Annotated in this window: 52 protein-coding genes, 2 pseudogenes and 1 riboswitch (2 of these 55 cut by a window edge); of the genes and pseudogenes, 35 read left to right on the top strand and 19 right to left on the bottom strand. The window is 70.8% G+C overall.

Annotated features, from left to right (window positions below; translation table 11 throughout):
- Together ddaH and rocD are read left to right on the top strand one after the other, a co-directional pair.
- A protein-coding gene (ddaH, locus tag OG194_RS40575) for a dimethylargininase (RefSeq protein WP_327405705.1) crosses the window boundary here: on the top strand, positions 1-766 show its 3' portion. 47 nt of this gene lie to the left of the window's left edge; only the last 766 of its 813 coding nucleotides appear in the window; its start codon lies beyond the left edge, outside the window; its stop codon occupies positions 764-766.
- Positions 763-1,989 (top strand): ornithine--oxo-acid transaminase, encoded by a 1,227-nt coding sequence (gene rocD / locus OG194_RS40570; RefSeq protein WP_327405704.1) that lies wholly within the window; start codon positions 763-765, stop codon positions 1,987-1,989. The genes ddaH and rocD overlap by 4 nt, the downstream gene beginning before the upstream one ends.
- Before the next feature lie 489 nt (positions 1,990-2,478).
- On the opposite strand, the gene OG194_RS40565 is transcribed toward rocD, so the two are convergent.
- Entirely contained in the window at positions 2,479-2,706 is a 228-nt protein-coding gene (locus tag OG194_RS40565; protein ID WP_327405703.1) for a hypothetical protein, read from the bottom strand.
- A 788-nt stretch (positions 2,707-3,494) separates the two neighbouring features.
- Here OG194_RS40565 and OG194_RS40560 point away from each other — a divergent pair.
- From OG194_RS40560 to OG194_RS40545, 4 genes are all read left to right on the top strand, one after another.
- On the top strand, positions 3,495-4,784 hold the full coding sequence (locus tag OG194_RS40560; protein WP_327405702.1) for an EfeM/EfeO family lipoprotein: 1,290 nt from the start codon (positions 3,495-3,497) through the stop codon (positions 4,782-4,784).
- Positions 4,781-6,001 carry an iron uptake transporter deferrochelatase/peroxidase subunit gene (gene efeB / locus OG194_RS40555; RefSeq protein ID WP_327405701.1) on the top strand — a complete coding sequence of 407 codons (1,221 nt, stop codon included), beginning with the start codon at positions 4,781-4,783 and terminating at the stop codon, positions 5,999-6,001. Before OG194_RS40560 ends, efeB begins: the two co-directional genes overlap by 4 nt.
- Positions 6,002-6,174: 173 nt before the next feature.
- A complete protein-coding gene (locus tag OG194_RS40550) occupies positions 6,175-8,067 on the top strand; it encodes a phospholipase C (protein WP_327405700.1) in 1,893 nt (630 codons plus the stop codon).
- 188 nt (positions 8,068-8,255) lie between these two features.
- Positions 8,256-8,975, top strand: a complete 720-nt coding sequence (locus OG194_RS40545) for a lysophospholipid acyltransferase family protein (RefSeq protein ID WP_327405699.1) — start codon at positions 8,256-8,258, stop codon at positions 8,973-8,975.
- A 122-nt stretch (positions 8,976-9,097) separates the two neighbouring features.
- Here the strand turns inward: OG194_RS40545 and OG194_RS40540 are convergent, their stop codons facing one another.
- The 8 genes from OG194_RS40540 to OG194_RS40505 form a co-directional block, all read right to left on the bottom strand.
- Positions 9,098-10,708, bottom strand: coding sequence for an alpha/beta hydrolase (locus OG194_RS40540; RefSeq protein WP_327405698.1), 1,611 nt, complete (start codon positions 10,706-10,708; stop codon positions 9,098-9,100).
- Between the two features lie 134 nt (positions 10,709-10,842).
- Positions 10,843-11,610: an urease accessory protein UreD gene (locus OG194_RS40535; RefSeq protein ID WP_442811701.1), complete on the bottom strand. Its 768-nt coding sequence runs from the start codon at positions 11,608-11,610 to the stop codon at positions 10,843-10,845.
- Positions 11,598-12,275, bottom strand: coding sequence for an urease accessory protein UreG (gene ureG / locus OG194_RS40530; protein ID WP_327405697.1), 678 nt, complete (start codon positions 12,273-12,275; stop codon positions 11,598-11,600). Before ureG ends, OG194_RS40535 begins: the two co-directional genes overlap by 13 nt.
- Positions 12,276-12,515: 240 nt before the next feature.
- Positions 12,516-13,190 carry an urease accessory protein UreF gene (locus OG194_RS40525; protein WP_327405696.1) on the bottom strand — a complete coding sequence of 225 codons (675 nt, stop codon included), beginning with the start codon at positions 13,188-13,190 and terminating at the stop codon, positions 12,516-12,518.
- A complete protein-coding gene (locus OG194_RS40520) occupies positions 13,190-14,911 on the bottom strand; it encodes an urease subunit alpha (protein WP_327405695.1) in 1,722 nt (573 codons plus the stop codon). Before OG194_RS40520 ends, OG194_RS40525 begins: the two co-directional genes overlap by 1 nt.
- Positions 14,904-15,215 carry an urease subunit beta gene (locus OG194_RS40515; RefSeq protein WP_327405694.1) on the bottom strand — a complete coding sequence of 104 codons (312 nt, stop codon included), beginning with the start codon at positions 15,213-15,215 and terminating at the stop codon, positions 14,904-14,906. The genes OG194_RS40520 and OG194_RS40515 overlap by 8 nt, the downstream gene beginning before the upstream one ends.
- A 9-nt stretch (positions 15,216-15,224) precedes the next feature.
- The gene (locus OG194_RS40510) at positions 15,225-15,527 is read right to left on the bottom strand and encodes an urease subunit gamma (protein WP_019059531.1); all 303 of its coding nucleotides are present in this window, start codon (positions 15,525-15,527) and stop codon (positions 15,225-15,227) included.
- Positions 15,528-15,813: 286 nt separating this feature from the next.
- Entirely contained in the window at positions 15,814-16,110 is a 297-nt protein-coding gene (locus OG194_RS40505) for a type II toxin-antitoxin system Phd/YefM family antitoxin (RefSeq protein ID WP_327405693.1), read from the bottom strand.
- 63 nt (positions 16,111-16,173) lie between these two features.
- Here OG194_RS40505 and OG194_RS40500 point away from each other — a divergent pair, with 63 nt between their 5' ends.
- From OG194_RS40500 to OG194_RS40490, 3 genes are all read left to right on the top strand, one after another.
- Positions 16,174-16,809: an ATP-dependent Clp protease proteolytic subunit gene (locus tag OG194_RS40500; protein WP_327405692.1), complete on the top strand. Its 636-nt coding sequence runs from the start codon at positions 16,174-16,176 to the stop codon at positions 16,807-16,809.
- Positions 16,810-16,816: 7 nt separating this feature from the next.
- Positions 16,817-17,125 carry a hypothetical protein gene (locus OG194_RS40495; RefSeq protein WP_266766684.1) on the top strand — a complete coding sequence of 103 codons (309 nt, stop codon included), beginning with the start codon at positions 16,817-16,819 and terminating at the stop codon, positions 17,123-17,125.
- A gap of 339 nt (positions 17,126-17,464) precedes the next feature.
- Positions 17,465-17,644, top strand: a riboswitch (cyclic di-AMP (ydaO/yuaA leader).
- Positions 17,645-17,647: 3 nt separating this feature from the next.
- A complete protein-coding gene (locus OG194_RS40490; RefSeq protein WP_019059527.1) occupies positions 17,648-18,121 on the top strand; it encodes a C40 family peptidase in 474 nt (157 codons plus the stop codon).
- Between the two features lie 106 nt (positions 18,122-18,227).
- On the opposite strand, the gene OG194_RS40485 is transcribed toward OG194_RS40490, so the two are convergent.
- Positions 18,228-18,686, bottom strand: coding sequence for an ATP-binding protein (locus OG194_RS40485; protein WP_327405691.1), 459 nt, complete (start codon positions 18,684-18,686; stop codon positions 18,228-18,230).
- Positions 18,687-18,898: 212 nt separating this feature from the next.
- Between OG194_RS40485 and OG194_RS40480 the strand changes: the two genes are divergently transcribed.
- On the top strand, positions 18,899-19,768 hold the full coding sequence (locus OG194_RS40480) for a helix-turn-helix domain-containing protein (RefSeq protein WP_327405690.1): 870 nt from the start codon (positions 18,899-18,901) through the stop codon (positions 19,766-19,768).
- Between the two features lie 9 nt (positions 19,769-19,777).
- The gene (locus OG194_RS40475) at positions 19,778-20,002 is read left to right on the top strand and encodes a DUF397 domain-containing protein (protein WP_327405689.1); all 225 of its coding nucleotides are present in this window, start codon (positions 19,778-19,780) and stop codon (positions 20,000-20,002) included.
- A 41-nt stretch (positions 20,003-20,043) separates the two neighbouring features.
- On the opposite strand, the gene OG194_RS40470 is transcribed toward OG194_RS40475, so the two are convergent.
- Complete coding sequence (locus OG194_RS40470) at positions 20,044-21,171, bottom strand: 8-amino-7-oxononanoate synthase (RefSeq protein WP_327405688.1); 1,128 nt, start codon at positions 21,169-21,171, stop codon at positions 20,044-20,046.
- Positions 21,172-21,317: 146 nt separating this feature from the next.
- On the opposite strand from OG194_RS40470, the gene bioB reads away from it, so the two are divergent.
- The 3 genes from bioB to bioD are packed head-to-tail and all read left to right on the top strand — an operon-like array spanning position 21,318 to position 24,562.
- Positions 21,318-22,526, top strand: a complete 1,209-nt coding sequence (gene bioB / locus OG194_RS40465; RefSeq protein ID WP_327405687.1) for a biotin synthase BioB — start codon at positions 21,318-21,320, stop codon at positions 22,524-22,526.
- On the top strand, positions 22,519-23,811 hold the full coding sequence (locus OG194_RS40460; RefSeq protein WP_327405686.1) for an adenosylmethionine--8-amino-7-oxononanoate transaminase: 1,293 nt from the start codon (positions 22,519-22,521) through the stop codon (positions 23,809-23,811). The genes bioB and OG194_RS40460 overlap by 8 nt, the downstream gene beginning before the upstream one ends.
- A gap of 1 nt (position 23,812) precedes the next feature.
- Positions 23,813-24,562 carry a dethiobiotin synthase gene (bioD, locus tag OG194_RS40455; protein WP_327405685.1) on the top strand — a complete coding sequence of 250 codons (750 nt, stop codon included), beginning with the start codon at positions 23,813-23,815 and terminating at the stop codon, positions 24,560-24,562.
- Here bioD and OG194_RS40450 read toward each other — a convergent pair.
- A complete protein-coding gene (locus tag OG194_RS40450; RefSeq protein ID WP_327407365.1) occupies positions 24,559-26,721 on the bottom strand; it encodes a helix-turn-helix transcriptional regulator in 2,163 nt (720 codons plus the stop codon). The two genes, bioD and OG194_RS40450, sit on opposite strands and share 4 nt — an antisense overlap.
- Positions 26,722-26,944: 223 nt before the next feature.
- Here OG194_RS40450 and OG194_RS40445 point away from each other — a divergent pair, with 223 nt between their 5' ends.
- Together OG194_RS40445 and OG194_RS40440 are read left to right on the top strand one after the other, a co-directional pair.
- Entirely contained in the window at positions 26,945-27,631 is a 687-nt protein-coding gene (locus OG194_RS40445) for an esterase/lipase family protein (protein WP_327405684.1), read from the top strand.
- Between the two features lie 102 nt (positions 27,632-27,733).
- Positions 27,734-28,429, top strand: a complete 696-nt coding sequence (locus OG194_RS40440; RefSeq protein WP_327405683.1) for a class I SAM-dependent methyltransferase — start codon at positions 27,734-27,736, stop codon at positions 28,427-28,429.
- Here OG194_RS40440 and OG194_RS40435 read toward each other — a convergent pair whose 3' ends face one another.
- Both OG194_RS40435 and OG194_RS40430 read right to left on the bottom strand, forming a co-directional pair.
- Positions 28,430-28,804 (bottom strand): fic family toxin-antitoxin system, toxin component, encoded by a 375-nt coding sequence (locus OG194_RS40435; RefSeq protein WP_327405682.1) that lies wholly within the window; start codon positions 28,802-28,804, stop codon positions 28,430-28,432.
- Positions 28,805-28,808: 4 nt separating this feature from the next.
- Complete coding sequence (locus OG194_RS40430) at positions 28,809-29,048, bottom strand: toxin-antitoxin system HicB family antitoxin (RefSeq protein WP_327405681.1); 240 nt, start codon at positions 29,046-29,048, stop codon at positions 28,809-28,811.
- A gap of 217 nt (positions 29,049-29,265) precedes the next feature.
- Here OG194_RS40430 and OG194_RS40425 point away from each other — a divergent pair, with 217 nt between their 5' ends.
- From OG194_RS40425 to mug, 10 genes are all read left to right on the top strand, one after another.
- Positions 29,266-30,132 carry an ABC transporter ATP-binding protein gene (locus tag OG194_RS40425; RefSeq protein WP_327405680.1) on the top strand — a complete coding sequence of 289 codons (867 nt, stop codon included), beginning with the start codon at positions 29,266-29,268 and terminating at the stop codon, positions 30,130-30,132.
- A gap of 4 nt (positions 30,133-30,136) precedes the next feature.
- Complete coding sequence (locus OG194_RS40420) at positions 30,137-32,707, top strand: ABC transporter permease (protein ID WP_327405679.1); 2,571 nt, start codon at positions 30,137-30,139, stop codon at positions 32,705-32,707.
- A gap of 66 nt (positions 32,708-32,773) precedes the next feature.
- A complete protein-coding gene (locus OG194_RS40415) occupies positions 32,774-33,685 on the top strand; it encodes an LLM class F420-dependent oxidoreductase (protein WP_327405678.1) in 912 nt (303 codons plus the stop codon).
- Positions 33,678-34,103, top strand: coding sequence for a GNAT family N-acetyltransferase (locus tag OG194_RS40410; RefSeq protein WP_327405677.1), 426 nt, complete (start codon positions 33,678-33,680; stop codon positions 34,101-34,103). The genes OG194_RS40415 and OG194_RS40410 overlap by 8 nt, the downstream gene beginning before the upstream one ends.
- A 149-nt stretch (positions 34,104-34,252) precedes the next feature.
- Positions 34,253-35,620, top strand: a complete 1,368-nt coding sequence (locus tag OG194_RS40405; protein WP_327405676.1) for a hemolysin family protein — start codon at positions 34,253-34,255, stop codon at positions 35,618-35,620.
- On the top strand, positions 35,617-36,630 hold the full coding sequence (locus OG194_RS40400) for a hemolysin family protein (protein ID WP_327405675.1): 1,014 nt from the start codon (positions 35,617-35,619) through the stop codon (positions 36,628-36,630). Before OG194_RS40405 ends, OG194_RS40400 begins: the two co-directional genes overlap by 4 nt.
- A gap of 283 nt (positions 36,631-36,913) precedes the next feature.
- Entirely contained in the window at positions 36,914-37,696 is a 783-nt protein-coding gene (locus OG194_RS40395; protein WP_327405674.1) for an SGNH/GDSL hydrolase family protein, read from the top strand.
- A gap of 6 nt (positions 37,697-37,702) precedes the next feature.
- Complete coding sequence (locus OG194_RS40390; RefSeq protein WP_327405673.1) at positions 37,703-38,053, top strand: DUF4326 domain-containing protein; 351 nt, start codon at positions 37,703-37,705, stop codon at positions 38,051-38,053.
- A gap of 107 nt (positions 38,054-38,160) precedes the next feature.
- The gene (purB, locus tag OG194_RS40385) at positions 38,161-39,603 is read left to right on the top strand and encodes an adenylosuccinate lyase (protein WP_327405672.1); all 1,443 of its coding nucleotides are present in this window, start codon (positions 38,161-38,163) and stop codon (positions 39,601-39,603) included.
- A complete protein-coding gene (gene mug / locus OG194_RS40380) occupies positions 39,600-40,145 on the top strand; it encodes a G/U mismatch-specific DNA glycosylase (protein ID WP_327407364.1) in 546 nt (181 codons plus the stop codon). The genes purB and mug overlap by 4 nt, the downstream gene beginning before the upstream one ends.
- Before the next feature lie 312 nt (positions 40,146-40,457).
- Here the strand turns inward: mug and OG194_RS40370 are convergent, their stop codons facing one another.
- Positions 40,458-41,180: an ABC transporter permease gene (locus tag OG194_RS40370; protein WP_327405671.1), complete on the bottom strand. Its 723-nt coding sequence runs from the start codon at positions 41,178-41,180 to the stop codon at positions 40,458-40,460.
- Between the two features lie 2 nt (positions 41,181-41,182).
- Entirely contained in the window at positions 41,183-42,103 is a 921-nt protein-coding gene (locus tag OG194_RS40365) for an ABC transporter ATP-binding protein (protein WP_327405670.1), read from the bottom strand.
- Positions 42,104-42,211: 108 nt separating this feature from the next.
- Between OG194_RS40365 and OG194_RS40360 the strand changes: the two genes are divergently transcribed.
- From OG194_RS40360 to OG194_RS40350, 3 genes are all read left to right on the top strand, one after another.
- Positions 42,212-43,366 carry a sensor histidine kinase gene (locus tag OG194_RS40360; protein WP_327405669.1) on the top strand — a complete coding sequence of 385 codons (1,155 nt, stop codon included), beginning with the start codon at positions 42,212-42,214 and terminating at the stop codon, positions 43,364-43,366.
- A 14-nt stretch (positions 43,367-43,380) separates the two neighbouring features.
- Entirely contained in the window at positions 43,381-44,043 is a 663-nt protein-coding gene (locus tag OG194_RS40355; RefSeq protein ID WP_327405668.1) for a response regulator transcription factor, read from the top strand.
- 99 nt (positions 44,044-44,142) lie between these two features.
- Entirely contained in the window at positions 44,143-45,297 is a 1,155-nt protein-coding gene (locus tag OG194_RS40350) for an ROK family transcriptional regulator (RefSeq protein ID WP_327405667.1), read from the top strand.
- Between the two features lie 331 nt (positions 45,298-45,628).
- On the opposite strand, the gene OG194_RS40345 is transcribed toward OG194_RS40350, so the two are convergent.
- On the bottom strand, positions 45,629-46,390 hold the full coding sequence (locus tag OG194_RS40345; RefSeq protein ID WP_327405666.1) for a GntR family transcriptional regulator: 762 nt from the start codon (positions 46,388-46,390) through the stop codon (positions 45,629-45,631).
- A 238-nt stretch (positions 46,391-46,628) separates the two neighbouring features.
- A complete protein-coding gene (locus tag OG194_RS40340; RefSeq protein WP_327405665.1) occupies positions 46,629-47,513 on the bottom strand; it encodes an RNA polymerase sigma-70 factor in 885 nt (294 codons plus the stop codon).
- A gap of 157 nt (positions 47,514-47,670) precedes the next feature.
- Here OG194_RS40340 and OG194_RS40335 point away from each other — a divergent pair, with 157 nt between their 5' ends.
- A complete protein-coding gene (locus OG194_RS40335; RefSeq protein ID WP_327405664.1) occupies positions 47,671-48,501 on the top strand; it encodes an alpha/beta fold hydrolase in 831 nt (276 codons plus the stop codon).
- Positions 48,502-48,594: 93 nt separating this feature from the next.
- On the opposite strand, the pseudogene OG194_RS40330 reads toward OG194_RS40335, so the two are convergent.
- Positions 48,595-48,834 (bottom strand): annotated as a pseudogene (locus OG194_RS40330) (EamA family transporter); the annotation flags it as partial.
- Between the two features lie 32 nt (positions 48,835-48,866).
- Between OG194_RS40330 and OG194_RS40325 the strand changes: the two are divergent.
- The 5 genes and pseudogenes from OG194_RS40325 to OG194_RS40305 form a co-directional block, all read left to right on the top strand.
- Positions 48,867-49,838, top strand: a pseudogene (locus OG194_RS40325) (aminotransferase-like domain-containing protein); the annotation flags it as partial.
- A gap of 136 nt (positions 49,839-49,974) precedes the next feature.
- Entirely contained in the window at positions 49,975-51,558 is a 1,584-nt protein-coding gene (locus OG194_RS40320; protein ID WP_327405663.1) for an alkaline phosphatase D family protein, read from the top strand.
- Positions 51,559-51,698: 140 nt separating this feature from the next.
- Complete coding sequence (locus tag OG194_RS40315; RefSeq protein WP_327405662.1) at positions 51,699-53,138, top strand: SWIM zinc finger domain-containing protein; 1,440 nt, start codon at positions 51,699-51,701, stop codon at positions 53,136-53,138.
- Positions 53,135-55,798 carry a DUF7824 domain-containing protein gene (locus OG194_RS40310; RefSeq protein ID WP_327405661.1) on the top strand — a complete coding sequence of 888 codons (2,664 nt, stop codon included), beginning with the start codon at positions 53,135-53,137 and terminating at the stop codon, positions 55,796-55,798. The genes OG194_RS40315 and OG194_RS40310 overlap by 4 nt, the downstream gene beginning before the upstream one ends.
- A 132-nt stretch (positions 55,799-55,930) precedes the next feature.
- Positions 55,931-56,601, top strand: partial view of a GNAT family N-acetyltransferase gene (locus tag OG194_RS40305; RefSeq protein WP_327405660.1) — the 5' end (the start) only. The gene runs 793 nt beyond the window's last position; 671 of the gene's 1,464 nt are visible here — the first part of the coding sequence; it begins with the start codon at positions 55,931-55,933; its stop codon lies beyond the right edge, outside the window.

Below are 56,601 nucleotides of genomic sequence, written 5' to 3'. Positions count from 1 at the left end.
ACCCAGACACTTCGCCGTGCAGTACGCGATCAACCCCTGGATGCATCCGGACACCCAGGTGGACGTCGATCTCGCCCAGGAGCAGTGGCGGACGCTGATCGACGCCTACCGCTCGCACGGCCACACCGTCGACACGGTGGCGCCGGTGGCCGGTCTCCCGGACATGGTCTTCGCCGCGAACTCGGCGGTCGTCGTCGACGGCCGCGTCTTCGGCTCCCTCTTCCACGCGCCGCAGCGACGCCCCGAGTCCGACCACTACGACATGTGGTTCAAGGCGGCGGGCTACGACGTCCACCGCCCCGAGTCGATCAGCGAGGGCGAGGGTGACCTGATCCCGACCGGCCGTTACGTCCTGGCCGGCACCGGGTTCCGTACGACCCGCGAGGCCCATCGCGAGGTGCAGGAGTTCTTCGGCGTACCGGTGATCAGCCTGACGCTGGTGGACCCGTACTTCTACCACCTGGACACGGCGCTGTTCGTCCTGGACGACGACAACGTCTGCTACTACCCGGAGGCGTTCTCGCCGGGCAGCCGCGAGGTGCTGGCGCGACTGTTCCCCGACGCGGTGCTCGCGACCCGTGAGGACGCGATGACGTTCGGCCTCAACTCCGTGTCGGACGGCCTGCACGTCTTCATCGCGCCCCAGGCCGAGGCACTGGCCTCGCGCCTCGCCGACCACGGTTACGTCCCCGTCCCCGTCGACCTGTCGGAGTTCCACAAGGCCGGCGGCGGCATCAAGTGCTGCACCCAGGAGATCCGATCATGACCGCACCCGCCAGTGCCCGTACGTCCGCCGACCTCATCCGCGCCGAGGAGCCGGTCCTCGCGCACAACTACCACCCGCTGCCCGTGGTCGTCGCCCGCGCCGAGGGCACCTGGGTGGAGGACGTCGAGGGCCGCCGCTACCTCGACATGCTCGCGGGCTACTCGGCCCTCAACTTCGGCCACCGGAACCCGGTGTTGATCGAGGCCGCCCACCGCCAGCTCGACCAGCTCACCCTCACCTCCCGCGCCTTCCACAACGACAAGCTCGCCGAATTCGCCGAGCGGCTCGCGGAGTTGACCGGGCTCGACATGGTGCTGCCGATGAACACCGGCGCGGAGGCGGTCGAGAGCGGCATCAAGGTGGCCCGCAAATGGGCCTACGACGTGAAGGGCGTCCCGGCCGACCGGGCGACCATCGTCGTCGCGGCGGAGAACTTCCACGGCCGTACGACGACGATCGTCAGCTTCTCCACGGACGAGACGGCACGGGCGGGCTTCGGCCCCTTCACACCGGGCTTCCGGATCGTGCCGTACAACGACCTGGCCGCGTTGGAGGCGGCGGTCGACGAGACCACGGCGGCGGTCCTGATCGAGCCCATCCAGGGCGAGGCCGGGGTGATCATCCCGGACGCGGGTTACCTGGCCGGTGTGCGTGAACTCACCCTCCGCAAGGGCTGCTTGTTCATCGCGGACGAGATCCAGTCGGGGCTGGGCCGCACGGGCCGCACGCTGGCCGTGGAGCACGAGGGTGTCGTCCCGGACGTCCTGCTGCTCGGCAAGGCGCTCGGCGGTGGCATCGTGCCGGTGTCGGCGGTCGTCGCGCGCCGGGAGGTACTGGGGGTACTGCACCCGGGCGAGCACGGTTCGACGTTCGGCGGCAACCCACTCGCCGCGGCGGTCGGCACGGCGGTCGTCGAGCTGCTGGAGACCGGCGAATTCCAGCGCAGGGCGACGGAGTTGGGCGTGGTCCTGCGGGACGGCCTGACCGAGCTGGTCGGCAAGGGCGTGGTCGGTTTCCGCGCGCGGGGCCTGTGGGCGGGCGTCGACGTCGACCCGGCGATCGGCACAGGGCGCGAGATCAGCGAACGCCTCATGCGCGAGGGCGTGCTGGCCAAGGACACCCACGGCTCGACGATCCGGCTGGCGCCGCCGCTGACCATTACGGCGGACGAACTCCGGGCTGCTGTAGGGGCGTTGGAGAAGGTGCTGACGCAGGGGGTGTAATCCTGCGTGAGGTGTGAGGGCTGGCTGGATCGCCGGACGGGGGGGTGGTCGGTCCAGCCAGGCCCGTAGGGAGGGGGTAACTCCTGGGGGACGGCGGCTAGTTGGCTGCTGCGCTCTGCTCCGCGGGAGTGCCGGAGTCGGGGCTGGCTGGATCAGCGCACGAGGATCGGTCCGGCCAGGCACACATGGACGCCCGCAACTTCCAGTCGGCAAACGCTACTTGTCCGCCTCGCCCTGCTCCAGGGGAGGACCGGTGCCGGTCTGCTCCGCAGGAGGTCCGGCGCCGGAGTCGGGCCTGGCCGAACCGGCGCACAGCGGTCGGTCCAACCAGGCCCACATGAATACGCGTAACTCCCGGTCGGCAAGGCCTACTTGCCCGCCTGGCTCTGCTCCACCGGAGGACCGGCGCCGGAGTCGGATCTGGCCGAACCGGCGCGCGGGGATCAGTCCAGCCACGCACACACGCCCGCACCTCCCGGTCAGCGGGGGTTACTTGACCGCCACGCTCTGCTCCCCGGGAGTGCCGCTGTCGGCCAGGGCTGCCTGGGCGAGGAGGCGGCGGGCCAGGTCGCGGGCCTCGGCCACGGTGAGGGAGGCCCAGAGTCCGGGCTCGCCGCGCACGACCGGACCCACGTCGAGGGTGACCCGGCTGATCGGGCGTTCGGGGATCGCCAACAGCAGTCGCCTTACCGCGACCTGTCGCCCGCAGGTGGTCACCAACGGTGCTTCACCTGACGGCGGGAGCGGCTCCTGCCCTGACCGATTCATCTCCTCCACGACCTTCCCTGAGTACCCGGCGAGGTATCAGGAGCAGCGCCGAACGGGCCCGGGTTGTTCCCGGGCCCCCGGCTCCGCCACCCGTTCGGCCCGGCGGCGGAAACGGCTGCTCGTCGTCGGCGGGGCTCGGCCCACGGGGAGGCGCGCCGCAGCGAGGCGTGGTCGTACCGCTGCTTTGCCGGGCGTCGCCGCGTTCCACCGGCCAGGTCCTGAATCCGGGCCAGTTCGGGGTGAGGGACACGGCGCCGAGCCGCGTGACCACGCCCGTGCCACACCTACAACAGCTGCAACAGGCACCAGCCTCGTCTCATGGCGATGCCTCCGGCCGGTCGCCCCAGCACGCGGCGCAGCCGGTTCGGCCGCGCCCGCATCGCCCCCCTTCCCCCCTCCCCCGGACACCCCCGCACCGCCCCCTCTTCCCTCACCTAAACCCCGCGTCGCCGATCGACCCCTCCGGCCCCCAGACACACCTGATGACCGAGGTCGCCCAGTGCGGACGCCGCCCACCGCAGACCCCGCCCCTCACCGACCCGCACCCCAAAGCCGTAGCCCACCGTGCACCCCCACCCACCCCACCGTGGCGGGCACCGACCGTTCGGTGAACCCCGGGCGAATTCTCGCCCGCCCTCCGGTCAGAACAGGGTCAAGGGACGCGGCGCGGGCCGTAGCGCACTCATAAGATCGCTGGCACCGCCATCTTTCGTACGACTCCCCACTGGAGGCCCGGCGTGCCCGAAACCGCGCGCGGCGCCGAAGCCGATGCCGAGCCCGGTCCGACGCCGGCCTCGGCGCTGACCTCGCCCACGCCCGAACCCCGTGGTGGCCACCGTCGCCGCACCGCACTGCTCGCGGCCGGTGCCCTGGTCGCCGTAGCGGCCGTGGGAGCCGGAGTGCTCGCGGCTCGCGGGTCCGGATCGGACGGAAAGGCCGCCGCTGCCGCCGGCGGGCTCCCGCGCACCACCGTCGAGGTCGCGACCTCCGGGTGCGGCAGCGGCTGGACGCATCCGCAGGCCGGTCACCAGGTCTTCGAGCTGCACAACACGTCCAGCACCGCGGCCGAGGTGTATCTCACCGACGTGAAGACCGGTGCCGTCTACGGCGAGGTCGAGGGGCTGGCGCCGGGGACGGTCCGGCCGCTCGGGGTGACCCTCGGGAACGGTTCGTACGCCTTCAGGTGTCTGCCCGACGACGCCGACGCCGTGACCGGGCCCACCGTGCGGATCACCGGCTCCAAGGTGAAGAGCGGACCTGCCGCCGTGCCGATCACGCAGCAGGAACTCATCCCGCCAACGCTCGCCTACCAGAAGTGGATTCAAGCCCGGACCGTCGAACTCGCCCAGAAGACCGATGTGTTGCGTGCCGCCGTCGAGCGAGGCGATCTCGGCGCCGCCCGTAAGGCGTGGCTGCCCGCGCATCTCGTCTACGAGCGGATGGGCGCCGCCTACGGCACGTTCGGTGACTCCGACGGGGCGATCAACGGCACCACGGCCGGACTCGCGGGCGGGGTGCACGACGCCGGGTTCACCGGGTTCCACCGGGTCGAGTACGGGCTGTGGCACGGTGAGTCGGCGAGCGGGCTGCGTGGTCCCGCCGATCAACTCGCCAAGGACGTCCACGCGTTGGAGAGCAGTTGGCCCTCCCAGCGGATGGATCCGGCCGACACCGGTCTGCGTGCGCACGAGATCCTGGAGAACACCGTGCAGTTCGAGCTGACCGGCCGCACCGACTACGGCAGCGGCACCAACCTGGCCACCGCCCGCGCCAACCTCGACGGCACCCGCGCACTGCTCGGGTATCTGCGGCCGCTGCTGAAGACCCGGGACGCGGGATTCACCGAACTCGGCGACTGGATGGACCGGGCCCAGCGCACCCTGGACGGCCTCGACCGCTCCGGGAAGTGGACGCCCCTCTCCCAACTCTCGCGTCCGCAGCGGGAGAAGGTCGACGCCGACCTCGGTGGACTGGTCGAGCGGCTGGCCGACGTGGCCGCCCTCACGGACGTACGGAGGACCGCGTGAAGCGCGTGAACGAGGTGGGCCGCCGGGGTTTCCTGGCGAGCGCGGCGGCCGTGGCCGGTGGCGGTCTTGTCGCCGCCGATCGTGGTGCCGCCGCGGCTGCCGGGCAGACGCCGGCCGCCACCGTGCCCTTCCACGGGGTCCATCAGGCCGGGATCGTCACCCCGGCGCAGCGCGCCACGGCGTTCGTCTCCTTCGACACCACCGCCGAGGACCGGACCGAACTCACCGAACTGCTCCGGACGTTGACCGACCGGGCCCGCTTCCTCACCACCGGCGGCAGCCCGGAGGACCTCGGCATCACCGCCCCGCCCTCCGACTCCGGCACGCTCGGCCCGGACCTCCCGGCCGACCGGCTGAGCGTCACGGTCGGCGTCGGGGCGTCCCTCTTCGACGACCGCTACGGGCTCGCGAAGCTCACGCCGCGCCGGTTGACCGCGATGCCGTCGTTCCCGGACGACGATCTCGACTCCGCCTGGTGTCACGGCGATCTGAGCGTGCAGTTCTGCGCGGACAGCTCGGACACCGTGCTGCACGCGCTGCGCGATGTCACCCGGCACACGCGCGGCGGGCTCCAAGTGCGGTGGCGGACGGACGGGTTCATCAGTCCGCCGCGCCCGTCGGGCACCCCGCGCAACCACATGGGGTTCAAGGACGGCATCTCCAACCCCGAGGTGACCGACGCCCGTGCGATGAACGACCTTGTGTGGGTGGGCAGGAGCAGTGGCGAGCCGGACTGGGCGACCGGCGGCAGCTATCAAGTCGTTCGGCTGATACGGATGTTGGTGGAGTTCTGGGACCGGGTCTCCATCACCGAGCAGGAGCGGATGTTCGGCCGCGCCCGGGACACCGGCGCCCCGCTGGACGGACACCACGAGAAGGACACGCCCAACTTCGCTCAGGACCCGCAGGGCGATGTGATCCCCCTCGACAGCCACATCCGGCTCGCCAACCCGCGCTCCACGCAGAGTGCCGATCAGCGCATCCTGCGTCGCGGCTACAACTACGACCGGGGCATGGACAGCAACGGCAACCTCGACATGGGGCTGCTGTTCTGCTGCTACCAGCAGGACCTGGCCCGGCAGTTCGAGAACGTGCAGAAGCGGCTGGCCGGTGAACCGCTGGTCGACTACATCTCGCCGCACGGCGGCGGCTACTTCTTCGCGCTGCCCGGGGTGCGGGACACGTCCGACTGGCTGGGCCGCACCCTGCTGACCTGAGTGCAGGGTCAAGAACAGGCCAACAGACCATGAGAATTTCCTGACCGGGCGTTCGCTCCCGCTTCATTGCCACTCCCCCGCCCCGCCGTCACCATTGCCCAGGCTACGGCGGTAGGTGCCACGGCCATGGACGGTGTGGCAGCAGAACCACTGCTCCCGGAAGGCGAGACAGCATGATCGGCAAAGGAAGAAACCCCGGTGCACGGCGCCGGTTGACGCGTGTGGGCGCCCTGCTCGGCGCCGCGGCCCTGGCCACCGCGGGCGGGGCCGTCCCCGCGTCGGCGGCCTCGCACGGCCACCAGCCCTCGGGCAGCACGCACACGTCGACGCCGATCAAGCACGTGGTCGTGATCTACGACGAGAACATCTCGTTCGACCACTACTTCGCCACCTACCCCAAGGCCGCGAACACCGACGGCACCAAGTTCAAGGCCGCCGCGCACACACCGAAGGCCGACAACCTGCTCAACGCCGGGCTGCTGAAGAAGAACCCGAACCTCTACACGCCGACGCGGCTGAGCAGTTCGCAGGCGATGACCTGCGACCAGAACCACTCCTACGGCCCCGAGCAGTACGCGGCCGACGGCGGCAAGGCCGACAAGTACGTCGAGAACACCGAGGTCAACAAGTGCACCGGCCTCTTCGGTGAGCCGGGCCTGGTGATGGACTACTACGACGGCAACACCGTCACGGGCATGTGGAACTACGCCCAGCAGTACGCCCTCAACGACCGTTCGTTCAGCTCGAATTACGGTCCCTCGACGCCCGGCGCCCTGAACCTGATATCGGGTCAGACGCACGGTGTGATCTCCGTCGACCCGGCTTCGGGCACCGAGAACCCGAAGCAGACGTCGACCCCGGACTCGTACGCCGTGGTCTCCCCGAACGCCAAGGGCGTCGGCACGGTCATCAACGACCCCGACCCGGCCTTCGACGACTGCTCGGACAAGGACCACACCGCGACCAGCGCGCTCGCGGAGATGCAGGGCAAGAACATCGGCGACCTGCTCAACTCCAAGAACGTGAGCTGGGGTTGGTTCCAGGGCGGCTTCCGGCCCAGCACCGCGTGGGACGGCAAGAGCGGTGACTACGCGCAGTGCGCCGGCACCACCCACACCAACGTCGGTGGCGCCGCGTCGGAGGACTACAGCGCGCACCACGAGCCGTTCGAGTACTACAAGTCGACGGCGAATCCTCACCACTTGGCACCGAAGTCCGTCGCCGAGATCGGCCACAACGGCCGGGCGAACCACAACTACGACCTGACCGACTTCGACGCCGCGCTGAAGGCCAACAACCTTCCCGCGGTGAGCTTCCTGAAGGCGGCCGAGTACCAGGACGGGCACGCCGGTTACTCCGACCCGACCGACGAGCAGAACTTCCAGATCAAGGAGATCAACGCCCTTCAGAAGTCGCCCGAGTGGAAGTCGACGGCGGTCGTCCTCGCCTACGACGACTCCGACGGCTGGTACGACCACGTCTCCTCGAAGGTGCTGAACGGCTCGAAGGACTCGACCGTCGGCTCCAACAGCAAGGCCACGGACAGCCCGGCCTGCCAGGCGGGTCCGGCCGCCAAGGGCGGTTACGCGGACCGCTGCGGGCCCGGTACCCGGCAGCCGCTGCTGGTCATCTCGCCGTACAGCAAGGTCAACAAGATCGACCACACCGCGACCGAGCAAGCGTCGATCACGCAGTTCATCGAGGACAACTGGCACACCGGCCGCATCGGTGACGCGTCCTTCGACCAGCGGGCCGGCACCCTGGGCGGCATGTTCGACTTCCGGCACCCCAACAACAAGCAGGTGCTGCTGAATTCGAATGGTTCGGTGAAGTCGGTCAAGCGGATCCCGCACTACACGCAGACGTCGTCGACGGCCACGAAGGCCCCGTATCCGGCGTACGTCCAGGACCTGAAGGCGCAGAACGTCGCCGACAGCAGCTCGACGTCCTCCACGGCCCTGCCGGTCGCCGTAGGAGCCGGTCTGGTCACCGCGGTCGGCGCGACCACGGCCTTCGCGCTGTACCGGCGCCGGTCGCGCGCCAAGGGTATGACGGCGTCCATGTGACCCCGTTTCGTTGAGCGTTGGAGGGCGGCGAGGAGATCTCGCCGCCCTCCGTCGTGCCCGGCGGCGGGCTGATCGCCACCGGTTCCGCACTGCGGCACCTGCCCCTACACTGGCAGCTCACGAGGTACCGGGTGACCTGCGAGAACAGGTCGGTCGAGCCGACCCGCCGGAGTGAGGAGCGACCCCCCTTGTTCTACTACCTCCTTAAGTACGTGATTCTGGGGCCGTTGCTCAGACTGGTCTTCAGACCCCGAATAGAGGGCCTGGACAACATCCCGGAGTCGGGCGCGGCGATCATCGCGGGCAACCACCTCTCCTTCGCCGACCACTTCCTGATGCCGGCGGTCCTCAAGCGCCGGATCACCTTCCTCGCCAAGGCCGAGTACTTCACCGGCCCCGGCATCCGCGGCCGCCTCACCGCGACCTTCTTCCGCAGCGCGGGTCAGATCCCGGTCGACCGCTCCGGCAAGGAGGCGGGCCAGGCCGCGATCCGCGAGGGCCTCGGCGTCCTGAGCAAGGACGAGCTGCTCGGCATCTACCCGGAGGGCACGCGCTCCCACGACGGCCGTCTGTACAAGGGCAAGGTCGGCGTAGCGGTCATGGCGTTGCGGGCCCAAGTCCCCGTCATCCCCTGCGCGATGATCGGCACCTTCGAGGCCCAGCCGCCCGGCAAGGTCATCCCCAAGGTCCACCCCGTGACCATCCGCTTCGGCAAGCCCCTCGACTTCTCCCGCTACGAAGGCATGGAGAACGAGAAGGCGATCCTGCGCGCCATCACCGACGAGATCATGTACGCGATCCTCATGCTCTCCGAGCAGGAGTACGTCGACCAGTACGCGGCGGTCGCGAAGGCGGAGGAGGCGGCCGCGGCGAAGGAACGCAAGTTCCCGCGCCTGCCGCTGAGTTGAGACCCCGAGAACCCTGAGTGAATGTGAGTGAGGGGCGGCCGGTTCTGAACCGGCCGCCCCTCACCACGTACAACTACTGCCTACGACTTGTTACTTACAGCGTGCTGCTTACGACGTGCTGCCTACGGCACCGGCGTCGCGTGCGGGGTGCACGTGAAGTCGGCGGCGTCGAGCTTGCCGGTCAACAGGTAGGCGTCGACACGGGAGTTGATGCACGGGTTGACCAGACCGGTCACACCGTGCGAACCGGCGTCCTTCTCGGTGATCAGCCGGGAGCCCTTGAAGCTCTTGTGCAGGACAACCGCGCCCTCGTACGGCGTGGCGGCGTCGCGCTGCGACTGCACGATGAGGACGGGCGGCAGACCCTTGCCGGTCTTGACCTTGACCGGGGACTGCTGCTTGACCGGCCAGGTGGCGCACGGCAGGTTCATCCAGGCGTTGGACCAGGTCAGGAACGGGTACTGCTTGTTGAGCGCCGTGTTGTCCTTGTCCCACTTCGCCCAGCTGGTCGGCCACTTGGCGTCGGTGCACTCGACGGCCGTGTAGACGGCGTTGCCGTTCTCCGAGGAGATGTTGCCCGCGGTGTCCGACAGGTCGGGCGAGGCCGCGGCGATCAGCGGCTGCGGGTCACCGGCGACGTACTTGCTGAACGCGGTGGCGACCGGAACCCACGAGGAGTCGTAGTACGGGGCGCCCTGGAAGAAGCCGAGCAGCTCGGCCGGACCGACGACCCCGCCGAGCGGGCTCTTCTTGGCGGTGGCGCGCAGCTGGATCCACTTGGCCTGGACGGCGGCGCGCGTGGTGCCGAGGTGGAAGGCCGCGTCGTTCTTGGCGACCCAGTCCTCCCAGTCCTTCCAGCGGCCCTCGAAGGCGATGTCCTGGCCCAGGTTGGCCTCGTACCAGATGTTGTCCTGCGCCGGGTTCACGACGCTGTCGACGATCATGCGGCGGAGGTGGGACGGGAACAGGGTGCCGTAGACGGCGCCGAGGTAGGTGCCGTAGGAGACGCCCAGGTAGTTGAGCTTCTTCTCGCCGAGGGCGGCGCGGATGACGTCGAGGTCGCGCGCGGTGTTCGGCGTGGTCATCTGCGCGAGCATGGTGCGGCCGGTGCGCTTGGCGCAGCCGTCGGCGTACTCACGGGCCAGCTTGCGCTGCGCGTTCTTGTCGGCCGTGCTGTCCGGTACCGGATCAGCCTTGGGCGCCTTCACGAACTCCTGCGGGTCGATGCAGGAGATGGGCGCCGAGTGGCCGACACCGCGCGGGTCGAAGCCCACGAAGTCGTACGCCTTGGACGTGTTGACCCACAGCGGGTTCTTGGTGGTGACCCGGAGCGGGAAGCGCAGTCCGGAGCCGCCCGGACCGCCGGGGTTGTAGACGAGCGCGCCCTGGCGCTCCGCCTTGGTGCCCGTGCTGACGGCGCGGTCGACGGCGAGCTTGATCTTCTTGCCGTTCGGCTTCGTGTAGTCGATCGGCACGGTGACCCAGCCGCACTGGACCGGCTTGGCCAGCGCCCAATCCGCGGGGCAGTCCTGCCAGTTGATGCCGGCCTTGGCGGCGCGGGCGGCGGTGAGCGCGGCGCCCTGGGCGGCCGCACGGTCCTGCTCGTGCCCTGCCGTCTGACCGGTCTGCGCGTTGGCCGCGGGTGCCACCACGGCGCCGGCTATCAGTGCCGCCGCCGCGAATCCGGCCGAACCGAACGCCAATACCCGGCTCTTCGGTCTGTTGTGCCTCAAGTGGGCCCCTCCCCGTACATCGTTGCGAAATGGTCTCGGAGGATCCTCGCGGCTGTGAGCCACCTGAGAACAGAGGCGGTTGACCTTCTTTACCAATCCGATAAGCGGAAACGCCCGTACCGCTCAGCGGATACTCACCCCAGCGACGCCAACGCCTCGTCCAACACCCGCCGCAGCCGCAGCGCGTCGGAGGCGATCGCGCTCACCAGCACAGCGGGCCCGGCGAGCGGCACGAGGCTCGCACACTCCCCCAGCATGCGCGCCGTGACCGGCTCCTGGGTGAACTCCGGCCGTACGACGAGGAGTTGACCCACGGCGCGATGCCCCCCGAGCACGGCGGGCCCGTCCCAACCCCCCGGCGCCCCCGGCCCACAGGCCAACTCCTGGTCCAGGACGGTCCGTCCGGCGATACGCAGCGTGAGCCGACTGGTGAGCCGCCCGGGCTCCTCCCCGACCCGCCCGAGCACCTGCTCCTCACGCAGTACGAGCCGCGCGGATGCGGCGAGATCGACGCGCGTCGACACGCGCAGGTCACTTCCACGCACGGAGATCAACTGCTCGGGCAACCAGTGCAGTTCACCGTCCTCGGCGACGCCGAGCCGAACGTCGTACCGCGACTCCCCCTTCGCCTGCCCGGGCAGCGCGATGGTGGCGGCAGCGGACCCGACCCGCAACCGTGCCCCCCGCTCGACACCCGCCTCGACGGCGAAATGGTCCCCGCCCAGCGGCCCGCTCATGGCCCCGACGAGCATGACCTGAGCCACGGCCCCGCTCCCCCGGGTCCGCCGCAGCGCGAGCGGCCCGTCCCCCTCCAGCACGGGCAACGCGGTACCACCCCGCCCGTCCTCCCGAGCCACGATCCGAGCGGTGGCCCGCACCCCGCTCACGATCACGCGACCCACGCGGCAAGCCGCTCCCGCACCCAACCGGCAACATCGACCACTCCAGCCTCGCTCCTCAACGACTGGAAGACGACGGGCAGTTCGGCCCGCTGAGCCTTGGCGTCAGCGGCCATCCGCCCCAGATCGGACCCGACGTAGGGCGCGAGGTCGGTCTTGTTGACGACCAGCAGATCGGCGGTGGTGACACCGGGCCCACCCTTGCGCGGGATGTCGTCCCCTCCGGCCACGTCGATGACAAAGATCTGCGCGTCGACAAGCCCCTTGGAGAAGGTGGCGGTGAGATTGTCCCCACCCGACTCGACCAGGATCAGGTCCAGCGGCCCGACCTCGTCCTCCAGATCCTCGACGGCTTCGAGGTTGGCGGAGATGTCATCCCGGATAGCGGTGTGCGGACACGCCCCGGTCTCCACGGCGGTGATCCGCTCGGGCGGCAACACGGCCTCCCGCAGCAGGAATTCGGCGTCCTCGCGGGTGTAGATGTCGTTGGTGACGACAGCGAGGGAGAGTTCGTCACGCAGGGTCCGGCAGAGCGCGGCGACGGTGGCGGTCTTGCCGGACCCGACGGGCCCGCCGAGCCCGATGCGCAGGGCACGGCGGGTGCCGTCGGCACGGCGAGCGTCGGCGCTGAGGGCGGCGGGGCCGTCGTGGATGTGGTCGAGGTGCATAAGGCGGCTCCTTCTGGTTTCCTACGGGTCCTGGCGGCTTCGGGCCTGTTTCCTACGGAGCTGTGCGGCTCCGGGTCCTTGTCAGCCGGGGCTGGCATCACTCAGCCCGTCCGGCGTTTGAGGACGAGGCCGTTCAGGCCGACCGGGGGTCCAGGGGGCGGAGCCCCCTGGGAACGGGGTCGAAGGGGCAGAGCCCCTGGGGGATGGGACGGGTAGGGGCGGCGGGGGCGAGGAAAACCCCTACGACGCGAACAACCGCACAGCCCAAGCCGCATGCACCTCCGCCCCGATCTCCAGCAAGGGCGCGGACACACACGGCAGCACGTCGACCCCCTCGTCGAGCACACCCCGAGCCGCCTCCACCGCCCGATCGACGACAAGGTCCAACTCCGGCGCCAACCGGGCCAGTACAGCCGTAGCGTCGAACGGATCAAGACTCAGCAACCGCACCGTCGCCGACGCCGGCCCACTCACACTCTCGTAGGCCGCGCAGTACGCCGCGTCCTCCGGCCCCAGCCCGGCCGACCGAGCCACCAGCCCCAACACCACAGGCTGATGCGCCCCCTTGGGGAACTCCCGCGCAAGGGCGTCGAGTTCGGCGGACGGCCAGGTCGCCCGAGCGGCCCGCATCAACTGCCGCCCCAGCTTCCGCGAGGCCAGCCGCAACGCGGGCGACGGAGTCCGCGCATCCGCGGCGAGGTCCAACTCCCTCGGATCGGCACCGAGTACAGCCGCGGCGGCCAACGCGGCGGACACAAGCCCGGCCGTGTGCAACCGCCCCCGGCAGAACTCACCAAGACTGGCCGCCCCGGTGACCCGCCCGACCTTGACGGCGGCCTCAGCCCCGCCGGAGTGCGCGTGCCCCCCGGCGGGAAAGCGCCCGTCGGCCAGAACCAGCAGTGCTCCCCTGGACATCAGAAGAGGAAGTACCGCTGAGCCATGGGCAGTTCAGCCGCCGGAGTCGCCTCGACGAGCTCCCCGTCGATGTGCACGGCGAAGCTGTCTGGGTCGACCTGGACACGAGGCCGGGCATCGTTCTCACGCATGTCGGCCTTCGTGACCCCACGTGTCGACTCAATCGCGACGAACTTCTTCCCGAGATCGAGCCGCTCCGGCAGCCCGTCCTCGATCGCCAACTGGGCGACGAAGTTGAAGGAGTTGGCGGCCGGCGCCCGTCCGATCGCCCCGAACATCGGCCGCGGCAGGATGGGTTGAGGCGTCGGGATGGACGCGTTGGCGTCGCCCATCTGCGCGTACGCGATCTGTCCGCCCTTGATGACGAGGTGCGGCTTGACGCCGAAGAACGCCGGTTCCCACAGCACGAGGTCGGCGAGCTTGCCGGTCTCGACGGAGCCGATCTCGCGGGCGAGGCCCTGTGCGAGGGCGGGGTTGATCGTGTACTTGGCGATGTAGCGCCGTACGCGATGGTTGTCCGCGCGCCCGTCACCGGGCAGCGCACCCCGCCGCCGCTTCATCACATGCGCCGTCTGCCAGGTCCGCATGATGACCTCGCCGACCCGCCCCATCGCCTGCGCGTCGGAGGAGATGATCGAGATGGCGCCGAGGTCGTGGAGGATGTCCTCCGCGCCGATCGTCGACGGGCGGATGCGGGACTCGGCGAAGGCCAGGTCCTCGGGCACCGCCGGGTTGAGGTGGTGGCAGACCATCAGCATGTCGAGGTGTTCCTCGGCGGTGTTGACGGTGTAGGGCCGGGTCGGGTTGGTGGAGCTGGGCAGCACGTGCGGCTCGGAGACCACGGTCATGATGTCCGGCGCGTGCCCGCCGCCCGCACCCTCGGTGTGATACGCGTGGATGCCGCGTCCGGCGATCGCGGCGAGGGTGTCACCGACGAACCCGGCCTCGTTCAACGTGTCGGTGTGGATGGCGACTTGGACACCCGTACGGTCGGCGACGGTGAGCGAGGCGTCGATGACGGCGGGGGTCGAGCCCCAGTCCTCATGCAGCTTCAGTCCCAGCGCTCCCCCTCGGATCTGGGACATCATCGCGTCGTGCGAGACGGTGTTGCCCTTGCCGAGGAAGCCGATGTTGAGCGGGTACTGCTCCATCGCCGCCATCATCCGGGCGAGATGCCAGGGCCCGGGCGTGACGGTCGTGGCCTTGGAACCCTCGGCGGGTCCGGTACCGCCGCCGACCAGCGTGGTGACTCCGACGGAGAGCGCCTCGTCGGCGATCTGCGGGCAGATGAAGTGGACGTGCGCGTCGACGGCACCGGCCGTGAGGATGCGGCCGTTCCCGGCGATGACCTCTGTCTCGGGGCCGATCACCAGGTCGGGGTGGATGCCGTCCATGGTGTCGGGGTTGCCGGCCTTGCCGATGCCGGTGATCCGGCCGTCGCGGATGCCGACGTCGGCCTTGACGATGCCCCAGTGGTCGACGATCACGGCGCCGGTGATGACGGTGTCGGGGGTGCCCTCCGCGCGGGAGGCACGCGCCTGGCCCATCGACTCGCGGATGACCTTGCCGCCGCCGAACACGGCCTCGTCACCGGCGAGTCCGGGACCGCCGCTGCGGTCCTCCTCGATCTCGATCAGCAGATCGGTGTCGGCGAGCCGGATGCGGTCACCGGTGGTCGGCCCGAACAGGTCCGCGTACGCGGCACGGGAGATCTCAGGCATCGAGGGCACCTCCGGTCTCCCCGCGCAGTCCGGGCACGATCCGGGCGCCGGCGAGGGGGACGAGTTCGACGTCGACGGGGATGCCCGGTTCGAAGCGCACGGCCGTACCGGCGGCGACGTTGAGCCGTTGCCCGCGCGCGGCGACGCGGTCGAACTCAAGGCCCGGGTTGGCCTCGGCGAAGTGGTAGTGGGAGCCGACCTGGACGGGCCGGTCGGCGGCGTTGAGGACGGTCATCCGCGTGACCTCGCGGCCCGCGTTGTAGACGATCGGGTCGTCCGCGAACAGGATCTCGCCGGGAATCATCGAGGCCTCCTACACGATCGGGTCGTGGACGGTGACGAGCTTGGTGCCGTCCGGGAAGGTCGCCTCGACCTGTACGTCGTGGATCATCTCGGGGATGCCCACCATGACGTCGTCCCTGGTGAGCAGCTTGCGCCCGGAGGACATCAGCTCGGCGACGGTCCGGCCGTCACGGGCGCCTTCGAGGATGTGCGACGTGATGAGGGCGACGGCCTCGGGGTGGTTCAGCTTCAGACCACGGGCCCGGCGCTTCTCGGCCACGTCGGCCGCCACGTGGATCAGCAGCCTCTCTTGCTCGTGCGGGGTCAGTTGCACGTCCCACCTCACAGTCCTCGCTCCGGACCGTGCGGGGTCCGGCTGCCGCCTAAACGCTCCGCTCGGAGTGCGGGACGTCGTCCAAAGGCCCGTGGTGGCTGGTCGCGCGGTTCCCCGCGCCCCTTCGGGACGCTGCCGAACCGCAGCGGACTGCACCGGACCCGCTCAGCCCTCAGGGGAAAGTCCCTGGTGGCGTGGATCGGCAGGCTAGTTGGACGGCGTTTCAAGCAAGTTAACCGAGCTGTGATCAGGGCAATCACATCTACGCACGTAGAGCACACCCTCACTACGAGGGTTTCGGCCCCCGATGCTCGGCCGCGATACCGAACCGCTGGCGTTCGCGGGGAGCGGACGCGACCTCATGGACACGCGAGACGGAGCTGATCACCTGCTCCTCGGCCGGCTCGTCGAGGCGGTCCAGCTTGTCGAGTTCGTCGAGTCGCTCCAGGTCGGCGGCGGAGACCAGCGCGACAAGGGGCTTGCCGTGCCGCGTCACGACGACACGCTCGCCGCCGTACACCACCCGGTTGATCAGGTCGGCGAGCTCAGCCCTGGCTTGCGTCACCGGAATCTCGTAGGCCATACCCCCATCATAACGTCATGTACGTCCTGTACATTTCTTACAGATGCCGAAGGAGAGGTACCCATGACCCGACCGTCCGCCCGCCACGTCCTGCCCGAGTTCACCGAGCGCACCAGCGCAGGGCACCGGACCCTCGACCCGTACTCGAAGCTGCTGGAGGAGCGGATCGTGTTCCTCGGGACGCCGATCGACGACATCTCGGCGAACGACGTGATGGCCCAGTTCATGCACCTCGAATACCAGGCACCGGACCGGGACATCTCGCTGTACATCAACTCGCCCGGCGGATCGTTCACCGCGATGTCGGCGATCTACGACACGTTGCGGTTCGTCACGTGTGACGTGGAGACGGTCTGCCTCGGCCAGGCCGGCACCTCCGCGGCGCTGCTGCTGGCAGCGGGCACCCCGGGCAAGCGGTCCGCGCTGCCGGGTGCGCGGGTGGTGCTCCACCAGCCCTCGTTCCCCGAGCCGATCCAGGGTCAGGCGAGTGATCTCGCCATCCAGGCCGAGGAGTTGGCGCGCACGCGGGTCCAACTGGAGGAACTGCTCGCCCTGCACACGGGCCGGACGGTGGCACAGGTGAGCGCCGACATCGAGCGGGACCGGATCATGGATGCCCAACAGGCCCTGGAATACGGGTTGGTGGACCGGATCGTGTCGACCCGCAAGACCTCGCTCACCGAGCCGGGCGGGGAGTGAGCCGACGATGCTGCCGCCGGAACTGCCTCCGCTGCCCGCACTGACGCGCGCCGAGGGCGAGTTGATCGACCGTTACCTGGATGTGGCCGACCTGCTCGGCCGTATCAACCCGGCGCACGACGGTGACACGTATCGTGGTCTGAGGGCCGCTCAGGCGCTCGTGGCCAAGGCCGCCGAGCTGCGGGACGCGCTGGCGCTGATGCACCAGCGGGGCGAGACCGAACTGCACGCCCCCACGCTCGCGCGGGCGCTGCGCGTGCTGGACGGGGAGCGCCGCACGGCGCGCGTCACCATCCCCGCACCCTCCGACAGTTGACGGACCCGGAGCCGTTCCGGCCGGGGGCGAAACGAGCCGAACGGCGTACCCCCGATCGGAGTAGTCGCCGCTCCGCCCATACGGCCGTCCGGGTTGCGCAACACGCGTAGCCCGAGGGCCGCATGAAGGGTTCCGGTGCTGGTCCGAGGGCCTGGAACCCCTCGACACCCCTTCGAACACGGGGCTGTCCACCCGAACGGGTGAGTGGTGAGTAACCCCACAAATCCCCGGTTCCGTTGGGCTTTTCGGACATTCATAGGTGAAGATCCCTGTCTGACGACAAGACCCCGCCGCAGCGGCGGGGCGATCCGGGCGGACGCCGAGTCCTGCCGCCACCCGGATGACAGGTCGACAGGAGTGCATCGGCAGGAGTGGAGGACCCAAGCACGTCGGGTCGCCGGGACGGTCACGCCATGACCGGGTCGAGCAGCCCTTGGGGTGAAGCCGCGTCAGCGGCCGGGCAACTTTGTCAGCCCGAATCCGACAGGTCATCTTTCACAGGCGGCTGACGAAGGGTTGCGCATGACTGCGCTCAATCGTGTCCCGTCGCTGATGGTCAGGGCCGGTACGGCCTCGGCCTTCGCCATCGCCGCTGTTGGCGGTTCCGTCGTGATACCGGGCGTCGCATCCGACGCCGCGGCCGCGACACCCGCGACGAAGGCACTCCAGGTCGCGGCGTCCAAGAAGGGCGCCCCGTACAGGTACGGGGCCACCGGACCGGGCCGCTTCGACTGCTCCGGGCTCACGCTGTACTCGTACAAGAAGGCAGGCAAGAAACTGCCCCGTACGGCGGCCCAGCAGTACAACAAGTCCCACCACATCTCGGCCAAGAGCCGCAAGGCCGGGGACCTCGTCTTCTTCCACTCGGGCTCCAGCGTCTACCACGTCGGCATCTACGCCGGCAAGGGAAAGATCTGGCACGCCCCGAAGACCGGGGACGTGGTGAGGCTGCAGAAGATCTGGACCAAGAGCGTCTGGTACGGCCGGGTCAGCTAGGACCTGTCCGAATCTCCCGAGGGGGGTGGCGGCCACCTGACAGGCCGCCACCCCCCTCGGGTGTCCAGGGACGTTCGGGGACGGAGACGTTCGGAAGACGGCGGCTCTACGGCTCCTGCTGGCCCGCCGTGGTCACCGGTCGGGCCGGTACCGTCCAGGGCACCTCGATGGAGACCGTCTTGCCGCCCTCCAGGGTGGGCCGGACCTTGAGTTTGCCGCCGCACTCCGCGGTCAGCCAGCGGATGATCACCATGCCCCGGCCGTTGTCCTGCTGGACGGCGGCCGGCAGGCGTTTCGGGAACCGGGGATGGCTGTCGGTGACCCCGATGCGCAGCCGTTCGTCACGCTCCAGCTCCATGTCCACCGTGAAGGTGGGTGACTGCCCGAAGGTGTGCTGTACGGCGTTGGTGGCGAGTTCGGAGACGATGAGGCGGATGGTGTCGGCGACCTCCGTGTCCGCCGGAAGTCCCCATTCCACCAGGGTCCCGACGACATAGGTGCGGGCGGTGGAGACCGAGGCGGGATCGCTCGGCAGAGTGACGGATGCTTCCAGATGGTCTGCCATGGCGCGGTCGTCCCTTTCCCGCGGGACCGGTGTCCGACACGGAGCGGATGGTTCGAGTACGGTCCCGGACTGGTGCTTCTTCGCCAGACTGCCATTACCGCGTCGGTAACGGTGGCGATCCACCAAGATATGCATATATCTGTCGCTCGAAGCGGTGAACTCTGCGACCCCAGACCGTATTTGGGCGGCTCGGAAGGAGTAAGGAGAAACCCATGCAGTACGGTCCCGCGGTGCGCCGCCGGAAACTGGGCGCGGAACTGCGCGCGTTGCGTGCGGAGGCGGGGCTCACCAGCGGTGAGGCGGCCCGGTTGGTCGGCTGGCACCAGTCGAAGGTGAGCCGCATCGAGACCGGCGCGAGTGGCGTGAAACCGCCCGACGTCCGGTTACTCCTGGACGCCTACCAGGTCGGCGACCCACAACTTCGGGACATGCTCCTCGTGTTGGCCGGCTCCGACGACGGCGGCGGCCGGCACCACTGGTGGCACGCCTATCGCGGTGTACTGCCGCCCGCCTACCGGGACTTCATCAGCCTGGAGTCACAGGCCAGCACGCTCCGCACCCTGGAGACCTCGGTGGTCCCCGGTCTGCTTCAGACCCCCGAGTACGCCCGGGCGGTGACCCGGGCAGCCGTGGGAGGCCTCGACAACGACGGCCCCGAGCGGCTCGACGCGCTGGTACAGGTGCGGTTGGCCCGGCAGGACGTGCTGCGCGCGGATCCGCCGCTGGAGCTGAGCGTGGTCCTCGACGAGGCGGTGCTGCGGCGCGAGGTCGGCGGGCCGGGGGTGATGGCACGTCAGCTGGTCCGGCTCGTGGAGGCGGCCAAGCTGCCCCAAGTGAGGCTTCAGGTACTGCCGTTCGCCGCAGGAGCACACATCGGCATCACCGGACCTTTCGTTATCTTCTCCTTTCCGAGCACTTCTGATCTGGACGTGGTTGTTCTAGACCACTTGACGAGTAGCCTCTACCTCGAACGGAAAGAAGACCTAGAGGCCTACAGCGAGGCCTTCAACACCCTTCAGTTCCACGCCCTTTCGCCCGATGATTCGTCGGATTACATCGCCGGGATAGGTGACGGCGCGTAAGGAGGCACCATGTCTGCACTGCCTCGGAACGTACCTTCCAGTTCTGAACTGTCCGGTGTGCGGTGGCTGCGCAGCAGCTACAGCACGGGAGCGAACAACTGCGTCGAGGCGGCTCGTCCGCGCTCAGGCCCCCGCGCGGGGCTGCTCGCCGTACGCGACTCGAAGGACCCGCAAGGACCCGCCCTGCTCTTCTCCCCCGAAAGCTGGACGGGCTTCCTCGCCACGTTCCACTGACCTTTCCGCCCGTCAGCGACGCACGACCGTGTAACGCCGACTCATGGTCGCGTCTCGCCGATCACACGTACAGCGCGTTCGATCTCGGCCCCGGAGAGGTCCGCTCGGGCGGTCAGCCTGAGCCGTGAGATGCCGTCGGGCACGGAAGGAGGACGGAAGCAGCCCACGGCCAGCCCTGCCGTACGGCAGTCGGCCGCCCATTGCACGGCCGCCTCCGGGGACGGCGCACGCACCGAGACCACGGCGGCGTCCGGACGTACCGCTTCCAGACCCGCCGCGGTCAGCCGCGTGTGCAGTTCACCCGCCACGGCGCGGGCCCGGGCGGCCCGCTCGGGTTCGCGCCGCAGCAGGGTGAGCGCCGCCAGCGCCGCACCCGCGGCGGCGGGCGCGAGCCCCGTGTCGAAGATGAACGTCCGCGCCGCGTTGACCAGATGGTCGATGACCCGCGCCGGCCCGAGCACGGCACCGCCCTGACTGCCGAGCGACTTGGACAAGGTCACCGTCACGACCACGTCCTCACCGCCCGCGAGCCCCGCCGCGTACGGCGCCCCGCGCCCGCCCTCGCCCAGCACCCCGAGCCCGTGCGCGTCGTCGAGCAGCAACCCGGCCCCGAACTCCCGGCACGCCTCGGCGAGCGCCCGCACCGGCGCCGCGTCCCCGTCCACGGAGAACACCGAGTCGGACACGACGACGGCCTGCCCGTCGTGCGTCCGCAGCGCCTTGCGCACCCCGTCCGGGTCCGCATGCCCTACGACCTGGGTCGCACCCCGCGCCAGCCGGCAGCCGTCGATCAGCGAGGCGTGGTTGCCCGCGTCGGAGACGATCAGCGAGCCGTGCGGCGCGAGCGTGGTGACCGCGGCGAGGTTGGCCGCGTAGCCGGAGGAGAAGACGAGGGCGGCCCCGAACCCGGTGAACTCGGCCAGTTCGCGCTCCAGTTGGGCATGCAGCTCGGTCGTACCGGTGACGAGCCGTGACCCGGTCGACCCCCCACCCCAGGTCCGCGCCGCGTCGGCGGCGCCCTCGACGACCTCGGGGTGATGGGCCAGACCCAGGTAGTCGTTGCTCGCGAGATCGAGGAGCGGCGAGTCGGCGGGCCGGGGCCGCAGGGTCCGTACGAGCCCGGCGCGACGGCGCTGCTCCGCCTGCTCGTCGATCCAGCCGAACGCCATGGTTCCTCCGGGCTTTTGTAGGCAGTGCACAGACACTAATCGGACGACGAGCCGCCCATGGTGTGGTGATACCCACACGCCCAGCCCCATGTCTTGTGCATTCTCTCCTTGGCCGCAAGCGGTCCCGTAGGACAGGATCGGATCTCATGGACCTGCTGAACACGCTCGTGGACAAGGGGCTTCGGCGCGAGCTGCCGACCCGCGCGGAAGCTCTCGCCGTCCTCTCCACCTCGGACGACGACCTGCTGGATGTCGTGGCCGCGGCCGGAAAGGTGCGCCGGCACTGGTTCGGCCGACGGGTGAAGCTCAACTACCTCGTCAACCTGAAGTCCGGCCTGTGCCCCGAGGACTGCTCGTACTGCTCGCAGCGGCTCGGCTCCAAGGCCGAGATCCTGAAGTACACGTGGCTGAAACCCGACGCCGCCTCGAAGGCCGCCGCGGCCGGTGTGGCGGGAGGTGCCAAGCGTGTCTGCCTGGTCGCCTCCGGCCGGGGTCCGACCGACCGGGACGTGGACCGGGTCGCCGGCACCATCAAGGCGATCAAGGACCAGAACGAGGGCGTCGAGGTGTGCGCCTGCCTCGGCCTGCTCTCCGACGGCCAGGCCGACCGGCTGCGCGAGGCCGGCGCGGATGCCTACAACCACAACCTCAACACGTCCGAGTCGACGTACGGCGACATCACCACCACCCACACGTACGCCGACCGCGTCGACACCGTGCAGAAGGCGCACGCGGCCGGTCTGTCCGCCTGCTCCGGCCTGATCGCCGGCATGGGCGAGACGGACGAGGACCTGATCGACGTCGTCTTCTCCCTCCGCGACCTCGACCCGGACTCGGTGCCGGTGAACTTCCTGATCCCGATGGAGGGCACCCCGCTCGCCGCCGAGTGGCACCTCACCCCGCAGCGCTGTCTGCGCATCCTCGCGATGGTCCGCTTCGTCTGCCCGGACGTCGAGGTCCGCATCGCGGGCGGCCGCGAGGTCCACCTGCGCACGATGCAGCCCCTCGCCCTGAACCTCGCCAACTCGATCTTCCTCGGCGACTACCTCACCAGTGAGGGCCAGGCCGGCCACGCCGACCTGGAGATGATCGCGGACGCGGGCTTCGAGGTGGAGGGCGCGGGCGAGGTGACGCTGCCGGAGCACCGGGCGACCGTGGCGGCGGGCGGCTGCGGCTCGCACGACGGAGCCGACGCCGGGTGTGGTGGGGGCTGCGGTGGGCACGAGGGCGCCGGAGTCTGCGGTTCCAGCTCCGCCGCTACGCCCGCTGCCGTGCCGCAGGTCGACGAGGTCCGCCGGGACCTGGTCTCCGTACGCCGTCGAGGTGCCGGAACGGACATCGCGCCCAATGCCTGACCCGACCGGCCGCCTGCCCGTCCCGGAGCTGCTGGAGCTGGACCGGCGGCACGTCTGGCATCCGTACGGTCCGATGCCCGGCCGGGTCGACCCGCTCGTCGTGGAGTCGGCGAGCGGGGTGCGGCTCCGACTGGCGGGCGGCGGGGGCGAGTTGGTCGACGGGATGTCATCCTGGTGGTCGGCGATCCACGGCTACAACCACCCCGTGCTCAACGAGGCCGCGCAGGAGCAGCTTGGCCGGATGAGCCACGTCATGTTCGGCGGACTCACGCATGAGCCCGCCGTACGGCTGGCGAAGCTCCTTGTCGACATGTCACCCGACGGTCTGGAACACGTCTTCCTCGCCGATTCGGGCTCGGTGTCGGTCGAGGTGGCGGTGAAGATGTGCCTCCAGTACTGGCGCTCGCTCGGCCGCCCCGCGAAACAGCGCCTGCTGACCTGGCGCGGCGGCTACCACGGTGACACCTGGCATCCGATGTCGGTGTGCGACCCCGAGGGCGGAATGCACGAGCTGTGGGCAGGAGTGCTGCCTCAACAGATCTTCGCGGACGCGCCTCCAGCCGAGTACGAGGAGTCGTACGCCGACCATCTGCACGAGCTGATCGGACGGCACGCGCACGAACTGGCCGCGGTCATCGTGGAGCCGGTGGTGCAGGGCGCGGGCGGGATGCGGTTCCACTCCCCCGCGTATCTGCGGGTGCTGCGCGAGGCGTGCGACGCGCACGACGTGCTGCTGGTGTTCGACGAGATCGCGACGGGTTTCGGCCGCACGGGCGCGCTGTTCGCGGCGGAGCACGCGGCGGTGACGCCGGACGTGATGTGCGTGGGCAAGGCGCTGACCGGCGGCTACCTGACGATGGCGGCGACGCTGTGCACGTCACGCGTGGCCGAGGGCATCTCGCGGGGCGAGGTACCGATCCTGGCCCACGGCCCCACGTTCATGGGCAACCCGCTGGCGGCGTCCGTGGCCTGCGCCTCGATCGAACTCCTCCTGAACCAGGACTGGTTGACGGAGGTCAAGCGCATCGAGACGGGATTGCGGGAGGGCCTGGCCCCGGCGCGGGAGATCCCGGGCGTCCGCGACGTCCGCGTCCTCGGCGCCATCGGCGTGGTCCAACTCGACCACGACGTGGACATGAAGGCCGCCACGGACGCGGCCGTACGCGAGGGCGTGTGGCTACGGCCGTTCCGCGACCTCGTCTACACGATGCCGCCGTACGTCACGGGCGACGCCGACCTGGCTCGGATCGCCCGCGCGGTGTGCGCGGCGGCGCGGGAGGGATGACATGCCGGTACTGGTGATCACGGGCACGGGCACGGAGGTCGGCAAGACGATCACCACGGCCGCGGTAGCGGCGACGGCGCTCGCGGCCGGCCGCACGGTGGCCGTCCTGAAGGCCGCCCAGACGGGTCTACGGCCGGACGAGCGCGGGGACGCCGACGAGGTGGCGAGGCTCGCGGGCGCCGTCACGGCGACCGAACTCGCCCGGTATCCCGAGCCGTTGGCCCCCGGCACGGCCGCCCGCCGAGCCGGTCTCGCACCGGTACACCCGCACGAAATCGCCGAAGCCGCCCAGAAGTTGGCCACCGAGCACGACCTGGTACTGGTCGAGGGCGCGGGCGGGCTGCTCGTACGGTTCGACGCGGAGGGCGGCACACTGGCGGACGCGGCGCGGCTGCTGGGGGCGCCGGTCCTGGTGGTGGCGTCGGCGGGCCTCGGCACCCTGAACACCACGGAACTGACGGCCCGTGAACTCCGTTCCCAGGGCCTCGACTTGCTGGGCGTGGTGATCGGCAGCTGGCCCATCTCGCCCGACCTGGCGTCGCGTTGCAACGTGGCCGACCTGCCGGAGGTGGCGGGGGCACCACTGCTCGGGGCGTTGCCGGAGGGCGCGGGGGTGCTGACACCGGCGGACTTCCGTGCTGCGGCGCCGAGTTGGGTGGCGCCGCGGCTTGACGGGGTGTGGGATGCGGAGGGGTTCGGGGGGCGGGAGGCGCCGCCGTCCTGGAACCCCCGCTCGACCGGCGCGGCCTAGGAGACCTCCTCTTCGGCCAGCAGCCGTACCAGTTCGATACGGGACCGGATGCCCAACCGGCTGAAGACGCCGCGCAGGTGGTGGTCGATCGTGCGTGGGCTGAGGGCGAGGCGGACGGCGATCTCTCGGTTGGTGGCGCCGTCGGCGGCCATGCGGGCGACCATCAGTTGCTGGGCGGTCAGGCAGGTTGTGGGGGCTCCGGGTGTGGGGAGGGCGGTCGCGGCCACCGGGGTGCCGAGGGCACGGAGTTCGGCGCGGGCCTGGGCGGCGCAGTGCGGGGCGCCGAAGGACTCGAAGGCCTCCAGCGAGGTGTGCAGGCGGTCGCGGGCCTCGGTGCGGCGACGTAGTCGGCGTAGTGCGCCGCCGAACAGCAGCTCGGTGCGGGCCCGTTCGAAGTCGCGGGTGCCGCGCGCGTGCAGGTCGAGGGCTGTGCGGTAGTGCTCGACCGCCTCGTCGCCGGGTGCGAGCAGGGCCCGGCAACGGGCGCTCAGGGCAAGGTCGTCGGGGCTGCGGACGGCGCGTGCCCAGCGGTCGTAGTCGGCGTGTGCGGCGCGGGCGATACGGGTGTCGCCGCTGCGGACGGCCGCCTCGACGTAGTGCGGGGTGGCGAGGTGGCGGATGGCCCGGTGGCCGTGGCCCGGCCCGAACCCGGCGAGCGCGCGCAGCCGGGCCGCCGCGGCGGCGAAACGGCCGCTGCTGAGGTCGAGGTAGGCGAGTGCCCATTGCGCGAGGGCGGCCGGTAGGCCCAGGCCTCGGCCCAGGGCGTACGAGCGGGCGACGGCGGCGCGTTCCCGGCAGACGTCGCCGTCCCCGGTGAGCGCCGCGAACATGGCGAGCGCTGCTTGCAGATGGCAGGCGCCGTTGTCCTGACCGGTGGCGTGCGCCTGCCACAGGGCATCGGCGGTGGCCGTCTCGGCGGCCCTCGGATGCCCGGTCCAGAACTCGGCGTACGCCCGGAACTCCATCGCCTGCGCCACGACCACGGTCGCGCCCCGCGCGCGGGCCGAGGCCGCCGCCCGCACGGTGGCGGTGGTGGCGCGGGTGTGGTCGCCGAGCATCAACGCGGCGATCCCCGCGTGGATGAGGAGGGTGGGGTCCCCTCCAGGTCCGCATCTCCCGGCGGCGGCCTTGAGCAGATCCCGCGCGTCCTCGTACCGCCCCTCGAACGCGGCGGCCAGTCCCCCGAGCGTCCCGTGCGGCACGATCCCGACCCGGGAGGCGACGGCCGCCGCCTCCCGACACCGTCTCAGGTCACCGGTGTATATGGCGGCTTCGGTGGCGCGGGCGAGGAGGTGAACGGCGTGGTCGGGAGCGGGAGTTCGGGGTAGGGCGACCATGCGGGGTACCTCGGTCGACCCGGACGCCGGTCTCAAGTCGGCACCGGATCCCTCCAGTTCGCGCCGCGCCACAGCCGTTAGCAGCGCGTCGAACGCCTCCGCCGCGTTCCCCGCCCGCAGGGCGAACACGCCGTTCAACGCGTCGCTGTCCGTCGTGGCCGCGAGTCTTCGCGCCCGGTCCCCCTCCCCGGACTGCCAGGCGTCGCCGGCGGCACGGTTGAGGAGGCGGGACTGCTCACGCGGGTCGCTGGAGAGCGCGGCGGCGCGTTCCACGAGGGCGCAGGCGAGGGGGTGTTCGCCGGCGTCGCGTGCCTGTTGCGCGGCCGTACGGAGTTCCGCGGTGAGGCGCACGCTGGGGCCGAGCGCTCCCGCGCCCCGGTGCCAGGAACGCCGCGGCGTCTCACCCTCGGTACGCAACACCCGTGCCAGCAACCGGTGGACGTCCCGCCGGTCCGCCGGTGACCCGGTCTCGTACGCGGCGATCCTCGTCCACGCGTCGCGGAAGACGACCCCGCCGGCCGTCGCGTGCGCGACCCCGGCCGTCTCGGCGGCTTCGAGGGGCCGGGTGTCGAGTCGGGCCGCCGCGACAGCCCGCAGGAAAGCATGCGTGGCGACCGGGTACTGGTCCGCCGCCGCGAGCAGCAACAGCAACCGCGTGTCGTCGGGCAGGGCCCGGATCTCCCGGCGGTGCCGGGTCAGCAACTCCGGTGCCAGGGACGCCGGTTCGGTCGGGAGGGGGTCGAGGCCCGCGGTCTGGCGTGGGGTCAGGCGCGGGAGGAGTTCGGCGGCGGCGCGCGGATCACCGTAGACCGCGCGCAGCATGCGGATGCGGACCCCTTCGGGGAGCGCGGGGTCGAGGGTTCGCCCTGTGTCGGTGCGCGAGAGGGGCGAAGTGCGGTCTAGGGAAGTGGGGTTCACCGGAGTCAGCACACAACTGACGTTACTGGCGAGTTAATTCACCCGTAAAGACCGGCGATTTCGCCGATGCGGCGCGCGTAGACCCGCGCTGACACTCCTGACAACCCCACCCGTATCAGGAGGCATCATGCAGCGCCGCAAGCGTCGCATCGCCACGGCCCTGTCGGCCGTGACCACCTCGCTCCTTCTGTCACTCTCCCTGGCCTCGACGCCCGCTCACGCGGCGAGCCACAACCCGATCGTGTTCGTGCACGGTCTGAGCAGCGACTCCACAAGCTGGGACGACTGGATCGCGGACTTCGAGGCGGACGGCTACTCGTCCTCCGAGCTGTACGCGATCTCTTACGACTGGACGAAGTCGAACGTCACGACCGCGTCGACGCTGTCGACCTACATCAAGTCCGTCCTCGCCAGCACCGGCGCCTCGAAGGTCGACCTGGTGGTCCACTCCATGGGTGCGCTCAACAGCCGCTACTACCTGAAGAACCTCGGCGGGACCTCGTACGTCGACGACTTCGTGTCGGTCGCCGGGGTGAACCACGGGACGAGCATCGCCTCGCTCTGCGGCTGGCTGTACACCTCCTGCAAGGAGATGCAGACCGGGAGTTCGTTCCTCACGGCGCTCAACTCCGGTGACGAGACGCCGGGCAGCGTGTCGTACGCGGCCTACTGGTCGGACTGCGACGCGGCGATCGACCCGGACACCTCGGCCGAGCTGAGCGGCGCGACCAACGTGGACGTCGGGTGCATCTCGCACACCGACATGAACAACGACTACGGCGTCTACGAGCAGGTCCGGGACTTCATCTCCTGATACCCGGCCCTGTTCCTTCCCCGGCGGCAGCGGGGATGGTCAAGGGCGGCAGGGGGGACAATCTCGGTAGAGACCGGTTTCGGTCCGGTCCGGGAGGTCGTCATGCCGCTACGGTCCGCAGGCTCCGGCACAGTCGGCGCTGTGCCGCGGGACGCCGTCCACCACCCGCTGTTCGCCCGTTACTACGCCCGTTTCAGCGTGAGCGCCGAGTCGCGGTTCGGTCTCGCCGGGATGCGGGACCGGCTGCTCGCGGGGCTCTCCGGGCGGGTGATCGAGATCGGGGCCGGGAACGGCCTGAACTTCGCGCACTATCCGAGCGCCGTCTCGGAGATCGTCGCGATCGAACCCGAGCGGACTCTGCGGCAGCTCGCCGTGGAGTCCGCGCTCCGCTCCGAGGTACCCGTCGACGTGGTGCCGGGCGCGGCCGAGAAGCTGCCCGTCAAGAGCGAGGCCTTCGACGCGGTCGTGCTGTCTCTGGTGCTGTGCAGCGTGCGCGACGTGCCGCGGGCGCTCGCGGAGGCGCGGCGGGTGCTGCGGCCCGGTGGAGTCGTGCGGTTCTTCGAGCACGGCCCGGGCGGCGGACCGGCGATGACGTTCACCCAGCGCGCCCTGGACCGCACGCTGTGGCCGCCGCTGAACGGCGGCTGCCATCTGGCCCGCGACCCGGTCGCCGCGCTGCGCGACGCGGGGTTCGAACTCGGGCCGTACCGGCGGGTGTTGATCCCGGAGAAGGGACCGGCGCTGCCCAGCTCGTACTGCGTCCTCGGCACCGCGTGGCGCCCTGACACAGAGGAGTGATCACAGGCTCCACTGGCGCAACTCCTGCGCGATCTCGTCGACCGACGCCTCGCCGCTCTTGACCAACCGGGCCAGATCGCGGACCTGTTCGGGCGAGGTGACGACCTTCAGGCCGCTGGCGACGAGGTAGGCGTACGCGACGGCGGAGGCGAAGAGGGCGTTCGAGCGCTCCAACGCGGGGACGTGGATGAGGAGTTGGAGTAAGGACGCGGCGCGCGCGTACGGGCTGTCGTAGACGGGGACGTCGAATATGTCGGCCTGGTGGCGCGCGACGGCGGCGACGAGCGCGCCCCAGTCGGTGACCTGGGGGTCTCCGGGTGTGTTGTGTTCGGCGAGCATCAGCAGCCAGGCGAGGTCGATCCTGAGATTGCTCAACGGATCAGCGGCGACCTTCGCGGGTGTGCTTCCCGTCGTTGCCGAACTCGTCGGCGAAGACGGACTCGTACTGCTTCATGAAGTCGGCCGCGGCCTCGACGAAGGTGTGGCCGGCCTCCCCGGTGTCCTGTCTGACCAGCTCTTCTATGTAGCGGTTGACGCTCATGCCGCGCGCCAGGGCACGTTCACGGGCCGCGCGGGCGGTGCCCTCGTCCACGCGTACGTTCAGCTGGGTCTTCGCCATACCTAGACGCTAGCGCCGGATTGCTAGCACCGGCAAGGGCTCAGCGGGAGGAGACGGCGGGTGGAGAGTGCCCCTTACACCGGTATCGGGGGCCCGACCTGGGGTGGAGACCGCCTCGGTCGCACGGGGGATATCGGTTGTGCGGCGCGTCACACTAGGCTCGGCCCGGAGTACGGAGTCGGCACGTCCACCAGTGCGGGAGTCCGAGGGGGCTGTCTTGACCACATCTACTGCGGAGCACGCTCCAGGCCAGGCCTCGGCCGGTGGGATCGCGGCCCGCGCCCGCAAGCTGACCAAGGCGTACGGCTCGGGCGAGACGACCGTGCTCGCCCTGGACTCGGTGGACGTGGACATCGCGCGGGGCCGTTTCACCGCGGTCATGGGCCCTTCGGGCTCGGGAAAGTCCACGCTGATGCACTGCCTGGCGGGGCTCGACACCGTCTCGGCCGGGCAGGTGTGGCTCGGCGACACCGAGATCACGGGGCTGAAGGACCGCGAGCTGACGCGGCTGCGCCGGGACCGGATCGGGTTCATGTTCCAGTCGTTCAACCTCATCCCGACCCTGAACGCGGCCGAGAACATCACCCTGCCCATGGATATCGCCGGCCAGAAGCCGGACCAGAAGTGGCTGGACCAGGTCATCGACACCCTCGGACTGCGGGACCGGCTCAAGCACCGGCCGTCCCAGCTCTCCGGGGGCCAGCAGCAGCGCGTGGCCTGCGCACGGGCGCTCGCCTCCCGCCCCGAGCTGATCTTCGCCGACGAACCGACCGGCAACCTCGACTCACGGGCGGGCCTCGAAGTGCTCGGTTTCCTGCGCGACGCCGTGGACGATCTCGGGCAGACCGTCGTCATGGTCACCCACGACCCGGGCGCCGCCGCCCACTCCGACCTGGTGCTCTTCCTCGGGGACGGGCGGATCGTGGACGAGATGGAGCGGCCTACGGCGGAGGGCGTGCTGGAGCGAATGAAGCGGTTCGACCTGACGCGGGCCCCATTCGACACCCCCGAGTCCGACCCTGGTACCAGCCCTGGCCCCGGTTCCTCCGACGACGTGCCCGACGTAACCCTCGACAAGGACTGACCCCGTGCTGAAGGCGACCCTCCGGAGCTTCCTCGCGCACAAGGGACGGCTGCTGCTGTCGGCGCTCGCCGTCGTGCTGTCCGTGGCGTTCGTGGCCGGCAGTCTGATCTTCTCCGACACGGTGACCCGTACCTTCGACCGGCTCTTCGCCTCCACGTCCGCCGATGTGACCGTCGAGCCGAAGCAGGACCTCAAGTCCTCGGTGCCCACCGGCGCGACCGAGACCGTGCCCGCCTCGCTCGCCGGGCAGGTGGCGAAGGTCGCCGGGGTCGCCTCGACCCACGCCGACGTGTCCGTCGAGAACATCGTGGTCGTCGACAGCGACAACAAGTCGGTCGGCCCGACCACCGGCGCGCCCACCATCGCCACCGACTGGTACCTCACCGACCGCAGCCCGGTGAAACTGACCTCGGGCCACGCCCCGCAGGGCGCCGACGAGGCACTCCTGGACGCGGACACCGCCGACAACAAGCACGTGAAGATCGGTGACACGCTGGCGGTCCAGGCGCAGCCGGGCACCTTCCACGTCAAGATCGTCGGCATCGCCACCTTCACCACCACCAACCCGGGTGCCGCGCTGGTCTTCCTCGACCCCGCCACCGCGAAGGACCAGTTGCTCGGCGCGCCCGACCGGGCCACGAGCATCTCGGTGGACGCGGCGAAGGGTGTCGACGACGCCGTGCTCAAGCAGCGGGTGACCGCCGCGATCGGCTCTTCCGGTACCTACGACATCAAGACCGCCTCCGAGCAGGCGAAGTCGGCCGCCGCCGATCTGGGCGGTTTCCTCGACGTGATCAAGTACGTGATGCTGGGATTTGCCGGCATCGCTGTCCTGGTCGGTGTCTTCCTGATCGTCAACACGTTCTCGATGCTGATCGCCCAACGCACCCGCGAACTGGGCCTGTTGCGTGCCCTGGGCGCGGACCGCAAGCAGGTTCGGCGGTCGGTGCTGACGGAGGCACTGCTGCTCGGGCTGGTCGGCTCGACTCTCGGTCTGGCGGCCGGGATCGGGCTCGCGGCCGGGCTGATCAAGTTGATGACCGCGTTCGGGATGAACCTCAAGACCACGGAGATGGTGGTCGGTTGGCCAACTCCGGTGGCCGCGTACGTCGTTGGGGTCGGTGTCACCTTCGTCGCCGCCTATCTCCCGGCCCGGCGCGCGGCGACCGTCTCTCCGATGGCGGCTCTCGCGGACGCGGACGTCGCTGGCGTGGGGCGGCCGTTGAGGATGCGTGCGGTCGTGGGTTCGATCGTCGGGGCGATCGGTGTGGCCGCGCTGGTGGGCTGCGCCGCCGCGACGAGCACGGCCTCGTCCTCCTCCCTCCTGGGCCTCGGCATCGTCCTCACGCTGATCGCGACCGTGATCGCGGGCCCGCTCCTGGTCCGCCCGATGATCAGAGTGCTGGGCGGCGCCTTCCCCGCCCTGTTCGGCTCGGTCGGCCGGATGAGCCAGCGCAACGCCCTGCGCAATCCGCGCCGTACGGGCGCCACCGCGGCGGCGCTGATGGTGGGGCTCGCCCTGGTCGGCGGGATGTCGGTGGCGAGCGCGTCGATGTCCAAGTCCTTCGACCAGCAGATCGACAAGACCCTGGGCGCCGACTTCGTGATCCAGAACGGCAACTTCCTGCCGTTCTCCAAGGAGGTCACGGACCAGGTACGCGCCACCGAGGGCGTCGGTCTCGTCGTACGGGCCCGCTTCGCGCCCCTCGCGGTCCGGCTGCCGGACGGCAGGCGGGTGGAGACGACGGCGGCCGGTTACGACACCCCGCTCGACGACGTCGCCCACATCAAGTACGCGCAGGGCGACACGAGTTCGGCGCTCGCGGCCGGACACCTCGCGATGGAGGCCGACTTCGCGAAGAAGCACGGGGTACGGATCGGCAGTGTGCTCCCCGTCGAGTTCCCGGGCGGCCGCACCACGAAGCTGACGGTGGGCGCCCTGAGCGATCAGGGGTCCTCGGGCGGGTTCGGGACGCAGGGCGGGCTGTTCTTCGGGATCGCCACGGTCGAGAAGTACGTCCCGAACGGCCAGGACTCCTCGCTGTACGTGAACGCCGCGTCCGGTACGGGTGCCGACCAGCTCCGCAAGTCCCTTGAGACGACGCTGAAGCCCTATCCGCAGGTCCAGGTCCGCGACCAGGCCGACTACAAGAAACTCGTCCACGACCAGATCGCCGTACTGCTCTATCTCGTGTACGCGCTGCTCGGCCTTGCCATCGTCATCGCGGTGCTCGGCGTGGTCAACACCCTTGCCCTGTCGGTCGTGGAGCGCACCCGCGAGATCGGCCTGCTCCGCGCGATCGGCCTCGGCCGGCGCCAACTGCGGCGGATGATCCGGCTGGAGTCGGTGGTGATCGCGGTGTTCGGCGCGGTACTCGGACTCGGTCTCGGCCTGGTGTGGGGCGTGTGCGCACAGCAGGTCCTGGCGCTCCAGGGCATGAAGGCGCTCGCGATCCCCTGGACCACGATCGTCGCGGTGGTGATCGGCTCGGCGGTCGTCGGCATCGTGGCGGCACTGCTGCCGGCGTTGCGTGCGTCGCGCATGAACGTGCTGGCGGCGATCGCGCACGAGTGATGGAATCGCGACAGCGACTCACACCAAGTGACGCACAGTCAGGTCACCTGCCTGCGAGGAGAGTTCATGCCGCGCCCGTTCCGCTTCGGAGCCAGCCTGCTCACGTCCTCACCCGCCGACGAGTGGCGGACCAGATGCCGTCGGGTCGAGGAACTCGGCTACGACGTGATCCTGGTCCCCGACCACCTCGGCATGGTCGCGCCGTTCCCGGCACTGGTCGCCGCGGCTGACGCGACCGAGCGGCCACAGGTGGGCACGTTCGTGCTCAACGCGGGCTTCTGGAACCCGACTCTGCTGGCCCGCGAGGTGACGACGACCGCCGACCTGACCGGCGGCCGCCTCGAACTCGGCCTCGGCACCGGGTACATACAGGCGGAGCACGACACGGCCGGTCTGCCCTTCGGTTCGCCGGGCGAGCGCGTCGACCATCTGCGGCGCACCGTCGAGGAGTTGGGGCGGCTGCTGGACGCCGCGAAGTGCCGCGTACCGCTGCTCCTCGGCGGCAACGGCGACCGCATGCTGCGGCTGACCGCCGAGCACGCGGACATCGCGGCGTTCGCGGGGGCGAGCCTCGAACCGGGGAGTACGACGGGCAGGCTGGCGCCGGTCGACGCCGCCGGGTTCGGTCAACGGGTCGCCCGGTACCGGGAGTTCGCGGCCGGCCGCGAGGAAGCGGCCGAACTCAACCTCCTGATCCAGATGGTGGCCGTGACCGACGATCCCGCGAGCGCGCTCCGGCCGCTGCTGGACCGCCGACCGGACCTGTCCCTGTCGCGCGTACTGGACCTGCCCGTCTTCCTGGTCGGCACGCTGGACGAGATCACCGCGAAGCTGCGCGCACTGCGCGACCGGTACGGGTTCTCGTATCTCACCGTGCTGGAGCCGTACATGGAGGCGTTCGCTCCGGTGGCCGAGGAATTGCGCCGAAACCCACTCGCCGCGCCCGCCGCCCCTCTGTTTGGCTCGCCCCATGAGTGATCTTCATATCCGTAGCGCGGCCCTGACCGACATCGACGCCGTGCTGGCGTTCTGGCGCGAGGCCGCCGAGGGCACGAGCATCAGCGACGACCGCGACGGCTTGGTCCGGCTGATCACCAGGGACCCGGACGCGCTGATCCTCGCGGAACGCGGCGGGCGGCTCGTCGGGTCCGTGATCGCCGGTTTCGACGGCTGGCGCTGCCACCTGTACCGGTTGGCCGTACACCCGGAGCAGCGCCGACAGGGCATCGGCTCGGCGCTGCTCACCGCGGCCGAGGAGCGGTTCGTGGCGCTGGGCGGGCGTCGCGGGGACGCGATGGTGCTGGAGCGCAACGAGACCGGCCGGCATGCGTGGCGCGCGGCGGGGTACGCACCCGAGGAACAGTGGCGGCGCTGGGTGAAGCATCTCACCACCTGACCACTTTGCTGATCCTTTACTATTGGCGGACGACTCGTAGTTCCAGAACTCCACGAAAGGTGTGAGCGTCCGCCCATGGGCGAGCCTCCCAGTACGCGACACCGCGCGAACCTCCCTGCCCTGTCCGATCATGGGACGGAGGTGACCCGATGACCGAAGTGCTTCTGCTGCTGGTGGCGATCCTGCTCTCGCTCCTCTGCGGCGCCTTCGTCGCGGCCGAGTTCTCGCTGACCACCGTTCAGCGCGGCGAACTGGAGCGTGCGGTCGAGCGCGGCGAACGGGGCGCCTCCGGTGCCCTGAAGGCCGTACGGAATCTGACGTTCCAGCTCTCCGGGGCGCAGCTCGGCATCACCGTCACCAATCTGGTCGTCGGCATGCTCTCCGAGCCGTCGATCGCCGCGCTGATCGCGGGCCCCCTGGAATCCCTGGGCATCTCGCACTCGGCGTCGAAGTCCGTCGCGCTGGTGCTGGGTACGGCGCTGTCGACGGTGTTCCTGATGGTCGTCGGCGAGCTGGTGCCGAAGAACTGGGCGATCTCGTCGCCGCTCAGCGTGGCGAAGCGGGTGGGGAACGCGCAGCGGTGGTTCAGCGCCGCGTTCCGCCCGTTCATCAGCCATCTGAACAACACGGCCAACCATGTTGTGCGGGCCTTCGGCCTGGAGCCGGCCGAGGAGCTGGCCTCCGCGCGCGGGCCGCAGGAGCTGGCCGCGCTGGCCCGGCACTCCGCCAGGGAGGGCGCCCTGGAGCCGGACACCGCCGAGCTGTTCGTACGGACGCTCAACCTCGCCGATCTCACCGCGGAGAACGTGATGACGCCCCGCGTCCAGGTCGTCGCCCTCGACGCCCAGGCGACCTGCGAGGACGTGGCGAACGCGACGCGGGCGACCGGGCTGTCCCGGTTCCCGGTCTTCCGGGGCAACCTGGACGAGGTCGTAGGCACGGTGCACATCAAGGACGTGTTGGCGGTTCCGGCGGACCGCCGCACCCGCTTCCCCCTCTCCGAGGTCATGCGCGAACCCCTCCTCGTCCCGGAGTCCCTGACCGTGGACCGCCTCCTGGACCGGCTGTCCGGCAAGCGCACGATGGCCGTCGTCATCGACGAGTACGGCGGTACGGCCGGGGTCGCGACCCTGGAGGACATCGTCGAGGAGGTCGTAGGCGAGGTGCGGGACGAGCACGACCCGCACGAGACGCCCGACCTCGCCCCGGCCGGGGCGGACGACGACGGCCGCACGCTGTACTCGGCGGACGGTGCCGCCCGGATGGACCAGCTCGCGCGCGTGGGGCTGCGGGCGCCGGAGGGGCCGTACGAGACGTTGGCCGGTCTGGCGGCCAATGAGCTGGGGCGGATTCCGGAGGCCGGTGACGTCGTCGAGGTCGCCGGGTGGCGGATCGACGTGGTGGACGCGTCCGGGCGTCGGGCCGCGCGGCTGCTGCTGCACGCGCCGCGCGACGACGGTTCCGGATCCGGTTCCGGAACCGGATCCGACTCCGACTCCGCGAAGGGGGAGCTGTGACCGCCGTACAACTGCTGATCGGGTTGGCGACGCTGGTCGTCAACGCCTTCTTCGTGGCCGCCGAGTTCGCGCTGATCTCGGTGCGCCGCAGCCAGATCGAGCCGTACGCCGAGGACGGCGACCGGCGGGCCAAGAGCGTGCTGTGGGGGTTGCAGCACGTGTCGGCTCTGATGGCCGCGGCCCAACTCGGCATCACGCTCTGCACCTTGGTGCTCGGCATCGTCGCGGAACCGGCGATCGCCCATCTGCTGGAACCGGTGTTCCACGCGGTCGGCGTACCGGAGGGCGCGGGGCACGCGGTGTCCTTCGTGATCGCGCTCGCCGCGGCGACCTATCTGCACATGCTGCTCGGCGAGATGGTGCCGAAGAACATCGCCTTGGCCGAGCCGATCCGCAGCGCGCTGGTCCTCGGACCGCCGCTGGTGACGTTGTCCCGGGCGCTGCGTCCGGTGATCTTCACGATCAACGCGTTCGCCAACACGCTGCTCAAGCTGCTGCGGGTCGAGGTCAAGGACGAGGTGACGGCGTCCTTCTCGGACGCCGAACTCGCCCGGATCGTACGGGACTCCGGCGAGGCGGGGCTCATCGACGAACGGGCCCTGGAGCGGCTGAACGACGCGCTGGAGCTGGGTAGGCGGCCCGTGCGGGACGTCGTGCTCCCCCTCGAACGCGTCGACTACGTGGTCGCGGGCATCACTCCGGCCGAGCTGGAGGTGCTGTCGGCCGAGTCCGGCTTCTCCCGCTTCCCCGTGGTGGACGGCGAGCGCCGCATCATCGGCTACCTGCACGTCAAGGACGCGCTCGACGCCTCGCCGCGCAACGAGCCGTTCAAGATCGAGGACATGCGCTCCATCGCCGACGTGAAGGAGAGCACCCCGCTGGACGACGTCCTCACCGCGATGCGCAGCAGCCGGACGCACCTCGCGGCGGTCCTCGACGAGGAGGGGCGGCTGACGGGTCTTGTGACCATGGAGGACGTGCTGCGGGAGCTGTTCGGGCAGCGGGCGTGAGGGAGTGAGAGGGCAGTCGGTCCGGGGTCCGGGGTGGTCGGTGCGCGACGGGTAGGCGGCAGGCCGTGAGCCCCGCGCGGGAGGCGTCGGAGCCTGGCCGGTGACTCGGGGCTCGTTCCCCCGGCCGGTGGCAGGCCACGGGCTCGGCGAGTGGCTTTGCGGGCCCTCGTCCGGCAGCGGGTCAACGCCCGGCGGGCCGCCGACGCACTGCACGGCCGGTCATCGGTCATGGCGGAGGCCGACCTACCGGTGGGTATGGACGCGGGATATCATCTTCGTCGCCATGCAGACGAACCCCACACACACCAGCCTGGTCGCGATCGGCGACTCCTTCACCGAGGGCATGTCGGACCGGCTCCCGGACGGCACCTACCGGGGCTGGGCCGACCTCCTCGCCGGCCGGATGGCCGCCCGGGCGCCCGGCTTCCGGTACGCCAACCTCGCCGTGCGCGGCAAGCTGATCGCGCAGATCGTCGACGAGCAGGTCGGCCCGGCGGCCGCCATGCAGCCCGATGTGATCACGCTGGTCGGCGGCCTGAACGACACCCTGCGCCCCAAGTGCGACATGGGCCGGGTGCGCGCCCTGCTGGAGGAGGCCGTCGAACGGCTCACTCCCGCCTGCAAGCAGCTGGTGCTGATGCGCAGCCCCGGCCGCGAGGGCCCGGTCCAGCAGCGATTCCGGCCGCGCATGGAGGAACTCTTCGCCTGCGTCGACGACCTCGCCGAACGGCACGGCGCCTTGGTCGTCGACCTGTACGGCGCCCCCTCGCTCGCCGACCAGCGCGCCTGGGACGTCGACCGGCTCCATCTCACGGCCGAGGGCCACCGCCGCGTCGCCGAGGCGGTGTGGCAGACCCTCGGCTACGAGGCCGAGGACCCGGAGTGGCGCACCCCGATGCCCCCGACCGCGCCCCCGAACTGGACCGCCCGCCGCGTCGAGGACGCCCGCTTCACCCGCCAGTACCTCCTCCCCTGGATCGGCCGCCGCCTCACGGGCCGCTCCTCGGGGGACGGCCTCTCCCCCAAGCGCCCTGACCTGCTCCCCTACGAGGGCCCGGCGGCGTAACTCCCCATGACCACACGGGTGATCAACATCAGGGGCCACATCCACGAGTACGGCCGCCGCCTGGAACTCGCCCCCGGTGAAGTCATCTACGTAGGTCGCCGCTGGACCCTGGGCGGCTGGGACCTCCCCCGCCACCCGCTCTACAACCCCTTCGCCTACGACACCCCCACGCGCCGCCGGGACGGCACGCGCGCGGAGGTGATGGCGAAGTACCGGGCGTATCTGCTGGAGCGGCCGTATCTGCTGGAGCTGATTCCGGCGTTGCGCGGACGGGTGCTGGCTTGCTGGTGCGCGCCGTTGGTCTGTCATGCGGGGGTGTTGGCGGAGCTTGCCGACGGTAGGGATCCGAGCCCGTGACGTGAGTCCCGCGGCCGAACACGTCAGACCGTGACGTGGGTCTCGTAGCTTCCGCCGAACCGAACCCTGGCGCTGGCCTGCACGAACCGCCAGTAGAATCTGTCCACGTGACTCCCGCTCCCGCCAAGCCCCGCATCCCGAACGTCCTCGCCGGACGTTACGCCTCCGCCGAGCTCGCCACGCTCTGGTCTCCCGAGCAGAAGGTGAAGCTGGAGCGGCAGCTCTGGCTCGCTGTGTTGCGGGCCCAGAAGGACCTCGGGATCGAGGTGCCGGACACGGCGATCGCGGACTACGAGCGGGTGCTCGACCAGGTCGACCTGGCCTCGATCGCCGAGCGCGAGAAGGTCACGCGGCATGACGTGAAGGCGCGGATCGAGGAGTTCAACGATCTCGCCGGGCACGAGCAGGTGCACAAGGGCATGACGTCCCGGGACCTGACGGAGAACGTCGAGCAGTTGCAGATCCGGCTCTCGCTGGAGCTGATGCGCGACCGTACGGTGGCCGTTCTGGCGCGTCTCGGCAAGCTGGCCGGTGAGTACGGCGAGCTGGTCATGGCCGGTCGCTCGCACAACGTGGCCGCGCAGGCGACCACCCTCGGCAAGCGTTTCGCGACCGCCGCCGACGAACTGCTCGTGGCGTACGGCCGGGTGGAGGAGCTGCTCGGTCGTTACCCGCTGCGTGGCATCAAGGGGCCGGTGGGCACGGCGCAGGACATGCTGGACCTGCTCGGCGGCGACGCGGCGAAGCTCGCGGAGCTGGAGCAGCGGATCGCCACCCACCTGGGCTTCTCGCAGGCGTTCACCTCGGTCGGCCAGGTGTACCCGCGCTCGCTGGACTACGAGGTCGTGACCGCGCTGGTGCAGGTCGCGGCGGCGCCTTCGTCGCTGGCGAAGACGATCCGGCTGATGGCGGGGCACGAGCTGGTCACCGAGGGCTTCAAGCCCGGCCAGGTCGGTTCGTCCGCGATGCCGCACAAGATGAACACCCGCTCCTGCGAGCGCGTCAACGGCCTCATGGTCATCCTGCGCGGCTACGCCTCGATGACCGGCGAGCTGGCGGGCGACCAGTGGAACGAGGGCGATGTCTCGTGCTCGGTGGTGCGCCGGGTGGCCCTCCCCGACGCGTTCTTCGCGCTCGACGGGCTGCTGGAGACTTTCCTGACCGTGCTCGACGAGTTCGGCGCGTTCCCGGCGGTCGTCGCGCGTGAGCTGGACCGCTATCTGCCGTTCCTCGCGACGACCAAGGTGCTGATGGCCGCGGTCCGCGCGGGTGTCGGCCGCGAGGTCGCGCACGAGGCCATCAAGGAGAACGCCGTCGCCTCCGCGCTGGCGATGCGCGAGCAGGGCGCCGAGCGGAACGAGCTGCTGGACAAACTCGCCGCCGACGAGCGCATCCCGCTCGACCGCGCCCAGTTGGACGCGCTGATGGCCGACAAGCTGTCCTTCACGGGTGCCGCGGCCGACCAGGTCGCCGTCGTCGTCGCCCGTGTCGAGGAGCTCGCGAAGCAGCACCCGGAGGCCGCGGGTTACACCCCGGGGGCGATCCTCTGACCCGCTTCACCCAGGCCGAGCTGGAGGCCGCCCGCGACCGTCTCGTACCGGACGTCGTCGCGGACGGCCTCGCCGTGCTGTTCTGCGGTATCAACCCCGGTCTGATGACGGCGGCCACGGGCCACCACTTCGCCCGTCCCGGCAACCGCTTCTGGCCCGTGCTGCATCTGTCCGGCTTCACCCCGAGGCTCATGAAGCCCGCGGAGCAGGGCGAGTTGCTGTCCTACGGGCTCGGCATCACGAACGTGGTGGCACGGGCGACAGCCCGGGCCGACGAGCTGAGCCCTGAGGAGTACCGCGAGGGCGGACAGCTCCTCGCGTCGAAGCTGACGGGCTGGAAACCGCGTTGGCTGGCTGTGCTCGGGGTCACGGCATACCGGGCCGCGTTCGACGACAAGAAGGCCCAAGTGGGACCGCAGGAGCGGACGTTCGGGGACACGCGTGTGTGGGTGCTGCCCAATCCGAGCGGGCTGAACGCGCATTGGACGGCGGCGACGATGGCCGAGGAGTTCGGGCGGCTGCGGGTCGCCGCGCAGGACTAGACCCTCACGGTGGGTCCATCTCCGTTTTGACGGCCAGGAGTTGGAACGGGAGTTCCTTGTCCCACTGGGACACGCCGAGGGCGATCCACCGGCCGGCCTGCGGCGACTCGTCTGTAACGCGGCGATGTGACAGCCGGGTCCTCCCATGCCCAGGTCCGTCCTGCCGTGCTCCGCGGGGAAGTCCCGGGTGCACAGCAGGTCGATCGTCGTCAGCGAGTGCGTGATGTTCATGCCTCCAGTGAACCGGCTCCCACTGACAATGGGCGGGGCGTCAGGCTCCGCACGGGGGCAAACGTTCCGGCACTCCCGAGGTCAGGCGTCCCGGCGCCGGACGCTCCACGCTCCCGCCGCCAACGCCGCCGTTGCCCACAGCGCCGTCACCCCGAGTCCGGTCCACGGCCCCATCGCCCCGGCCCAGGTCGCGTGGAGCGCCACCTGACCGGCCCGGTCGGGCAGGAGGTCCGCGATGTCGCTCGACGCGTCGCCGACCACGAAGGACACGATGAGCAGGAACGGGATGACGATGCTCAGCGTCGCCACTCCACTGCGCAGCACCGCCGTGAGACCGGCCGCGAGCAGCGCCATCAGCGTGAGATAGACGGCGCAACCGAGCACACCGCGCACCTGTTCCGACCAGCCGAGCCCGTCGGCCTCGGAGCCCAGCACCGCCTTGCCGACCACCAGCGTCACCACGCCGGTGACCAGGCCGACGGCGAACACGGGCACGGCGATCGCCGTCGCCTTGGCCGCGAACCAGCGTCCCCGGTGCGGCACCGCGGCCAGCGACATCCGTAGCGCTCCGCCCTGGAACTCGGAGGACACGGCGGTCGTGCCGAAGGCGATCGCCGCGATCTGGCCGAAGGTCACGCCGAAGAAGACCGCGAACAGCGGGTCGAAGTCGTCGCCTCCGGTGTCGGACGAGGCGAGCGCGGAGAAGAGCACGGTCACCGCGAGGATCATGGCGAGGGCCGCGACCTGGGAGCGCAGGGTTCGGATCTTGATCCACTCGGAGTGGAACACGGGCGTGAATGTCATGGTCAGGCCTCCTGGTGCGGTGCGGTGAACTCGGTCTCGGTGGCGGTCAGATCGAGGTAGGCCTGTTCCAACGTGCCCTCCGTGGAGGTCAGTTCGAGGATCGGTACGCCCGCCGCGGACAACAGGGTGCCGATCTCGTCCACGCGTGCGTGCGCCACGGTCCAGTGCCCGTCCTCCTGTTCCACGGCGTCGAGACCGTGCCCGGCGAGTGTGCTCTTGAGGGCGCCGGCGTCCGTCGTACGGATGCGTACGTGAGGTTGCACGCGCGCGTCGATGAAGTCCCGCATCGGGGTGTCGGCCAGGAGGCGGCCGCGACCGAGGACCACGAGGTGGTCGGCGAAGGAGGCGGTCTCGTTCATCAGATGGCTGGAGACCAGGACCGTACGACCCTCCGCCGCGAGCCGGCGCAGCAACTCCCGGATCCAGACGATGCCTTCGGGGTCGAGGCCGTTCGACGGCTCATCCAGCAGGACGACCTCGGGATCGCCCAGGAGGGCACCGGCGATGCCCAGTCGTTGGCGCATGCCCAGGGAGTACGTCTTGACCCGGTGCCGCGCGACCGACGCGAGCCCCGTCTCCGCCAGCACCGCGTCGACCCGGGCGGCCGGGATGCGGTTGCTCGCCGCCAGGGCGCGCAGATGGTCGCGGGCGGTCCGGGAGCCGTGCGCGGCCTGGGCGTCGAGCAGGGCGCCCACGTGGCGCAGCGGCTCGGTGAGCGCGGCGTAGGGGCGGCCTCCGATGGTGGCGGTTCCGGAGGTGGGGCGGTCGAGGCCGAGGACGAGGCGCATGGTGGTGGACTTTCCGGCGCCGTTGGGGCCGAGGAAGCCGGTGACCTTGCCGGGGCGGACGTCGAAGGTGACGTGGTCCACGGCCCGCCGGGTGCCGTACTCCTTGGTGAGGTCTCGTACGTCGATGCTGGTCATGGCCAACAGCCTGGCCGGTCAAGGGGGTTGGGGCCTCCCCCGCCGGTGGAGATCGTCTCCCCCGCCCGGGGGAGGCCGATTGTCGGTGCCGGGTGTCACGATGTCGGAATGGCCCGCTTCCTGCGCCCGCTGCTCCGGGGGACGACGTACACGCGTCTGCTGCACCTCTGGGTGCCGATGCTCATCGTGAGTGTCTGGTTGTTCATCGACATGTCGACGCCCTATGTGCCCGCGCTCATGCTCCTCCCGGTCGGCCTGATCCCGGCTGTGCGCATGGGTGAGGGGGTGCAGGCACGGCTGCTGCTGACGCCGGGCGAACAGGACTCGGGGATCTCCGTTGCACCGGCGGCGACCTGGCGGGACCGAGGCCGGACCGTGCTGTGGCTGGAGACACGGATGGCGCTGAGCGTGCTGGCTTCGTTCAGCACCATCTGGGGGCCGCTCCTGTCCGTCACTCTCGTCGGGCTGGCGATCGGCAAAGTACCGGACGGCGTCCCCGTACTGAGCAACGCTCAACCACACTGGGGATACGCCCTCCTGGCGCTGCTTCCCCTGATCGCGACGTACGCCGCAGTCGTCGGCCTCGGCGAATTGGCCACGCTGCTCGCCCGGAAGTTGCTCGGCCCCTCGCGCGCGGAGCAACTCGCCGCCCTGGAGGAGCGCACCGAGCAGCTGCTGGAACGCACACGCATCGCGCGGGAGTTGCACGACTCCATCGGTCACGCGCTCACGGTCGCGGTGGTGCAGGCGGGTGCCGCCCGCGCGGCAGGCAACCCGGAGTTCACCGAGCGGGCGCTGGGTGCCATCGAGGAGACCGGCCGGGCCGCGTTGGAGGACCTGGAGCGGGTGTTGGGCGTACTGCGGGAGGCGGAGCGGCCGGTGAGCAGTCGGCCGACGCTGGTGGACGCGGACCGGCTGCTGGATTCGGCGCGGGCCTCCGGGGCGAAGGTCGACGCGGAGGTGACCGGACCGTTGGAGACGGTGCCGGGGCCGGTCTCCCGGGAGGGCTACCGGATCCTGCAGGAGGCGCTGACCAATGTGCTGCGGCACGCGGGGTCCGTCCCGGTGCGGGTCCGTATCGGGGTCGCCGACGGCACTCTCGATCTGGAGGTCCGCAATCCGCTGACGGCGGCGATACCGGGCCCGGGCCGCGGCAGTGGCCTGCGGGGCATACGCGAGCGTGCAGCGCTGCTCGGGGGCCGGGCGCACACCGGGCCCGACGAGGGTGACTGGCAGGTGCACGCGGAGCTGCCGCTGGGCTGATCTAGGCTGGCCGGATGCCGGTCACCGTTCTCCTGGTCGATGACGAACCCCTCGTACGCGCGGGCCTGCGGGCCGTACTGGAGGCGCAGCCGGACATCGAGGTGGTCGGGGAGGCCGCCGACGGGGCGGCGGTGATCCCGCTGGTGCGGCAACTGCGGCCGGACGTGGTCGCCATGGACGTACGGATGCCGCTCCTGGACGGCATCGAGGCCACGCGCGCGGTGCTGCGCACGATCGACGATCCGCCGAAGATCCTGGTCATCACGACCTTCGAGAACGACGAGTACGTGTACGAGGCGCTGCGGGCCGGTGCCGACGGGTTCCTGCTGAAGCGGGCGCGGCCGGCCGAGATCGTGCACGCGGTGCGGCTGGTGGCCGAGGGGGACTCGTTGCTGTTCCCGGCCTCCGTACGGCAGTTGGCCGCCGAGTACGGCGACGACGGCGGGAACCGGGCGGCCCGCGCGGTCATGGAGCGGGCCCAACTGACGGAGCGTGAGGCCGAGGTGCTGCGGCTGATGGCGCGGGGTCTGTCGAACGCGGAGATCGCCGCCCGGCTGATCGTCGGGACCGAGACGGTGAAGTCGCACGTGAGCGCCGTGCTGGCGAAGCTGGGGGCGCGGGACCGTACGCAGGCGGTGATCGCGGCGTACGAGTCGGGGTTCGTGGCGCCGGGGTGAATCGGTGGGGCGAGTGGGTCGGGGGCGCCCGGCTCTCGCCGCGGTCCGCCGCGCCGAGTACGATCCGCCCAACACGCGCACGAGCTGGGAGGACAGACCTTGGCGGGGCTGACCGGCGGGGACCCCTCGCTGCTGCGGAGGATCAACTCCGCGGTGGTGTTGCACGCGTTGCGTGCCACGGACTGCGCCACGCTGACGGAGATCACCCGGGTGACCGGTCTGTCCCGGCCGACCGTCGAGGGCGTCGTCGAGGGACTGATGGACGCCGGGCTGGTCGTCGAGAAGGCGGCCGACGAGAGCGTTGTACGGCGGCAGGGGCGGCCCGCGCGGCGGTTCCGGTTCCGGGCCGAGGCCGGGCATCTGCTGGGCCTGGAGATCGGCGCACATCGCGTCGCCGTGCTCCTCGCCGACCTGGACGGCCGGGTGCTCGGCGCGATCGCCAAGGACGTCGACGAGACGGCTTCGGCGGACGAGCGCCTGGAGCGGCTGCGGACGGCGGTCGCCGAGCTGCTGCGCCGGGCCGGGGTCGCACGCGGCTCGCTGCGCGCGGTGGGCGTGGCCACGCCGGGCATCGTCGAGGCGGACGGCACCGTACGGCTGGGTACGGCGTTGCCCGAGTGGACGGGGCTGCATCTGGGCGAGCGGCTGAGCCGGTCCTTCAAGTGCCCGGTGCTGGTCGAGAACGATGCCAACGCTGCGGCGGTCGCCGAGCACTGGAAGGGTGCGGCCACCGAGTCCGACGACATGGTGATGGTGCTGGCCGGGTTGAGTCCGGGCGCCGGTTCGCTGATCGGGGGTCGGCTGCATCGGGGGTATCGCGGGGCGGCCGGTGAGATCGGCGCGCTGCATCTGCTGGGGCGGGACGTGACTCCGGAGACGTTGCTTTCCACCACGGACGAGCCGCTGCACCCGTTGGACGAGCAGGCGGTTGCGCAGGTGTTCGCGCTGGCGCGGGACGGTGACCAGCGGGCGATGGCGGCTGTCGATCGGTTCATCCAGCGCCTTGTGCACGATGTCGCCGCGCTGGTGCTGGCGCTCGATCCTGAGCTGGTCGTCGTGGGTGGTTGGGCTGCCGGGCTGGACGGTGTACTGGAGCCGCTGCGGCGGGAGTTGGCACGGTATTGCCTGCGGCCGCCGAAGGTCGCCCTGTCGTTGCTCGGGGAGGCTGCTGCGGCAACCGGGGCGTTGCGGTTGGCTCTTGACCATGTCGAGGAGCAACTGTTCGCGGTGGAGGGCACGGTGACGCGGCGCTAGCTCGGCCGGGGTGGTCGTGTGCCGGGTGCGGGTTCGTTGTGGCTGGGCGCGATGGGTTGTGTGTCAGCTGCGGCACCGTGGGGGCTGGGCGCGCAGTTCCCCGCGCCCCTTTGGGGCGCTGTCATGCCCGGCGCCGAGCAGGCAACGCGATGCGCGGTGGTCGGCTGTCGGCTGCGGGTCTGTTGTGGCTGGGCGTGCCCACGCGGCGGAGCCGCACATCGATACAGCCCCGCGCCCCTGAAAAACGGGGCGTTGTCGTGCCGGTGCCGGGAAGGAAACGCGTCGCGCCCCGGTGGAGTGCCGGGGCGCGACGGGTGAACCGTGATCTCGGTCAGGAGGCCTGGCGTTCTGGGCCGTGGTGGATTTCTACGCCTCCGGAGTCGGCGAAGGTCAGGCGGCAGGTGTCCGCGCGGTAGGTCGCGACGGAGACGGCTGCGGTGCGGCCCTCGGCGAAGAAACGGGTCGTGACGACGAGGACCGGGGCTCCAGGGAGGCGGTCCAGTTCCTTGGCGTCGTCCGCGCGGGCCGAGCCGAGTTCGACGGCGCGGTCCTGGCCCTCCAGCCCGAGGCGCTGCAACTCGCGCAGTACGGCACGCGCGCGTGCCGTCGCCGAGGGAGTGTCTATGGCGGAGAGGTCGGGCACCGACGACTCCGGGATGTAGAGCAGTTCGGCGGCGACCGGCTGGCCGTGGCTCACCCGGGAGCGCCGCACGGTGTGGACCAGTTCCTCGGAACCGGTCTCCAGGATGTCCGCGACAGCGGTCGGCGGAGCCGCCAGCACGCAGTCGACGGACTGCCAGGCGTCCTCCCCGGCGCCCGGCCAGGCGTGCTGCTCGGTGCCTACGGCGACCCCCACGCGCGGCGGCGCGACGGTCGTACCGACTCCGCGACGGCGTTGCAGCCGGCCTTCCAGTTCGAGTTGTTCCAGAGCCTGCCGGAGCGTGGCCCGGGCGACGCCGAAGCGGGCCGCCAGGTCGCGCTCGTTGGGCAGGATCTCGCCCACGGAGAACTCGGAGTCCAGTGCCTCACTCAGCACTGTCTTGAGATGCCAGTACTTCGGCTCCGGCACCGATTCCAACTGCGTGGTCCCCACCCTGTCCTCCGCAATCGCCGTGTTCCGGCGGCGTTTTAGCGCCCTTGTTTATTAAAGGTTGTTTCACTTATCTGCGACCATAGGACGGCCCCCACCCTTGGTCAAGACCAATCCTCCATGTCATATGCAATGCACAGAGCGTCTGCCGCAGAGCGTTCACAGGGCGTTCGTACAGGGTGTTCTTCGTGACGTAACAGCAAAGCCCCCGTCTCGAAACGGGGGCTCGCCGGGGCCGCGGCTAAGCGGAAGCCAGTGATCGAAGCTTGTCGGGGTTGCGGACGATGTAGACGGAGCGGATGCGTCCGGCGGATACGTCCACCTGGAAGACGCTGTCGGGCGTGTCACCCGAAAGGATCAGTACCGCGGGTCCGCCGTTGAGCTCCAGGAAGCGGAACGACATCTCCGGGACGCTCTTCTCGGCGACGGCGACCAGGAAGCGGCCCACATTGTCGGCGGTCTCCAGGATCCGCAGCGGCGCCTTGGACTTGCCGCCGCTGTCACCGATCAGACGGACGTCCGGGGCGAGCATCTCCATGAGGCCCGCCAGGTCGCCCTCGGCGGCCGCGGCGAGGAACCGCTCGGTGAGATCGCGGCGTTGGGCGGGGTCGACCTCGTAGCGCGGGCGTCGTTCGTCGACGTGCCCGCGGGCCCGTCCGGCGAGTTGGCGCACGGCCGGCTCGCCGCGGTCCAGCATGGCCGCGATCTCGGCGTACGGGTAGCCGAAGGCCTCCCTGAGGACGAACACGGCGCGTTCCAGCGGGGACAGCGACTCCAGGACGACGAGTACGGCGAGGGAGACGGAGTCGGCGAGCACGGCGCGCTCGGCGGTGTCGGGGACGGTGTCCCCGAAGTCGGTGACGTACGGCTCCGGCAGCCATGGGCCCACGTAGGCCTCGCCGCGCGCCTTGACCTGGCGGAGCCGGTCGATGGCGAGGCGGGTGGTGACACGCACCAGGTAGGCACGCGGTTCGCGGACCTCGGCGCGGTCGGCGGCGGACCAGCGCAGCCAGGCGTCCTGGACCACGTCCTCGGCGTCGGCCACCCGCCCGAGCATGCGGTAGGCGACTCCCATGAGGACGGGGCGGTGTTCTTCGAAGACATCGATCGGGGTGTCGGTGGTCACCACCTCATCCCATGCGTTGGACGCGGCTCTGTCCAGCAGAAAACCGTGGGTCCCAAGGTCCCCCGCATCTGGGGCTACCGGTGAGTAGCAGTTGCTGACAAGCTGTCTACACAACCTGTACGGCGTCTGCCGGCGCGTCCAGACGAGGAGCATCCCCATGTCCGCCACCGTCTCCTTCCCGGTCCCCACCCCGCAGGGCCCGAAGACCGTGACCGTGTCCTACGCGCGCGTGGGTCGCGGCGAACCGCTGCTCCTGCTGCACGGCATAGGTCATCACCGGCAGGCCTGGGACCCGGTGGTGGACATCCTCGCGACCGAACGCGACGTGATCGCCGTGGACCTGCCCGGGTTCGGCGCCTCGCCCGCGCTCCCGGAGGGGCTGGCGTACGACCTGACCACGACGGCCGCCGTGTTCCGGGCCTTCTGCGAGACGTTGGGGCTCGACCGCCCGCATGCGGCGGGCAACTCGCTCGGCGGTCTGATGGCCCTGGAGCTGGGCCGCGAGAAGGTCGTACGGTCCGTCACCGCCCTCTCCCCCGCCGGGTTCTGGTCCCAGGCCGAGCGGCGCTACGCCTTCGGTGTGCTGCTCACCATGCGGCGGATCGCGCGCGGCATGCCGCTCCCGCTGGTCGAGAAGCTGGCGCGCACGACGGCCGGCCGCACCGCGCTCACCAGCACCATCTACGCCCGCCCGGGCCGCCGTTCACCCGAGGCCGTGGTCGCCGAGACGCTCGCGCTGGTCAACGCGCCCGGGTTCGACGACACGCTCCGGGCGGGTACGAGCGTCCTGTTCACCGACGACATCCCGGGCATCCCGGTGACCGTGGCCTGGGGCACGCAGGACAGGTTGCTGCTGCGCCGCCAGGGCGTCCGCGCCAAGCGGTTGATCCCCCGCTCCCGGCTGGTGCGGCTGCCCGGCTGCGGGCACTGCCCGATGAACGACGACCCGGCCCTGGTCGCGCGCGTCATCCTCGACGGCAGCCGCTGACCGGCGCGGGAACAGCCCCAACACGCCCGATCCCAGGGCGACTCCTGCGCCGACGAGGGCACTCCCGGCGGCCTGTGCGGCCCCGTAGGAGCCCGTTCCGACGAGCGGCGCGGTAGCGGCGGCGGCGACCGGGATGAGGCCGGAGAAGAGCGTGGCGCGCTCCGCACCGATCCGCTGCATGCCCATGTACCAGCACACGAAGCCGACGACCGTGACGACCGCCGCCTGCCACAGCAGCGCGGCGGCCTCGGTGCCGTCGGGGCGCCGCAGCCAGGCGGTCCCGTCGAGGACCAGCCCGACCGTCGCCGCCTCGATCGCCGCGAGCCCGCACACGGTGGCCGACAGCAATCGCGGTCCCAGGGGCCGATCCGCGCGGCCTGCCCCGCTTGCGTACGGCTCTTGCGGAACTCCTCGCGCGCCGCCGGGGTGTGGTCGCCGACCCGGAGCGGCTCGTCGTGGTCTCCGGAGTGGCGCAGGCGACGGCGCTGCTCGGATTCGTGCTCCACGCGCGCGGGACACGCACCGTCGGCGTAGAGGACCCGGGCAGTCCCCAGCACGGCGCCCTGTACGCCTCGGCGGGCGTCGGCACCGTACCGCTGCCCCTGGACGAGGAGGGTCTCGCGGTCGGGCCGCTACGGGCGTCGGGCGTACGGGTCGTCGTGACCACGCCCGCCCATCAGTTCCCCACGGGCATCGCGTACTCCGCGCGGCGACGGGCCCAACTCCTCGACTGGGCGCGGTCGGTGGACGGTCTGGTCTTCGAGGACGACTACGACGGCGACTTCCGCTACGACCGAGCTCCCGTAGGCGCGCTCCAGGGACTCGACCCGGAGCACGTCGCCTACGCGGGCTCGGTCAGCAAGTCCCTCGCCCCGGGGCTGCGGCTCGGCTGGCTGCTGGTGCCCGAGTCGCTGGCCGACGAGGTCGTCGAGCGCAAGCGCACCATGGACCTCGGCCACCCGACTCTCGACCAGGCACTGTTCGCCCGCTTCCTGGAACGCGGCGACTACGACCGCCAGTTGCGCCGCTGCCAGCGTGCCTACCGGCAGCGACGCGACGCCCTCGTCGCCGCCCTGGAGGAGCACTTCCCCGGAGCGCGGGTGACCGGGATCGCGGCGGGGCTGCACGTCATCGCCGAACTGCCGGAGAAGTACGGCCCTCAGGAGGACTTCCTGGAACGCGCGGCCGCCGCCGGTGTCGCGGTACGCCCGCTCAGCGCCTACGCACACGCGCGCGTCGACAACGCCGTCGTTCGGCTGGTCCTGGGGTACGCGCAGCTGTCTCCCGGGCGGATTCGTGCGGGTGTGGGTCTGATGGCCGGCGCCGTACGCCCGTAGGGAGTCTCTGGTGTCGCATGCGGGCCCCCATGTCACCGCGTTCCGTTGTTCACCCCTGGTTTGCGTGTGCGCTGTGGCGCACCAGTAGTTGTGGCAGTGCACCCTGACCGCATCCCGTCCGTGGAGGCGCAACCCCATGTCACATCGTCCGTTCCCCGCCCGCCGTACCGTTCTGCGCGGCTCCCTGGCCGCGTCGGCGGCCCTCACCGTGCCCGCCGCCCTCGGCGCCGCCCCGGCCTTCGCCCTGTCCGGGCGTCCCAAAGCGGGTTGGGGTGTGCAGGCGGGGGACGTGACCTCGGACTCCGGGCTCGTGTGGGTGCGCTCGGACCGTCCGGCCCGGATGATCGTGGAGACCTCGGCCACCGAGTCGTTCCGCGATCCGCACCGTTGGCACGGTCCGCTGCTCGGCGCCGGCACGGACTTCACCGGCACCACCCGGCTGCGCGGGCTGCCCTCGGGGGAGCAGATCCACTACCGGGTCCTGCTCGCCGACCCCGACGACCCGCGTCGTACGGGCGAGCCGGTCGCCGGCACGTTCCGCACGGTGCCGACCAGGCGGCGCGGTGTGCGTTTCCTGTGGTCCGGCGACCTGGCGGGGCAGGGCTGGGGCATCAACCCCGATCTCGGCGGCTACCGGATCTACGACGCCATGGGCAAGCTCGACCCGGACTTCTTCCTGTGCAGCGGCGACAACATCTACGCCGACGGTCCGATCACGGCGACCCAGGCGCTGCCCGACGGCAGCCTCTACAGGAACGTCACCACGGAGGAGAAGTCCAAGGTCGCCGAGACCCTGGCCGAGTTCCGCGGGAACTTCCGCTACAACCTGCTCGACGAGAACCTCAAGCGGTTCAACGCCCAGGTCCCGTCGATCATCCAGTGGGACGACCACGAGGTGCGCAACAACTGGTACCCGGGTGAGGTGATCGCCGCCTCCGACACCCGCTACACGGAGAAGAACGTCGACGTCATGGCGGTGCGCGCCCGGCGTGCGTTCAGCGAGTACTTCCCGATCTCGACGCTGCGGCCGGGCGCCGAGGAGGGGCGCGTCCAGCGGGTGATGCGGCACGGTCCGCTGCTCGACGTGTTCGTCCTGGACATGCGGACCTATCGCAACGCCAACTCGCCCGACAAACAGACCGTGGACCCGCAGGGCATCCTCGGCCGGGAGCAACTGGAGTGGCTCAAGCGGGAGTTGTCGCGTTCGCGTGCGGTGTGGAAGGTGATCGCCGCCGACATGCCGCTGGGTCTGGTCGTGCCCGACGCCACCGAGGGCAAGCCGAACATCGAGGCGGTCGCGCAGGGCGACCCGGGCGCGCCGCTGGGGCGTGAGCTGCAGATCGCCGAGCTGCTGCGGTACATCAAGCACCGGCGGATCACCGGCACCGTGTGGCTGACGGCCGACGTGCACCACACCTCCGCCCAGCACTACCAGCCCTCGCGGGCCGCGTTCACCGACTTCGAGCCGTTCTGGGAGTTCGTCTCCGGTCCGCTCAACGCGGGCGCCTTCCCGGCCAGCGACCTCGACAACACCTTCGGTCCTGAGCGGGTGTTCGTGAAGGCGCCGACCGCGCAGAACGTGTCGCCGGCCGAGGGCTACCAGTTCTTCGGCGAGGTCGACATCGACGGCCACAGCGGGGAGTTGACGGTGCGTCTGCGCGAGCAAGACGGCACCGTGCTGTTCACCAAGACCCTCCAGCCGGGACGGGTCGGCCAGTAACTCCACTACCCTCGTACCTGAGCCGCGCACCGGCGTCATCCCCCGGTGCGCGGCGCGCGCCGACGCCTGCCAACTCCCTGCCGGAATGGATGTTTTCGCAGGTCAGAGCGATTGTCAGTGGCGGCCTCTACGGTTTTTGCATGACGCGATCTTTGCAGGCCGTGACCTATCGCCGACCCTCTGTGCTGGAGTCGTCGGCGGGTGAGCGGCGCCTCGGCCTTGAGACCTCACGGGGTGCGACTCCTTCGGGTGTCACCGACCATCCGCGCTTCTTCGCGGGCTTCCTGACCTCGCCTCAGGTTGCGTCGGCGGCGTTGCTGGCGGTGGCCGACGTGGCGGCCACGCGGTACTACCAGCGCCAACTGCCCTCCTCGCTGGACCCGGTGGTGACGGCGGGCGGCGACCGGCTGCGCTTCGAGTCCTTCTCCGGCTGCGGCGGGGTGTACGCGCGGCTGGACGTCCTCGGCCCCGGACTCGACGGCGACGAGGTGGGACACGGCACGACGAACGTCGACGTCAACAACCCGCTGCGCGAGGCCCTCTCCCGGATCGGCACGGACGATCCGCTCCATCTCCGGGTCGGCCCCGAGGAGTTGGCCGTGACCACGCTGGACGGCCCGGTCGTGGAGAAGAAGGTGCCGCTCCCGGACCGATGGCTGCGCGGCTTCGCGGAGGCCCAGGTGACAGCGGCCGGCTTCGACCTGCGGGCCGAGTTGCCCGCGGCGGAGGCGGTCAGGTTCCTGCGCTCGCTCCCGAAGGGCGGCGCGCGCGGCACCACGAGCGGCCCGCGCTGGGTCGTACCGGCGGGACGCGGCCTGCGCCCGACCACCCGCCCCGTACCGGGCGCGGTCTGCCTCCCGGGCCCGGAGCGCCTGATCGCACTCCAGCGCGTCCTGCGCCACGCGACGGCCCTGCGGATCTACGGCCCCTCGATCATCGGCGCCTCGGCGACGGCCGGTGCGTGGGAGGCCGTCCTGCCGGGCATGCGGCTCACCCTCACACTGTCGCCGGACGCGTCGCGCGGATTCTCCGGCGAGGGCGGGGTCCTGGACGCGCTCGCGGCCGACGAGGCGGGCGAGGACGCGGAGTTGATCTCCGTGCTGCTGGCCTGGGAGCCCCGCATCGACATCGCCGACATGGCCGCCTCCTCGGGGCTCACGCCCGAGCGGGTCCGCGCCGCCCTGACCCGGCTGGGCACCTCGGGGCGCGTCGGCTACGACACGGCGGAGGCCGCCTACTTCCACCGTGAACTGCCCTACGACGCCCAGCGCGTGGAGCGTCACAATCCCCGGTTGCGTTCGGCCCGCGTGCTGGTGGCCGCGGGGGCGGTGACCCTGGAGGGCGCGCTCGGGACGGTGACCGCCGAGGACGGTCATGTGCACCGGGTGCGGGACGAGGCGGGGGTGCTGAGTTGCAGCTGCGTGTGGTGGGCGAAGTACCGGGGCGGGCGCGGGCCGTGCAAGCACGCGCTGGCGGTACGGATGGTGCGGCGGGGCGCCGCGACGGAGCGGGACACGGTCCAGGATGCGGACCGGAACGTGGATCAGACCATGGTGCGGGTCGACGGGGGTGTGCGATGAGTTCGCTGATGGAAGCGGTGCGGGCGGGCCGGACGGCCGAGGCGGTGGGCCTGCTGGACGGGTTGACGGACGCCGAACGGCGGCTGTTTCTCCCGGAGTTGAAGGAACTCCGCAAGGAGCTGCGCAAGGCACCGTGGGAGATGCCGGCCCGCCGCGCCTATCCGGCCCTGCACGCGGCCGGCGCCGCCTGCGAGACGGGGGCGGCGGCCGTGGCGACCTGGATCGCCGCCGCCGACATGCGCTGGTCGCGGTCGTCCCCGGCGCTGCTGATCCACATCCTGGGCGACCGCGACACCGCCTGGCTCGCCGACGTGACGCACCGCCTCGCCGGGCGCCCGGCCTCCGCCGACGTGCCGTACGAGCTGATGGCCGGTCTGGTACGGCTCTCCGGCTGTCCGGTGCCGACGACGGACGCCTATGTGCGGGGCTGGGTGGAGCACATCGGCAACCTGCGGCAGCTCGGGAACACCCTGCTCGACCGGCTGCGCATGGATCCGCATCTCGCGGAGCTGGTGCGGGCGGTCTTCGAGACGGAGGACATCGGCAGCCCGCTGGAGTGGACCTCGGCCGAGGGGCCGAACAGTTGGGTCGACGCGCTCGCCCAGCTCACCGCCGAAGGCGTCCTGGACCGGAGGCGCACGGTGGACGCGTGCGTGGCCCGACTGCTGCGGGGCGGTACGACCCTCGACAACCGGGTGTTCCTGCGCGGGTTGAAGGCTCTCGCCCTGACCCGCGAGGAGGAGCGGGAGCGGATCGCCGACTGGCTGGCGCTGGCCTCGGACGCGGTACCCACTGTGGCCTCGCATGCCCAGTCGGTGCTCACTTCCCTGGCCCTGGACGGGGAGTTGACGCCGCGCCGGCTGGCGGAGATGTCGGACGCCGTACTGTTCCGGCCCGAGAAGAAGCTCGTCCGGGCTCAACTCGTGCTGTTGGGAAAGGTGTTGACGCGGGACGCGTCGGCCGCCGACGAGGTACTGCCCGCCCTCGCCCAGGCTTTCGGGCACGAGGACGCGGACGTACAGGAGCGGGCGCTGAAGCTGGTCGAGCGGCACCTCAAGAAGGTCGGCTCCCTCGAAGTACGGGGCGAACTCGCCGCGTCCGCCGACCAGTTGGTCCCCGCCCTGCGCGCACGCGCGGTCGAGACGCTGGGCGCGGCGCCGGTGACGGCGGCGTCGATGGTGTACGAGGAGATGCTCCCGCCCGTACCGGAGCCGGCGCGCCTCGCGCCGGCGCCCGATTCGGCGGTCGAACTCGCCGAGGAACTGGGGGTGTTGCTGGCGACTGAGGGGGACGTGGCGACGTTCGAGCGGGCGCTGGACGGACTCGTCCGTCATGCGTACCGGGACCGCGACGCGCTGCTGGAGGCGTTGGGGCCGGTGGTCGCGCGCCGTTGGTGGGACAGTGACGAGCCCGGGCACGTCCAGCGCGCGGACGACCATTTCGGCAGGGTTCACCACAGCTTCGGCAGCGGGTCGTACGGGCTCGATCTCCTGCTGGCCACCCTCTTGGACAAGGTACGCACCGTCACACTCCACGAAGGGGTGCAGCACGGGCATCGGGGCCGGGAGTGCGGGCACAGCGCGCTGACGCGGGCCTTCGACGCCCGGGTGTGGGAGGTGGCGTACCGGCTCCGTGCGGAGCCGCTGCCGTTCCTGTTGTCGACGCCGAGCTGGAGCACGGGGCTGCTGGAGCCGGGCGAGCTGGTGGACCGGCTGGACGCGTACCGGCGCCTGGGCGCGCGGGTCTCGGAGGCCGACTTCGCGCAGGCGCTGCTGCGGGTGCGCCGCGAGGACCGGGCGGCGGCAGCCGCTGCCGCAGAGCGGGCGGAGACGCTCGGCACGGCGGAGGGCACCCGGCTCGCGCGCTGGCTGACCTCCGAGAGCCCCGCTCTGCCCCTGAGCAGGCGGCGGACGGCCGGGGCCCGCGTCGTGGTGGAGTTGGGTGAACTCCTCGATCTTCAGGAGGACTTCCCGGCGGAGTTCCGCGCGCTGGGCCAGCCGGTGACTGCCTACGGCGACCGCTCGTACTGCTATCACTGGACCCAGGATGTGCAGCGGCACTGGCTCGCGATACTCCCCGAGCGTCGCGAACTGGTGGCGGCGCGGCTGGTGCGGGACGTGTCCACCGCCGCGCTGGACGACACCCGCGGCGCAGCAGCCGTACTCCCGCTGCTGGCCGAGTCCGAGGGGGTGGCGGGTCAGGCCACGCACCTGTGTCTGGCGTACGGACTCGGCGCGCGGCATCCCCAGGACCGGCTCGCCGCCGTAGACGGGTTGCTGGTGCTCGCGGCGCGGGGGCAGTTGGACGTGGACCGGCTCGGTGGGGATCTCGGGGAGTTGGTGCGGAGCGGGGCCGTGAAGCCGTCGCGGCTCGCCGAGTCGGTGCGGACAGGGGCGGCGACCGGGGCGAACGCGACCATCTGGGGGATCCTCCGGCACACCCTGGCCGCGTTGCTCGCCGACCTCGACGGTGATGCCAAGCCCGCCCACGCGCGGGGGCTCGGGGACCTGCTGGCCGTGGCCGCCGAGTGCGCGGAGCGGTCGGGGGCGCGGGGTGAAGTGCCGTATCTGGCGCAGACCGCGGCCCGGAGCGGCTCGTCCCGGCTGGTCACGCAGGCACGTCGGCTGCGCAGTGCGCTGGTGGTGGAGGTGGCCGCATGACGTAGGGCGGCAGGGCTGACCTCCGGTGCACGGCATTCACCAAAAGAACGGCAAAAGGTACAGAACCACGCTTTTACCGGTAGGTCACAGAGCGTTCGTGATCACGCAACACCCTTCCTTCACAGTGGGTGCATGAGTCGAGACATGTTTGACGTGACGCGCGCGAAGCACGGGCGTCCGGTGCACCACTGGCGGCGGGACCTGGTGGAGCTGGCCGCGCTGTTCACGGCGGTCGCGGTGGCGGACGTCGTGGCGGATCTGGTGGGGCACGGGCCCGACGGTCCGGTGCTGCTGGCGATCTCCGCGCTGGCCCTGATCGCCACGGCGGGGTTCCACACGTGGTGGTCACGCCGCCACGGTCATGCGCCGCCGACGGGCGATACCGGCGCCCGGCCGACCGCGGAACCGCGGCAGGCCGGGCCTACCGAGGGCACCGGGGCAGCGTCCCCGTCCGAGCCCGCACAGTCGTCCGCGACGGCCGACCCCGTCGTCGAGACGGCCGCGCTGTGGCGGATGCGGACGACGGTGCAGGACGCGCCGGGGTCGCTGGCGGTGTTGTGCACGGCGCTGGCCGGTCAGCGGGTCGACATCCTGAGCCTGCAGACGCATCCGCTGGCCGAGGGCACGGTGGACGAGTTCCTGCTGCGGGCACCGGCCGAGGTCGCGGCGTCCGAGATCACCCGGGCGGTGGCGTCGGCCGGCGGTTCGGGCACCTGGATCGAGCGGGCCGACGCCCACGACCTGGTGGACGCGCCGACCCGCGTCCTGGGCCTGGCCACGCGCACGGCCCTGGACGCGGCGGA

The sequence above is a fragment of the Streptomyces sp. NBC_01288 genome (assembly GCF_035982055.1).
GTDB lineage: Bacteria > Actinomycetota > Actinomycetes > Streptomycetales > Streptomycetaceae > Streptomyces.
This window is presented reverse-complemented; position numbering and strand designations above follow the sequence as displayed.

Excerpts from the sequence above, each read along its gene's own strand:
- rocD (WP_327405704.1), top strand. The coding sequence starts at position 763 with ATGACCGCACCCGCCAGTGCCCGTACGTCCGCCGACCTCATCCGCGCC.
- OG194_RS40550 (WP_327405700.1), top strand. The coding sequence starts at position 6,175 with ATGATCGGCAAAGGAAGAAACCCCGGTGCACGGCGCCGGTTGACGCGT.
- ureG (WP_327405697.1), bottom strand. The coding sequence starts at position 12,275 with ATGCACCTCGACCACATCCACGACGGCCCCGCCGCCCTCAGCGCCGAC.
- OG194_RS40525 (WP_327405696.1), bottom strand. The coding sequence starts at position 13,190 with ATGTCCAGGGGAGCACTGCTGGTTCTGGCCGACGGGCGCTTTCCCGCC.
- OG194_RS40520 (WP_327405695.1), bottom strand. The coding sequence starts at position 14,911 with ATGCCTGAGATCTCCCGTGCCGCGTACGCGGACCTGTTCGGGCCGACC.
- OG194_RS40515 (WP_327405694.1), bottom strand. The coding sequence starts at position 15,215 with ATGATTCCCGGCGAGATCCTGTTCGCGGACGACCCGATCGTCTACAAC.
- OG194_RS40505 (WP_327405693.1), bottom strand. The coding sequence starts at position 16,110 with ATGGCCTACGAGATTCCGGTGACGCAAGCCAGGGCTGAGCTCGCCGAC.
- OG194_RS40500 (WP_327405692.1), top strand. The coding sequence starts at position 16,174 with ATGACCCGACCGTCCGCCCGCCACGTCCTGCCCGAGTTCACCGAGCGC.
- OG194_RS40495 (WP_266766684.1), top strand. The coding sequence starts at position 16,817 with ATGCTGCCGCCGGAACTGCCTCCGCTGCCCGCACTGACGCGCGCCGAG.
- OG194_RS40490 (WP_019059527.1), top strand. The coding sequence starts at position 17,648 with ATGACTGCGCTCAATCGTGTCCCGTCGCTGATGGTCAGGGCCGGTACG.
- OG194_RS40485 (WP_327405691.1), bottom strand. The coding sequence starts at position 18,686 with ATGGCAGACCATCTGGAAGCATCCGTCACTCTGCCGAGCGATCCCGCC.
- OG194_RS40480 (WP_327405690.1), top strand. The coding sequence starts at position 18,899 with ATGCAGTACGGTCCCGCGGTGCGCCGCCGGAAACTGGGCGCGGAACTG.
- OG194_RS40475 (WP_327405689.1), top strand. The coding sequence starts at position 19,778 with ATGTCTGCACTGCCTCGGAACGTACCTTCCAGTTCTGAACTGTCCGGT.
- OG194_RS40470 (WP_327405688.1), bottom strand. The coding sequence starts at position 21,171 with ATGGCGTTCGGCTGGATCGACGAGCAGGCGGAGCAGCGCCGTCGCGCC.
- bioB (WP_327405687.1), top strand. The coding sequence starts at position 21,318 with ATGGACCTGCTGAACACGCTCGTGGACAAGGGGCTTCGGCGCGAGCTG.
- OG194_RS40460 (WP_327405686.1), top strand. The coding sequence starts at position 22,519 with ATGCCTGACCCGACCGGCCGCCTGCCCGTCCCGGAGCTGCTGGAGCTG.
- bioD (WP_327405685.1), top strand. The coding sequence starts at position 23,813 with ATGCCGGTACTGGTGATCACGGGCACGGGCACGGAGGTCGGCAAGACG.
- OG194_RS40450 (WP_327407365.1), bottom strand. The coding sequence starts at position 26,721 with ATGCTGCGCGCGGTCTACGGTGATCCGCGCGCCGCCGCCGAACTCCTC.
- OG194_RS40445 (WP_327405684.1), top strand. The coding sequence starts at position 26,945 with ATGCAGCGCCGCAAGCGTCGCATCGCCACGGCCCTGTCGGCCGTGACC.
- OG194_RS40440 (WP_327405683.1), top strand. The coding sequence starts at position 27,734 with ATGCCGCTACGGTCCGCAGGCTCCGGCACAGTCGGCGCTGTGCCGCGG.
- OG194_RS40430 (WP_327405681.1), bottom strand. The coding sequence starts at position 29,048 with ATGGCGAAGACCCAGCTGAACGTACGCGTGGACGAGGGCACCGCCCGC.
- OG194_RS40415 (WP_327405678.1), top strand. The coding sequence starts at position 32,774 with ATGCCGCGCCCGTTCCGCTTCGGAGCCAGCCTGCTCACGTCCTCACCC.
- OG194_RS40410 (WP_327405677.1), top strand. The coding sequence starts at position 33,678 with ATGAGTGATCTTCATATCCGTAGCGCGGCCCTGACCGACATCGACGCC.
- OG194_RS40405 (WP_327405676.1), top strand. The coding sequence starts at position 34,253 with ATGACCGAAGTGCTTCTGCTGCTGGTGGCGATCCTGCTCTCGCTCCTC.
- OG194_RS40395 (WP_327405674.1), top strand. The coding sequence starts at position 36,914 with ATGCAGACGAACCCCACACACACCAGCCTGGTCGCGATCGGCGACTCC.
- OG194_RS40390 (WP_327405673.1), top strand. The coding sequence starts at position 37,703 with ATGACCACACGGGTGATCAACATCAGGGGCCACATCCACGAGTACGGC.
- OG194_RS40370 (WP_327405671.1), bottom strand. The coding sequence starts at position 41,180 with ATGACATTCACGCCCGTGTTCCACTCCGAGTGGATCAAGATCCGAACC.
- OG194_RS40365 (WP_327405670.1), bottom strand. The coding sequence starts at position 42,103 with ATGACCAGCATCGACGTACGAGACCTCACCAAGGAGTACGGCACCCGG.
- OG194_RS40360 (WP_327405669.1), top strand. The coding sequence starts at position 42,212 with ATGGCCCGCTTCCTGCGCCCGCTGCTCCGGGGGACGACGTACACGCGT.
- OG194_RS40355 (WP_327405668.1), top strand. The coding sequence starts at position 43,381 with ATGCCGGTCACCGTTCTCCTGGTCGATGACGAACCCCTCGTACGCGCG.
- OG194_RS40335 (WP_327405664.1), top strand. The coding sequence starts at position 47,671 with ATGTCCGCCACCGTCTCCTTCCCGGTCCCCACCCCGCAGGGCCCGAAG.
- OG194_RS40320 (WP_327405663.1), top strand. The coding sequence starts at position 49,975 with ATGTCACATCGTCCGTTCCCCGCCCGCCGTACCGTTCTGCGCGGCTCC.
- OG194_RS40315 (WP_327405662.1), top strand. The coding sequence starts at position 51,699 with ATGACGCGATCTTTGCAGGCCGTGACCTATCGCCGACCCTCTGTGCTG.
- OG194_RS40310 (WP_327405661.1), top strand. The coding sequence starts at position 53,135 with ATGAGTTCGCTGATGGAAGCGGTGCGGGCGGGCCGGACGGCCGAGGCG.